The sequence below is a fragment of the Micropruina sp. genome, assembly GCF_047607385.1.
Classification (GTDB): domain Bacteria; phylum Actinomycetota; class Actinomycetes; order Propionibacteriales; family Propionibacteriaceae; genus Micropruina.
In genome coordinates this window covers 1-52,112 of the sequence record NZ_JASGDE010000104.1, presented here as the reverse complement: position 1 = coordinate 52,112, position 52,112 = coordinate 1, and the positions used below count along the sequence as shown (strand labels likewise).

Genomic DNA, 52,112 nt, shown 5'->3' with positions numbered 1-52,112 from the left:
GCACCCCGTGCACCGCGAGGGCCGGTCGGGCCGCGGACGCCCTGGACGCCGCGCGGCCCGCGTTCTCCGCGCTCCCCACGATGGCCACGCGGCCCTGTGGAGCCTCTGGCGCCGGCCGGTCCGGCCTGGCCCTTGGTTCCGGGCGTCCCAGGCTGTCCTGCGGGTCCTGGTGGCCCGGCAGGGCCGGTTGCGCCGGCGATGGTGGCGGCGATCTCGGCGCGGTAGCCGGACACGCCGACAAGGGTGACCGCGTTCGCGACGGTGGCGATCAGCACGAGGGCCAGCACGGCGGCGGTAAGGCGGTTGGTCATGACCAGCGCTCCCGGACGCCGGCCATGCGGCGCGACGCCAGCTGGTCGAGGTCGACGCGGAGATCGTCGGGCAGCGCTTCCCACGCGGAGGCTTCGCCGTCGCGGCAGTCCTTGAGCCAGCGGCGGAGTTCGCGGGCGAGCCGGATCGCTTCGATCATCGGGAAGCCCTGCGCCCGGTAGTAGGCGAGGGCCGCGACGAACGTGGCCGCCGACGTCGAGACGGTGGCGATCGCCGCGGCGACGACCTCGACCATGGCCGATCAGTTCTTCCGGATGGCGCGCACCATCCAGCCGTAGTGATCGCTCAGCGTGCCGGGGTCCAGCAGCGTGCTTTCGGTGGGACGGATCGAGCCGCGGAACCAGACGGCGTCCAGCTTGCCGGTCGCGCCGCCGCGCAGCGTGTCCACCGCCTCGGTGAGCCGACGGAACCCGAGCTGCTCCATCACCGAGTCGTGCAGCGCGGTGTTGAAGTCCCCGCCGACGATGGTCGGGACGGTGGGCCGGGCGACGGCCTTGAGTATCGCCCTCAGGTCGCCCAGCTTGCCCTCGACCTTCTCGGCGTCCGACCAGCCTGCCGGGTAGGAGGCGTTCGGCGGGACGTGCAGGCTCACCACGTCCAGCTCCAGGTCCGAACCCTTGAGGTCGGCCAGGGTGGCCCGCACAGCGCCGTGGTAGGTGGTGCGGACGTTCACCTGCGCCTGGCCGCGCTTGGCCCACAGCCGGGCGTCCCACCACAGCGAGACGTAGCCGGTCGCGATGCGCTCCCACGGGCGGAAGGGCGTGCTGCGGGCGAGTGCAGCGATCCGCTCGCCGGATGTCTCGCACAGCAGCATCAGGGACGGCTTCTGCTTTGCCAGCCACGCCGGCCAGGCGGGCGCGTCGTCCGGCACGCCGGCGGTGTTGGTGTTCCAGCGCTGCGCCAGCGTGTTGACCTGGACGAGGCGGAGCCCGCGCTCCGTGGGCGCCGGCTGCGGCTTGAGGATCGGCCAGGTCTTGGCGCCGATCACGCCGTCGACGGCGGACGCTGGGAACCCGGCGGCGCGCTGAGCGGCCTCGACCGCGGCCTCGGTCTTCGAGCCGAACACCCCATCGGCGGTGACGCCGAGCAGCCGCTGAGCGTCAGCGACGGCGAACTTGGCGGTGGAGCCGACCCGGAGCGCCCGGGCCTTGTCCCGAGCGCTGTCGTACTGCCAGTGCCACCGCTCGGACGGGACGGTGCGTCGCCACCCGTAGTCGTTGGCGCGGCAGTACTCGGCCCGGCCGATCTCGCGGGGGCTCTTACCTCCGTCAGTGCCCTGCGCGAGCCAGCTGTGCGCCCCGCTGGGCGCGTACTTCCCGCCGGTGGTGGTGTGGGCGTCCATCGCGACGCCCATGATGTGCGGAGCGGTCCTGGACGGCTTGGCGGCCACCGGTCCGCGGCCGGCCCGGTAGGCGTCATAGAGCGCCTGCTGCTGCGCCATGGTGCGGCTGTAGACGTCGATGCCGCCGGCGGGCATGCCGGCGGCCAGCATGCGACCGTAGGACGCGGCGGCGTCAGAGCGGAGCTTCCCACCAGGGACGGGGACGAGGGTCACAGCACCCTCCGCACGAAGAACGACGCCGGAGACTGGTCGCCACGGATGCTCGCCGCCGACGTGCAGTAGCAGCGTGGCCTGAGCGTTTGCCCGGCCGTCAGCTGGACCTCGGTGGCGACGCACATCTGGCTGTACCCGGACGCCGGGCCCTCGACGCGGGCCAGGAGCGCGCCGGCGTCGCCTTCGATGAAGATGAGGCGCCGGGTCGAGTCGGACCCGAACGAAACCGTCAGTCCCACCGTGTACAGGCCGGCCTGCCCGGCCGGCACGGTGAAGATGCCGGTGGACGCGTTCCACCCGCTGCCGACGTTGTACTGCTCGGTCCATCCGTTGATCGTCGAGTCGCCGGAGCTCATCGCCTTGTTCGTCGTGATGACGCCGCGGCATCGGGGCAGGTCGGACGGTTCCGGGTCGGGCGGGTCGACCGGGTTGAGCAGCGACTGGATGTCGTCGTCGAGGTCGTTGAGGTGCTCCCAGATGCGGGTGTGGCTGCTGGGTGAGAATCGGGTGCTCATCGTTGGTCTCTCCATTTCGCTGTGACTCGCAGGCCTGGACCGTCGAGTCGCATGTAGTTGCTGGTGCCGACGATCCCGATGCCGCCGGCGGCGCCGCTGTTGAAGTCGTCCAGCCACGACGTCGGCACGGTCCACGACTCGACAGACCCGGGCCCGCCGAGCAACGGCCCGGATGCGGTGTCCCGCACGGTCGGCCACCCGGACGGCTTCGACGTGCCGGCCAGCAGCGCCATGGTGGGCCGCTGCTGGCTGTACGAGCCGTAGGTGAGGCGTTCGCAGCGGACCTTCATGCTGGTGATCGACCCGGGCAGGCTCTTCAGCTTCTTGCCGTAGAACGCTGCACCGCGCGACATGCCCCAACTGGACGGGCCCTGGATCATGTGGCTGGTGTCGCCGCGCCACTTCCCGTCGCGCCATGTGCCCGACCAGGTCGGTGGGATGGTGTCGGTGCCGGTCACGATCTGCGCCGTCTCGGGCGAGTCTTCCTCGGGTGCGGGCGGCGCGATGATCGGCCCGGGCGCGGTGCCGAGCAGAGCGACCGCCCACAGCTGCCGGTCCTGCTCCAGCAGCAGCAGCCAGTCACCGGCGACCGCGACTGACCCGATCTGCCGATCCACCGACGCCCAGTCGAGATCCGTTTTCCCCTCGCGGCGGACCTGGATCAGCCCAGCGGCCGCGACACCTTGCGCCTGCCCCTTCGTGGCCCTCACAGCAGCGCCACATTCGTTGTCGTCGCTGTCCGGGTGAGCGCCAGGTTCGTGATCCGGGCCAGGCCGTCGACGCCGTAGCGGGCGGAGCGGACGTGCACCACGTCACCGACTTCGAGCCGCGGGTCGGGCAGTGACACCACCCCGAACCGGAGGGTTTGCTGCACGGCACGGCGGGTCATCCGCTCAGCGATCGCCCGCAGCTTCACCCGGTCGGACGGGTTCAGCGGGGACGCGAAGAATGCCGGGTTGTACCCGTAGGGGCCTCCCCACTTCATCGGCCCGTCCGGCATCGTCCACACCTCGGTGATCGGCTCGACGTCGCCGTCCGGGACGGTGGACACGACATACCCGTTGGGTGGGTCTTCGTCGGTGTCGCCGTCCGGGTCGAGTTCGACGAGGGTGCCGCCGGCACCGTCAACCAGCTGCGCAACCGCCGGCCCGGGCGCGGTGTCGTTCCACGGTGGCAGCACGACCGCGGTCGCGGAGTCATCGATGACCAGCCGCGCCGGCCGGGACTCGATGATCTCCCACACCGCGGCGAGCCGGTCCTCCTCCCACGTCGTGACCGGCTGCACCGCATCAGCTGGTGCGGCGTCGAAGTCGACAGGCAGGATGCCGCGCAGCAGATCTGCCAGGACAGCACGCCACGTCTGCCCGGTCTTGCTCTGCAGCGGCCTGGTGAACCGGGCCCGCTCGACGTCGCGGAGCAAACCGATCCCGGTGCAGCGGATCACGGCACCTTCCCGGACCGGCCGCGCCGCCCGATACCAGCCCCACGTCACCAGCTGGTCGCCGTACCCGACCCGCACCCGGAACCGTTGCCCCACAGCCGCCAGCGGATGATCGGGCGCGACGGGCCGCCACTGGTCGAGGGCCGGCACGGAGAACTCGACGGTGCCCGGCACCGTCACCCCGTAGGTGTCGGTCACCTTCCACGACCCGGCCACGACCGGGATGACGCCCAGCAGGTTCTCACCGAGCCAGCTGGTGATCTCGATCGTGAGGATCCCGCCGGCCCGGATCTGCGCATCGGTCCATTCGGTGTCGCGCATCAGATGCCCCCGGACAGGTCGGTGGCGGCGATCTCGCCGAGCGTGGCCCACATGGTGGCGATGTCGGCCAGGACACCAGGTGCGGCCTCGTGGAGATCTTCGAGGGTGTCGCCGGTCGCCTGATCGCCCGGGCGGGGCGGGCCAGGCAGGTAGATGCACTCCGACCACAGGTGCAGCCGAGCCACGTCGATCGGACGCTTCACCAGCCGTGCCGGGGTCAGGTCCCCGGTCGGCTGAATCCACCGGTCCGGATGGACGCCGCACGAGCAGCGCAGCAGCATCGGCTGCCCCGACAACGCGAGCGCCGCGACCGTCTCGGCCTGGTCGTCGGTGACGGTGAGCAGCTGCAGCTGCCCGTAGTAGCCGGTCGGGACGTCCCCGACCGCGACCGGCTGCTTGTCGCCTTCGATGGTGACGACCTGCATCCTGGACCGGACCGTGAGTTCGTCGTCGACGTCAACGACGCGCAGCATCGTCTCAACACCGGCCCACGGGTCCGACAGCACCGGCAGCGGCGACGTCAGGGTCAGCGGCGCGGTGGCTGCCTCGCTGCCGTCTGCGAGCACCACCACCCACGACTGGGGCCGGTTCAGGCGGCACTCGGCGTCAATGATCACCGTCGAGGTGGCCGGTATCCCGATCGCGCCGAGCACCGGCGCCCGGTCGCTGCCGTCCTGCCGGTACACGTCCATCGTTTCGCCCGGCTCGGCGTCCGCCACGGTGATCACGATCCGGGCCGTCATGTCGGTCGCCGTCACCGCGCTGATCGTCGCCGTCGTCACAATGTCACCCCCACGAGACGCCGCGGCCGCGGATCCGCGGCCCGCACCTCATTGATGAGCCGGGCCAGGTCGTCACGCGTGATCATCCGGGCCAGCAGCTGCCGCAGCAGGTCCACGATCTCGCCCGAGTCCGTCGCACCGCCGCCGTCGACCCCGCCATCGGCGAACGGGACGACACCGAGCCGCCGGCCCGTCTCCCACCAGATCGACCGCGACCGGGCACGCTTCGACGACGCCAACGGAATGTACGCCTCGCCGCCGGTTTCGTCCTCGGCCCACACCCGCCACGCACCGGCCGGCGCGATCTGCGCACGGTGCTGCTCCCGGCCAAACCCGCCGCTATTCATGAAAATCGCACCGTCTGCGACGGCTCGCATCACGAACTTGTTGCCCTTGATCGAGACCGTGCCGGCTGTCGAATTGATCGATGCCTGGATGCGGACCCGCTTGTCCTTCAACGCGGCGATCTGCTTCCGCAGACGCTCAACCTCTTTGGTGTCGCCCTTCGCTTTCGCCGTGACGACTTTCCCCTTGAGCGACTTGATCTGCTTGTCGAGCGCCTGGACTTGTTTCCGCGACTTCCCGGTGTCGACTTTCGGGTCTGGGATCGCCTTGATTCCGTCAGCGGCTTGCCGGGCGCTGGCCGCGATGCCGCGCAGCCCGGCAGCGGCAGTCTTCGCCCAGCCGAATCCGGGTACGTTGCCGAGCGCGTCGAGGAACCCGGCGACACCATCGATCACCCAGGCGAAGCCGCGCACGATCGCCTGGATCGCCGGCCGGAGCGCGTTGTTCCACAGCCACCGCCCAGCAGCACCCACCGCGGCGAACGCGGTGTCGCAGACGGCCCGGAACTCGTCGCTGGTGTTGTACGCGACGACCAGCGCAGCGACAAGGGCGGCGATCCCGGTGATGATCAGCCCGATCGGGTTCGCTCGCGCCACCACGTTGAACGCGGCCTGCACCACCGTCCACGCCTTCGTCGCTTTCGCCGCACCGGACACGTACTTGACGAATCCGCCGGCCGCGGCCGCCTTCTGCGCAACCGAGATTGCGGTGAAGCCGCCCGCGAGGGTGGTGAGCCCGGCACCCAGCCCGAGCAGCTGCCCCTTATTGTCCGACACCCATTTCGTGAACTCGCCCGCCTTCGCAACCCAGTCGGTGAATCCGTTGATGATGTCTATCAGGGTCGGCTTGATCGCGGTGATCGCATCCGACAGCTGCCCGGTGATCGTCGCTTCCAGGTTTCCGAGCGCACCCTCGAACGTCTTCGTCGATTTCGCTGCTTCCTTCGCGACCGGCTTGTTGCCCAGCTGCGTGATCGCCTTGTTGAACTCGGCGGCGGTGATTTTTCCCTTGGCCATGGCGTCGCGGAAGTTGCCGGTGTAGGCGCCGTTCTTCTTGAGCTGGGTCTGCAGGACACCGGAGGCGCCGGGGATCGCGTCGGCGAGCTGGTTCCAGTTCTCGGTGGTGAGCTTCCCGGCGCCGGCGGTCTGGGTGAGCATCATCGCGACCGACTTGAACGTGTCGGCGTTGCCGCCGGCGACGGCGTTGAGGTTGCCGGCCGCCTCGGTCAGCCCGGAGTAGTCCTTGATGCCGTTCGCCGCCAACTGCGCCGTGGTCGACTGGATGGTGGCCAGGTCGTACACGGTCGCGTCGGCGTACGCGCGGGCCCGTTTCGTGGCCTCGTCGATCGCTCCCGACTTGAGACCGGCGAACGACAGGGTCTGCTTGAACTTGTCGGTGGCGTCGGTCGCGACCGCGGCCTCACCGGCGAACGTGACGAGGCTGTCGACGGCCCGGGTCGCCATCGTTGAGGCGAAGTTCCCGATCGCCGACCCGATCGCCGACCACACCGCGGTCTGGCGCTTGCTGGCCTTCTCCGACACGCCGGTGACGGTGTCGGCTGACCGCTTGAGGGACGGGTCGACCACGCCTTTCCAGCGGGCGACGAGGGTCCGTTCGCCGGCCATCAGACGCCACCCGACCATTCGCGCTCGACAGCCCGCAAAGCGGTCTCCCAGCGCTTCATCATCCGTTCCTGGTCGCGGCGCAGGGTTGGGAAGAACCAGTAGCCGGAGGTACCGCGGTGGGGCCGGAACTGCTTCGTGGTGGGCCGGCCCTGGCCGCCGAACTCGGCACCGAAGAACAGCTGACCTGTGGTCGCCCCGCCGGACACACCCGACCGTCCGGCGCCGCCGGCAGCGACCGCCGGGACCCGGTCACGCCGGGCCCGGATCGACCCCACCACAGCCGCCGACTGCGGCGACGAACCGGCCGCGGCGGCACGGATCGACGCGGCCTCGTCGGTGGCGATCAGCATCGCCGACTGGCGTAGCTCGTTCTGCGCCGTCTTCGGTAGCCGGGAAGCGACGCGCAGCAACTCCCGCAGGCCTTCGACCTCGACACCGATCAGGACCGGCATGGCGCGTCACCTCCCTCGCTGCTGCTGCTTGCGTTGTTCGTTGATGAGTTCCATCGCTGTGCGGATCGCGGCCGGGTCTTCGGCTGCCCACACGCTGGGCGCGATCCCGGTCGCGACCGCCAGCGACACGATCAGCCGGCCTACAGAGCCGGCCGGGTAGGGCCCTCCTCGGCGTCTTCGGCGTCCTCGTCGGTGTCGATGTGGAAGTCGGCGACGGTGTCGGCCCAGTGCTCGAAGTTCGTGTCGGTGCAGCGCTGCTCACGCCGCAGCCCGCGCCACGCCGTCCACAGCATCGACGTCGCGCCGATGTTGTCCTGGAACTGGAGCTTGTGCAGCCGCTCCCACGCCATCGAGTCGCCGGGGATCGTCTGAATCTCCTCGGAGGTGCCGTCGAGGAACTCGACCCGGAACCGGTTCGCGAGCCCGGACGCCACCCACTTGTTCGCCATCAGGGGCCTGCCGGGGTCTTGACGGGCTGACCGGTGACGGGCAGCTGCACCGTCTCCTCGGAGAAGTTGCCGACCTCACCACCGACCGGGCCGGGCACCAGCTGCACCGTGCCGGACCACGAGTCGCCGCCGGCGATCGGCCGGAACGTGAACGGCAACTCCTCGCCGGAGTTCTCCAGCAGGAACTCGGCCAGCGGCTCGATCGTCGGCAGCGTCCCGTTGTCCTCACCGACCAGGTAGCCGATCTCCAACGTCCACTCGGGATCGTCGACGGCGGCGTACTGCCCGGTCGGGCACGCCGTCTTCGTGCGCTGCACGTTCGTTTCTGGGGTGAGCTTCACGCTCCGGACCTGGCACTTGAAGTTCGGCCCGGTGGCCGCATCCCCCAAGATCAGGTCGATGTCTCGCATCACGTAGGGACGGAATCCCATGGTTCGGCCTCCTTAGCCGTAGATCTCGATCGTGATTTCTTGGGCCGGGTATCCCAGGCCCGCAACGGTGAGCGTCCCGAAGTCCGCCCGTGGCATCGCGACCCGCGCCACACCAGCCGGCCAGTCGCCTTCGTCGATCCACGCGTTCAGCGCGGACACGACCATCGGCCAGGTGTCCTCCAGTAGCTGCTGGGTCGCCGTCTCGTCGATCCCGGACCGCTCCACCGCGACAGCGACACCGAGCGTCCACCGGTCCATGCACGGCCCGACCTCGAACTCGACGCCCGGCTGCCCGATGACCACAGCCGGGCTGTTGAACGTGCCGTCGACACCACGCGCGTAGACGGTGACGTCACCGGGGAGCGTGTCGGTGAACAGCTCGGCCAGGGCGTCCCGGACGGCTGCGATGTCGAGCGGGCCGCTCATCCGAACACCACCGGACGCCACGGAGCTTCGAGCCGCTCGATGTCGCGGTCGACCGACGAGACCCGCATCATGCCCAGGTCACCCATGCCGACCAGACCGTCCGGGCTGTTGGCGCGCGCCATGTAGCGGCCGGTGCGCAAGATGACGGCCTGCACCAGGTCGTCCGGGGCCGGGATCGGGTCGCCGTCGCTGTCGGCGTAGGGCCAGCGGCACCGCTTCCTGGTTGCGGCCTCCGCGGCCTTGTAGGCGGCGACGAACCGTGGCGCGGTGGCCGGCGTCTTGAGGACGTCGGCCACCGCGGCCGCGGTTGTCACGTTCGGCTGCGCCATCGCGGTTTAGGCGACGGTGACCTTGGTGAACGCGGTCGCGTCGAGGTTGCCCCACGCGGCGTAGCCGCCGTACGCGACCTGCACACCCAGGTACTTCGGCTCGATCGCCGACAACAGCCCGATGCGCTCCTCGTAGAACTCGAACAGCGTCCGCCGACCCACGATCAGGGTGCCGGTCGGCAGACCGGGCGCCATGATCCGCGGCACGTCCAGCAGCGAACCGGCGAACCCGGTCGGGGTCGCCGACCCGGACGGGATCTGGCTGTTGTTGGTGGCCCGGACGGCGTCGATGACGGCGCCCAGCTGGCCCCACATGTCGATCGATGCCCAGATGCAGTCCGGGAGCCGGCGGGCCCGGGCCCGCTTGGTGCCGTTCGCGGTCGCCGACTTCACCGCCGCCTCGTACAGCGCCTTGATCCACGCCTTCAGGTCGTCCTCGTCGGCGGTGGCCAGCGTCACCGACTGGGTGACGCCGGTGCCGAACGCGGCGGCGACGATGTCCTCGGTCTCCTCGCCGTACTCGAACTGCAGGTCCTCGATCAGCGCATTCCAGGCGCTGGGTGAGGTCCAGTCGATGTCCTGCCGGGACACGTTCAGCGCACCACCGAAGGTCCGCTTGTTGAACGGGATGCCCTCGACCTTGAACTCGCCCATGACGAGTTCGCCCTTCTCGTTCAGCTGCTCCTGCACGGAGGTCGACTGGGTGACGTGGGGACGTTCGAACGTCTTGCCCGGGATCGACGCCAGCTCCTTGATGCCGACGGACGCGATGAACGGGCGGGTGCCGTCCAGCTCGGTGAGGATCTGGCCGACGATCGGCTCGGGCAGCAGACCGGGCGTGTCGGCCGTGGTCTGGTGCGCACCGGGCGGCACGTCGTTGACCGCCCGGTTCAGGGCGGCCCCGACGCGCTGCGCGGCGTCCGGGTCGGGCTGCCGGTTCTGGTACGGGTCGCCGATCGCGCGGAGGTGGTCGACGACGAAGTGGCCGGCGGAGCGGTACTCCTGCCGGCGCGGCTGCACACCGAGCCGCTGACCGCCGCCGGCGGCTGCGCGGGCCTCGGTGTCGACGGTCGGCTGGATCGCGGCCGCGGACGAGGCGTGCGCGGCACGCACCATCTCGAACTCCTCCAGCGGCGTGATCTGCGCGTCGAGTTCGGTGATCCGCTGCCGTGCAGCTTCGAGGTTCGACCGCTCAGCGTCGACCAGGTCGCGGTTCTCCTCCGCGACCCGCGACAGCAGCTGGTCGATGAACGTGGTCTGGGCCTCACGCTGCTCCAGCAGACGGGCGAGGACGGGATTCATGACGATGGGCCACCTTTCGAGGCAATGAGGGTTGCCTCGCGTGGTGGCCCATCCCGGAATCCCAGCTGGTGGCCCGTGGTGCTACTCCGGGCTGGGTTCCTTCGTCTCCGGCGCGAGTTGTTTCGCGGCCATGGTAGCCCGCTTGCGCGCCGGCCGGCGCCGCTTCGGCTTCTCCTCGGCGCGCCGCTCGATGTCCGGGACGGCCGGCACCGGATCAGCGACCGTCGTCCGGTACCCGTCACCGAGCACCGCGAGCCGCTCCCGGAGGCTGCTCATCGCTGCCCCCGGGCGTCCACAGCAGCCCGCACGAAGCAGTCCTTGGCCTCTAGCAGCTTCCGCAGGCCAGCACTCAGTTCGGGGCTGTCAGGCAGCCGGTCAGCCATGTCGTGGGCGAGCAGCGCGAGCGGTTCGGAGACCTGCTGCAGGTCGTCGGGCAGATGATCGAACGCGAACCAGCGCAGCGTCGGGTCGGCGTCCCGGCCGCTCATCGCTTCACGCTTTCGAGGTAGTTCCGCCAGGCTTCGACGCCGGGCGCGGTGCGACCCTCACGGACCTTCTTGGCTTCCCGGGTGCGGACCAAGGACACCTGCGCACCGGCGAACGCCGGCGTCGGTGTCAGGGAGACCTCCAGCAGCCGGCCTTCGAGGCGGGTGACCTGGTCCATGTGCTCGGGGCCCAGGTCCGGGTCCCAGTCCTCCCAGTCGACGAACTCCCACTCGGAGCGGATCGGGACGAACCCGACGCTCATGCCGGTCAACATGCCCTTCTCGGCGAGATCAGCGGCCCGTTCCGCTTCGGTGCTGCCGTCGAGCCGCCATACTCCGTCGAGGCCGGCGCTGGTCTCGGTCCACTGCTCGGACACACCGACGGGCCAGGTCCGGTTGTCGTGCCACAGCAGCAGCGGCAGCCCTTTCGCGGCTTCGGCGATCGACCGCTCGAACACGCCGAGCGCCATCTGCTCGACGAACCAGCCGATGTTCGCCCACTCGCCGTACGGGACGGCGCGGCCTTCGAGCCACCGGCCGGACGCCGACACCTCGGCGTCGCGCAGTTGTAGCCCTACCTGGTTGGTGCGGACCTCTGGGGCCCTCAATGTGACGGTCACGCCGCTGCCTCCTTCTCGTCGTCGGGCACGTCGTCGTCGGTTGCTTCGGTGGTGGCCGGGGCGGCGCCGGCGAGGGCGGCAGGGACCGGTTTCGGCTTGAGTTCGTCCGGGACGTCGGCGCTGAATCCGAGCAGCACGCGGCCCTCGGACTGGGTGATGATCTTCGCCGTGATCGCCTTCGACACCCAGGCGACCGCGGTCGACATGTCGTCAGCGAGCACCTCGCGGCGGAAGAACGTGACCCGGCGTCCGCGCGGCAACCAGGCCTGCGACCATGCGCCCTCGAAGTCGGCCAGGATCGGGGATACCGTCTGCCGCAGCAGGTTGAGGTACATCGGGCCCGGCGACTTGTAGGTGTAGCTGCCGGCGCCGGCACCCACCCAGTAGCCGTCGATGTTCAGCATGTTCGCGGCGTCCTTGAGGCTGGCCTCGCGGGCCTGCACCATCTGCGCATCGTTGGGTGACCAGGACAGCGGCGTGACGACCGTCCCGGCCGGCAGGATCGCCGGACGCCGCACAGGCCCGGAGTACTTCTCCACCCACCGCTCAGCGGCCTTGTCGGCCTCGTCCTGGTCCAGGTCCGGGTTCGGCGCGATCACCGCCACGGACGGCACCGCCGCCTCCCGCAGGATGGTCCGCTGGTAGGTGTCCTGCTCGTTGATCAGCCGCAGCGGAAGCATGTACTGCTCCAGCACCCCGATCCCACGGACCGGGTTGAACGGGTCAGCGCCGCGCCGCACATGCACGACGTCGGCGGTGTTCAGATGCTGCCCGTTCACCCAGTAGTCGACCCGGCCGTCCGGCTGCTGGGTGACCAGCACCCACTGCGCCGGCACCCACACCACCGCTGCCGGCCACCCTTCGGCGTCCCGCGCCGTCACCAGGCACACGGCGTTGCCGTGCACCAGGTAGTCCTCGACCTGCAACCCGACGAACCAGGACCGGGGACGGTCCGGGTCGGGCGCGTCGAGCAGCCGCGGCCGCGGCAGGATCGTGTCGCCGCGCATGTCCTCCAGCGGCATCTGCGCCGACATGCCACCGATCAACGCCAGAGCCCGACCCACCGCCGGGATCGCCTTCAACCGGGCCGCGGTCATGCCGCCGTAGACGTCCCAGTTGGAGCCTGCGGACGGGAAAATCACATGGTTCCACGGCTGGCTCACACCCGGACCCGGGGCCACCTCCCACACGATCGTTTCCCCTCCCCTCTCAGAACACCCGGAACGGCCGCCGGGGTGCCGGCGGTGCGGGGACCTTGTCGACGCACCACAGCGCGACCGCTGCAGCGTTCAGCATGCTGATCGGCTCGGTGCCGGTGCGGACGAACACGTTCCCGGCACGCCACCGGGTGACGCCGGCGGCCAGCACCGCGGCTTCGATAGAACCGTCCGGGTCCTGCACCCGGACACCGACCTGCTCGGGCGGATGCTGCTGCTCGATCGACGACTTGAGCCGGCCGCACGCCGCGGCGAGATCAGCCGATCCGAGCCTGAGCAGGTCGATGCCCAGCTCGGTCAGGTACGGCTCGATCTCGTCGGCGACGTCACGCGCCGGCCCTGTCGCGACAACCGCGACCAGCCCGACCGGCGACGACTGCGCCAGCTCGACCAGCCGCGGACCCGACCAGCGCACGCCCGGACGCCGCTCGACGGCCTCGATCTGCGCGACACCGTCCCCCAGCCGGACACCAGCAGCGATGGACGCCTCCAGCCCGTCCGGGTCGAGCTCGACAACCAGCGCCACCCGCGCGTCGACCGGTATCTGCTCGGATGCGGCAGCGGCCTGCAGCTTCCCGATGTCGATCACGGCGTCGTGGCCGCCGGTGTGGTCGTCGTGGCCGCCGTAGTGCCGCAGGAACCGGGTCCGGCCCTTGCCGAGTTCCTGCGCCAGGAACGACATGCGCAGACCGCGACCGCCGCCGCGCGGGTGCATCGCCATCACCGCATCGAGCAGCTGGCGATCGCTGAGCTCGTCGACCGGCACCCCGGCGATCGTGTCCGGCAGCGCCCACTCGAACATCGCCAGACCGAGCCGGTTCCCTCGCACGACAGCTTCCCGGCCACGCACCCGTTCCCGCTTCAACGCCGACGACCGCAGCACACCGGCGGCGGACATCTTCACGCTCTGGCCGTCCGTCACCGACCAGGCCGGCCGGAACCCGTCCTCGAGTGCCGCCAGCTCGGCAGTCGTGAGCGTCCACAGCTCGTCGATGGTGACCAGCGCCGGCTCTTCGCCGTGCATCGCCTCGTCGTTCGGCGCGACCGGCAGATACACGCTCCCGGTCGCCGGCCACCGAAGCTCCTCGTGCGCAATCGACACCTTGCGCCGCACCAGCTGATCGAGCGCCGGCAGCAGCACATCGGTGGTGTCGCGCCAGCGCCGCACCGCGGCATCCCGCGACTGAGCCATCGCCCACGCCGTCGCCTTCACCGCACCGCCGCACACCCTGGCCACCATCGGCTGCACGACCACCGTCTTGCCCGACCGGCGCGGCATCAGCACCAGGCCGTCGTCGTAGGCCCAGCGACCCGGCTCCGGGTCACCGGCAGCCTCCGACTGGACCTCGCCGAGCACGTCGACCACGTACCGCTGGTGCGGCATCAGCGGCCTGCCGAGCGCCTCCGCAGCTGCGGAGACCACCGGCCCGAACGTGGGCCGCTCAGCCGTCCGCGACGTCGCGAACAACGGGGCCGGACCCCAGGACGCCCGCCAATCCACCGGCGTCCCCACCGACTCCCGAACCTCCGGAAGCACCATCGCCGACGTCACGCTGACCACCGTCCAGACGCTGCAGCAGCCGCTCCAACCGATCCACCGCGGCCAGGAACTCGCGCCCCTCGCCGGCCGCTGACGCCCGGTCGGCCATCGCCGCGACCCGCACCGCGACCTCCGCCAACACCGCCCGCGATCCGCCCGAATCCAGCGCTTCCCCGACCGCATTCCGCGTCGCCTTCGCGACCCGGCCACGACCCGACGAGAACCCGGCCAAACCGACCACCTCCCGATAGTTCAAGCTTCAACGGAGAGAGATTCCGGAGCGGGCTCGGGTCTCCGGAGGGGGCCGGTTCGGGGAAAAAACGGCCGGTTTTTGGCGTTGTCAGGCGGGCTTTGTTGCTGGTGGGGTGGGGGGTGGTGGGGGTGCCGGCGGGGGTTGTCCATCGGGTTGAGCGTGGCGCTGGCTGGGCGGCGAGGGCGTGGCGTAGCTGGCCGCCGGCGGACTCGTTGCAGCGGCCGTGCTCGGGCGCCAGGTCGTGGGCGTGGTGGCCGTGGGTGGCGACGGGCATCGTGTCGGGGTGGCCGAGCTGCCAGCGCTGGTCGGGGTGGATGGGTTGGCCGCATCGGCGGCATGTGACGGGTGTGCCGGCGGCGTGCTGGCTGGCGATGGCGTCAGCCCAGGCGGCGCGGAGTTTGCGCCATTGCCTGCCACCTCGTCGCATTTCGGGTTGTGCCTTTCGGGTCGGTGTGTCGGTTGACAGCGTACGGGATTGTCTTCACAGGTCGACGATTCCGCGCGGGTTGGTGAGCGTTATCCGGGTGACTTCGATTCCGCCGATGGCGACGAAGCGTTGGATTCGGTAGCTGTCGCCGGCCCAGAGTTCGCCGTCGATGTCGATCTCGACGCGGGTTCGGGGTGCGGGTTGGTAGCTGGCTGGGTGGCCGATGGGTCGGTGCGGCATGGCTGGTCCTGGTCGTCGGTGTGGTCGGGTCGGGCGGCTCGGATGCTGGCCCGGATGGTGGCCATGTGGCCGGCGACTCGGTCGCGGGACGCGGCGACGGAGCGGGCATGGTCGGCGCAGTCGGGGCAGTCGCGTGGCTGGTGCCGGTGGTACGGGCAACCCCTTGTCGGCTGCGGTTCGTAGGCGCCGCGCACCTTGCCGGTGAGGTGATCGAGGGCCTGCCAATGCTCGCCGTCGCGGCGGATCAGGTCGGGTGAGTGCTGGTCGGTGCGCATGATCGCGGCGTACAGCACGCCAGCGGCGAGTTCGTCGAGCGGCCGGCCGGCTTGGTCGCGGATGGCCGAGAGGATTCCTCGGGTGTCCCACTGGGGTCGAATGGCGTTGGCCAGCGCGGCGAGGGCTCGTTCAGCTTGGGTGCGGCTGGGTGCGGTCATCGGTAAATCTCCCGGCATGGCATTTCCACAATGCGCGCGCGTTGACTTCCGCAACGATGCCATGCCGTCGTAACCACAAGCTTTTCCTTGGGTCGGGTCGGGTCGGGACGGGACGGGGTACTGTGAATAACGCGTGACCCAAGAGTGACGTAGCGGCCCAGTTCTCGACGTGCGTAACGCGTTACTGAGTGCGTCATCTTTCCTCCCCGTTCGCGCGTGACATACGGCGTTCGCGGAACCGTTGCTGACGAATCCGCGCAGCCTCCCTCTCCCGCTCGACCTCCTCGGCGGTCGGGTTGTAGTCGAGGTAGTCGTGGAACCGCCAACCCGGCTCCGTCAGGTCCGCACCGTCCGGTAGGCAGTCACAGGCCAGGCCCGGCTCGTTGACGTGCCACAGGCCGGCCGACACCAGCCGAGCGGCGAGCGCCTTCCCCTTCGGCCAGCTGGTGACGTAGTGGACGGGAACGAACCCGTCGAGCTTGTAGCCGCTGCTGTACGGGCCAGCAACCGCCCACAAGCCCATCGCCTCCAGCTGCGCCTTACGCGCCTTCGGGTGGCTGTGTAGTTGGTCGTCCGACTTGAACCAGGCCATGACGGCTAGTCCTCCCTGTGGGTGGTTGAAGGTTGAGCGATGAGCGCCATCAGCTGTTCGCCAAGGTGTTGGGTGTAGGCCGGCGGGATCGCGAGGTTGATCTCGCGTCGGATCATCCAGTCGATGCCCATCAGCTTCCGGCGGACGTCGATGCGCGGGACGTATCCGCAGTTCCGGCCACGCTTCGGACCGTTGTTGTTGCCGCCGTACACGCCAGCCCACCGGACGCCGGCCGTGTGCTGGCAGCCGCCGGCGCCCATCAGGAACACGTTCGACTCGAAGTAACGATGCCGTCTGAGCGCCACGGTTTCGCCGTCGTGATCGATCGCGCGTAGGCCGAACTCAGTGCCGCACAACCTCAGCCCGTGCAGGAGTGGCGCACCCGGCACGTTCTCGATGACGTACGGAACGCCGACCTCGGCGATCATGGTGCGGGTCGCGTCGAGCATCCAACCGGTGCCATTACCGCCCGTCATGGCGGCCAGTGAGGTCCAGTCCAGGCACGGCGGCGAGGCGTGCACAGCGTCGAAGTGGCCCAGGCAAACTGAGGCCGGGCCCGGTGTGTGCCAGCAGCCCTCGAAGACGTCCCGACGCAGGCTCAGGACGTCAGCCTGGACGAACTGGAATGGATAGCGCGGCTGCGGCTCGATGTCGACACCCACGACTTCGAAACCGGCACGGTGGTAACCCATAGATGCACCACCCGCACCACAGAACAGATCCAGCATCCGCGGACGCCGCACGCTAGCCATCGCCGCCGCCCAGGAGCGTTAGCTGGTCGAGTCCTGCACGGTCGGAACGCACCATGCCGCCCGACGAGTACGGCGGGTCGGTGATCACGGCGTCCGCGTAGCCGTCCGGAAGCTCGGCCAGCAGCGCGAGAGCATCCCCGCGCTGCAGCTGCCGCCGTTCGTTCGTCATGGCATCCCTCAGATCAGTGCCGGTGTGCCGGTGGGTGCGTCGAGCACAGTGATCGCGACGATCGCTCCCGGCCGCGGTAGGCAGGCGTCGCACGGGTAGCACTTGCGTGCCGTCAACTCGACTACGCGGGCGTCGTCGGTGATGACGTGCGACGAGGTGAGCGCGTCGAGCAGCATCCGGGCGAGCTTGTCGACGTCCGGCTTCACGCTGGGCCACAGACGCCCTTTCGGCATCGTCTTGGGTGCAGGCAGCACGAACGTCACATCGACGCTCACAGGGCCTGTGATGGTGCCGCCGTGGGCCTTCTTGAGCGCGACCCCGGCGGTTTCGAGGACGGCGCGCCACGTCTTGCCCTTCCCTGTCGAGTCGTCCTCGACCAGCTGGTGCGCGACCGGCGCGCCGCACTTGGTGCAGGCACGCCGGCCGACGCAGTGCAGCGACCCCTTCGGCGCCGGCAGGCCGTAAACCTTCACGCCAGCCATCAGCTGCACCTCTTGATGGCGTGGAGCAGGAAGGACACGTTGCTCAGCTGGGCGTCGAAGGTATCCCCGTCGTGCACTCTGATGACCATCCAACCCGCGTCCCTCAGCGCGGTGTCTCGAAGCTTGTCCTCCGCGAGAGTTCGGGGCGTCCAGTGGAACGGGCCGTCGATTTCCAGGTCGATGCTCGTCTCTCCATAGGTGAACGCGAAGTCGAGCCTGTAGCCGAACACGGGGAGTTGCGACTCCCACTCATGGCCGGCCTGGTGGAGTCGCATCGAGGCGTAGTTCTCCAGGTTCGAGCCGATCCGCAGGCCGCGATCGCGGCAGTACGCCGCTGCGCGCTGGCTAGCGACCCGCCCGGCCATCAGCGGGTGCCCCATCGCATGTGCTGCCACAGCAGCGCGAACCGGACAGCGTGCCGCCACGACGCGCACGGCATGCCCGACGTCCGGCCGGTATCGACACGCCAGACCCCGGCCGCGTCCTTCACGACCCGCGGCCTCGGCAGCTCGGTGGCGGTGATGGTCACTCCATGACCTCGAAATCGTCCTCGGCGGACAGGGCCTCCATCGGCAACGGGGACATGCCGCGCCGATCCTCCGACACCCGCATGAACACGTCCCGGACGCTGCCCGGGCACGGTTCCAGGGTTCCGATCTGGGCGCCGATCCAGCCGACCGCCTCGATCTTGCGGACCCGGACGCGCGGGACGGAGTCACCGCCGGCCTTGTGGGTGACGTCAGCGACGTCCAGGACAGCGATCGCGACGATCGCACCGTCACCGTCGAGGGCGTCGACGAGCGCGGCCTGTAGACGGTCGAGACCGTTGATTTCGTCCTCGCCGGGCAGTTGCGCGGCGAGCTTCACGACAGCGGACATGGGTTCCTCTTTCTTGGGTCAGAACAGCGCGGGCGCGCCGTCATCGGTGGTGGTGTTCTTGGCCGTCTTGGCGGCCTGGTTGGTGCGGTCCTTGCGGGCCTTCTCGCACACCGAGAAGTGCGTCCGGAGCGGCATGAACCCGTCCTCGAGTGGACGGACCGCGGTGATCACGTAGCCATCGACGTAGCGGGTCGCGACCCGGCGAGCAGCGACCGTGCCGGCCGGGTCCGGGCCCGGGTTGCACGGCATCGCCCTACCCGTGTCGGCCATGCGGACGAACACGATCGGCGCTTCACAGCTACGGCACTTCGGCATCAGAGATCACCGGCCACGCCGTCGTCGTCCTCGACGACCTCGGCGTCGACCACGTCGTCGTAGTCGAGCAGCGTCGGCCACAGATCGCGCATGGCCTGCCTGCGGTCCCGCGTGCCGACGCCGAGCACGCAGTTGCGGTAGGCGTTGACCTCGGCGACGCACCGGGTGCACAGCGCGCCGCCCTCAGGGATCTGCGCGACCAGCACTTCCGGGCGGCGTTCACCGTGCATCGGCCACGACTCGCCGCAGAACGCGGCGGCGACGATGTCCTCCTCGGCGCCGGCGAACGGCAGCCGCGCCAGCGCGACGTGCCACAGCCGGCCGTGGAACAGCCGCACGAACTCCGGGAACACGCCCGGCGTCTCCCTAGCCATGGCTACCCGGTCTGCTGCTCGGCGTGGGCCCGCAGGACCGCGGTGATCGTCTGCCGAACGTTCTCGACGCGCAACGGGTCCTCTTGCAGCATGAGCGCCATCTGGTGGCCGTACTCGAACGCGTCCTGCGACGATGCGCCGAGCCGCAGCGACGGTTCGGTGATGACCAGGTTGAACGCTGTCCCAGCGCCGGCGCAGAACCCGGCGAGGTAGACGTCGATCATGACGCTCATCGCGTCGTTCCCGGACGCAACCAGCTGATGCCCGCTCACGACTCGGCCCCGTCGAGGGCGTCCTGCCCAGCACCCCACTCTTCGAGCGCTGCCCGGTCGGCGAACTGCTGCAGCGCCGCGATGACCTGGTCGGCTTCCGCGCGGGTCAACTCCTTGACGTCGCCCAGTTCGCGGCCGATCAGCTGCCCGAGCCAGAACACCTTCTCGGCCGGGTTGGCTTGGATGCCGAGCCGGGCGCACTCGGTGCGGATCGTGGCCGTCTGTGCCGCCTTCAACGGCAGCACCTTGACCGGCTCCACGACCGGCTCGACATCCACAGCGTCCGGGACGGCCGGGGCCGGTTCGACGTTGACGATGCGCGGTGACGGGGCCGCCGGCGCAGAATCCACCCCCAGATCTGGGGCGGCCCCGTCGCGCGTGACCGGGCCAGCTTCCCCACTGGTCACGGTCACGTCCTCGACGATCTCGGCGTCGAACACCGGGCCGTCGTCGTCATGGTCGTCTGGGCCGTCGATGATCTCGCCGGTCAGCGGGTCCACGTATCCGCCGTCGCCGGACGGTGCGACGTCCGGAATGTGCAGCGCGGTCGTGGTGGATTCGCGGGCCCGCTCATCGGCGACGGCCTGCGCGTCGCGCAGCTGCTGCCGGCGATACTCCGCCGACGTCGGCACCCACTTCGCCAGCTGCCGGGCCGCGGACTTGAGCCACATCGACGCCGGATGCTTCACCCATGGGGAGTGCTGCGACGTCGAGAACGGGTTCACCGCCTTGATCCGGGCGATGTCGGACCGGTTCAGCACGATCACCTTCGACGTCGCACCGTCCTTCATCACGGCGTAGGCGTACGCGAGCCGCAGATCGCCACGGTCCTCGGCGTCCCAGTCGATCTCGTGCACCGGACGCTCATCACGCCCAGGGACGTAGCTGAACCGGTCGTTGCTGTAGACGACCTCGACGATCACCGAAGCGACCGCACCGGCCCGGTACATCAGCTCGACGAGACCCTGGTAGCCGACGTTGCCGCGGATGACCGGCGGCATGCCCTTTTTCGGCGGCTGCGGCACCAGGTAGAACTGCTCCGTTCCCGGTTCCAGGCCGAGCCTGGACGCTTGCAGCATCGCGGCGAGGAACGCGCCAGGGTCGTTGTCGGCGGCGGCCCTGATCTTCGGGTCGCGCAGCGCGCCACGGGCCACGGAGAGCCACTGGGACGCGACCACATGGGTCGGCAGGCTGTTGGTGAAGCTGGCCTTGTAGCGCAGCAGCAGCGACTCGGCGGTGACCGGTTCGACTGCGGTGCCCGGATCGGTGGGCTGGTTCATCGGGTGTCCTCTCGGGTGGGGTTGGCGAGCGCTTCAAGCTCGGCCAGGAAGTCATCAGGGATCGGTGCCGGCTCGACGTCGGTCACGGGTGGCCGCGGCGTCCACGGCGGAGCGGTCACGGTGACATCGCCGGCCGGGTAGCCGGGCCACTCGCCGGATGCCCGGCAGTCACGCCACAGCGCGATCGCGAACGCGTTCCACGCCCGGCCCAGGTCGACCGTGTCGTCATCGAGCCGCACCACGGACACCAGATAGGGCGGGCGCTTCTCCTGCACGACGAACCGGAACCCGTCCCGGACGTCGCAGCCGAGCGCCTCAGCCATGTCGAGATACCAGGCGGCCTGCATGTGGTAGCCGTACTCGACCGCACGCCGCACGAACACGGCCGGGTCGGCGGACACCGCCGTCTTGTAGTCGACGACCCGACCGGGCGCCAACCAGTCGAACCGGGCACGCAGCCACACACCCGGATCGATCTCACGGAACGCGGAGATCTCCGCCTGCCCGTCACCGGACAGCAACTCAACAGCACGCGGGTGCTGCCTCAGCTGGTCACGCATCGCGCGCACCATGGCGGCATCCGGTGCGAGCAGCGGGATACGGCCGGCGGCGCGCTGCTCATCGGCGACAGCCCGGACCTTCGGCGACCGCCAGTTGTCAGCGGCAAGCTCAACGATCTGCTGCCCGACACCGAGCACCAGCTGGTGCGCAGCATGGCCGTGGTCGAACTCGCGTCGCGGCGCGGCCGGGTGCGTCAGGTCGTAGTGGTAGCGGGCCGGCACCTCAGCGAGCACCTTCGCACCCGACACCGACAGCGACCCAGCCGGGACAGGATCGGCATGGTAGACGTCGTCAGCAATGCCGGCGTACAGGCCGGGCTCGGTGATCTGCAGCCCACCGCCGGTCAGCTGGCCCGTCATGGCGCCACCCGCAGCATGACCCACGCGACCGCGAGACCGACGGCAGCGAGCACCGACAGGCCCGCGACCACGATCAGCACACCGAGCGCCGTCCGGCCCGTCCGATGGCCGGCTTGCGCACGGGCCGCGGCCGGCTGCTGCAGCAACCACTCGCACGCGGTGGCCAGGTCGAGCAGCGCCGCCTCCTCCGACAGGCCCCGCGCCCGGCACCACCGCCACTGCCGCACCGCCCGCTCGATGTCATCCACGACACGGTCGACCGGGCCGCCCGTCGACCGGACGGACCGGGCGCTCACCGGCGACGCTCCTCGTGAGCCGTCAACCCACCGTGCCGGACGTCCCGCAGCACCAGCAGCGGGCCGGCGACGACGACCAGGACCAGCAGCACCTGCAGCAGCGCGGTCACAGGACCGCCTCCCAGCCGAGCCAGAGCAGCCACAGCACGCCGAGCACGACGCCCCACACGATCGCTCCCACAACACCAGCGACCACGACGAAGAACGTCCAGAACCGGATTGAGGCACGCCACTGGACCGCCTGCCACTGCTGACGCTCCGAGTGCTCCCGCACCTCCGGCGACACCCCGGTCACCGCGCCGCTCCCGCCGGATCGATCATCCGGTCGAGGACGTCGAGCGCGACGGTCCGCTGCGACGCGGCCAGGTCACGGATCGCAACCAGCCTCGGCGCCGTGCCCTGCTCGATGGCCCGCTCGAAGATCGGCCGGGCCGCGTTGTAGGCGGCGGTGTAGGCCGGACCCCACGGATCGCCGCCGTCTGCGGCTGCGGCTGCGACTGCGGCTGCGTCTGCGACTGCGGCTGCGACTGCGGCTGCGTCTGCGGCTGCGGCTGCGACTGCGGCTGCGTCTGCGGCTGCGGCTGCGACTGCGGCTGCGACTGCGGCTGCGTCTGCGACTGCGGCTGCGACTGCGACTGCGACTGCGTCTGCGACTGCGGCTGCGACTGCGGCTGCGTCTGCGACTGCGGGGCGGGTGGCCAGCTTCTCCCGGACCGCGGCCCGGATCGGCTCCAGCGCCTCGTCCCGCCTGCGCCACGCCGCGGACCGGATGCTGCTCAGCCGGATGGACAGGTTCGCCGGCGTGCTGGTCGCGAGCAGCTCGGCCTCAGTGTCCATGCCCGCCAGCCGCATCCACGCCGGCAGGAGGTCCGTGACGAGCGCCTGCCGGGCGATCTCGCGCCGGGCGTCGTCCTGGCCGTCGCAGGCCGTGCCGACCATGCGCGGCAAGTACGGGACGAGGGCCTGGCGCTGCTCGTCGGACCAGCGGTCGTTGAGAGCGATGACGTAGCGGCGCAGCACCGGCGACGCGCACGCCGGGGCGTCCGTATGGCCCTCACCGGCGAGGTAGCTCACCCACTCCATCGCACAAGCCCCGTCTTCCCTCGACGAGTGCTTGCCGCGATCAAGGCGACCTTCTGTCAGAAGCTCCGAGACTCGCGCTTGGATGACCTGGCTCACCGGACTCCACCCTTCGTGTGGCGCGGCAAAACACCGCTGACGATGCGGGCGACATGCCCGCGAGAGACGCCAAAGGCATCGGCGATGGTCTGCTGCGTGGCCCGCTCCGCTCGCATGCTCCGCATCTGCTGCTCGACCTCGGGCGTGATGACGTAGGCGTGGTGCTCGCCTCCGGAACGACCAGCCCATCCGCGTGTGCGACCCTTCTGCTGGCGGTCACGGTTGTTGTCGAGCGCGTCACCTAGGAACAGGTGATCGGGTCGCACGCAGGGCGGGTTGTCGCATCGGTGAAGGACCCACTGGTCTGGCAAGTCGCCACCGTGGCTCAAGGCCCAGGCAACGCGGTGGGCGCCAACGCGGCGGTGGCCAATGCGCCCGTAGCCGTTCTCGTCGCGGCGTCCGGTCCAGAGCCAGCAGTCGCCGCTCCGGTCGACCTGATCCCAGAACGACTCCGGCCGGATCGAGCCGCCGATCAGGTCGGCCAGGACAGCGTCATCCATCACCGCCGTCACGACTGCACCTCCGCCTCGGTGGTGAACTCATCGACGCGGTCGGCGCGGAACAGGTGGGCGCCAGTCGATCCGGGAAGCTTCATGTCCGACTGGATGATCCCTTCGTCGAGCCACCGCTGTAGGGTGCGTCGGCTCTTGCCGATCGCGGTCGCGAACTCGGCTACCGTCAGCAGCCGATCAGGTGCAGTTTGTGCCATGGCGCAAGATTGGCACGAAGATGAGCCATGGCGCAAGCTTGTGTGAGTGATGGGCCATGGCGTAAGCTTGCGTCATGACCACGGAAGCTAGTCACGGCCGGACGTACGAGTTCGGCATGCCAGACCGCCTGCGTGTCTCTCGTGAGCGAGCAGGTTTCACCGTCCGCCAGTTCGAGCAGGTGACGGGAATCAGCCGGGGCAGCATCGGCAACTACGAGGCCGGCCGCACGACCCCGCGTCGGCCGCAACTCGCGCAATGGGCGCTCGCCACCGGGTTCGACTTCGAGTGGTTGGCGAGTGGGTGGGCCCACTGGGAATCGAACCCAGAACCCGCGGATTAAAAGTCCGCTGCTCTGCCAATTGAGCTATAGGCCCGCGCGTCAGCGCGTGCTCACTCTACCGGTCGCGACGGGTGCGGCCAGCCGCGCAGCACGCCGAACGCAGCACAGCCGACGGAGCTCCCGGACGCGCCGGGCACACTGGGGCCATGGACTGGTGGGGTATCGGGCTGATCCTGGTGGCCGGGATCGCGGTGGTGGTCTACGGCGCCTTCGACGATCGCCGCAAGACCCGCGAGCGGGACGCCGCGATGGCCGCGCCGCCGAAGCGGGACATCCCGCGGTTCGAGCCGACCAGCGAGCCGCCGCAGTACCTCAGCGAACTCCAGGCGCGCACCCGTCCGACGACCCTGCCGCGTTCGGACCTCACCGAGCAGCAGCGCTCCGACCTCCGCACGGCCCTGGGCGCGGCCCCGAGCGTCGCCGTCGGCGTCCCCGACGACCGATTCATCACCGACGCCGCCGGCGGCTGGGCGGTCGCCGCCGATCCGGTCGTCGCGGTCTGCGCCGAGCCGGCGGACACCGTCCGCGCGCTGCTGCCGCTGCTGGAGAAGGCGAAGCGGGCCGGCCATCCGCTGGTGGTAGCCGCTCCGCGGTTCACCGACGAGGTGACCGACACCCTGGCCGCGAACACCGTCCGGGGCACCGAGCAGTGCATTCCCCTCACGGTGACCGCCGATCAGGCCGCCGCGATCACCGAGCACACCCTCGCCACGCCACTGTCCCGATCCGATCTGCAGGCCGGCTGGGTTCCGGACGACGCCCTCGGCACCGTCGAGGTGTGGGTGGCCGATCGCAGCCGGTCGTGGCTGGTGCAGCGGACCGAGAGCTGAGCGGCTCGGAACCCGGTCCCAGCAGGCCGGCCCGAGCGACGCCGAGGGCCGTACGACCCGTAAATCTCAACCAATACTCAAGGTGCTTTCAGGGTCTTGCCGCAGCGCCGAAAGCTCGGCCAGCCACCCCCGCCGGGGACCTCAGGCGTAGCCGAGTTCATCCAGCTGGTCGTCGTCGATGCCGAAGTAGTGAGCAACCTCGTGCCACACCGTGATCCGGACTTCCTCGACCACTTCGTCCTCGTCCGCGCAGATCTCCAAGATGGCGTCACGGAAGATGACGATCCGGTCGGGCAGCACGCCTGAATACCAAGAACCACGCTCCGACAAGGGGATTCCGTCGTAGTAGCCGAGCAGGTCGGCGTCCGGCTCGGGAGCTCGGGACTCGATCACCACGACGCAGTTCTGTACCAGTGCGGCCAGCCGTTCGGGGATCAGGTCGAGGGCGGCGTCCACCAATTCCTCGAACCGCCGCTCACTCATCGACACCGGCATGGGCCCACTGTAGGACGAGCCGGCCGGCGGCGAATCTGTCCGATGTAGTTTCCGGACGCCGCTCGGCGCGTCGCCTTGCACGAGTGCGGCGAAGCACCGCGGAGGCTGCCGACACCGCCCGCTGGTGGCTAGAGTCCTACGCGTTCTGAGACAGCAGTGACAGGTGTGACGAAGCACCACCCCCCCGACTTCCGCCGTCCGGATTCGACCATCGGCGCGCCAGGGAGGGGACGTCATGGGCAGTCGGGTGAACGCTGCGACGCGAGCGGTCATCGTCACGGCCACCGGTATCGCACTCAGCTTCGGCCTGGGCGGACTCGCGCTCTCCGGGGTTGCGGACGCGGCCACGCCGTACCTGGCCACCAACGCGGTCAACGTGCGCTCCGGGCCCGGCACCAGCTATCCGGTGCTCGGCGTCCTCTCCGTCGGGGATGCCGTCAGCGGGACCGCCGCCGGCAACGGCTGGGTGAAGGTCAGCTATCGGGGAGCCACCGGCTACGTCTACGGCGACTACCTGAAGAAGTCGACGTCGGCGACTCCCCCGACCAGCGGCGGCACGGCAGCCACGAAGGTGACCACCGTCAACGTCAACCTGCGCACCGCTCCGAGCCTGGACAGCACCGTGGTGCGCGTCCTCGCCAAGGGGACGGCGGTGACCACCACCGGGCGAACCTCCGGTGACTTCAGCGAGGTCACCGTGGACGGCGTCGACCGCTGGCTCTACACCGCCTACCTGGCGTCGACGGGCAGCAGCTCGAAGCCGGCGCCGACGATCAAGTACAAGGCCCGCACCACCGCCCTGCTGGCCATGCGGAAGAAGCCGGCGATCGACGCGCCCTCGGCCGGCGACCTCAAGGCCGGCACCGAGGTGTCCCTGACCGGCACCTACTCCGGCAGCTACAGCCAGATCGTCTGGAAGAAGGCCGAGGTCTGGATCCTCTCCGGCTACCTGGCCAGCATCGGCGAGGGCCCGTCGGCTCCCCCGCTGCCGACCGCGGCCGGCAAGCGCTACGTCACCGCGGGCGAACTCAACATCAGGGCCACGTCCGCCGCCGACAGCAAGGTCGTCGACACGGTGAGCAAGGGGACGGTGCTGCTGATCACCGGCGTCACCGCGGGCGATCGCAGCCAGGTCATCTTCGACGGCGCGCTGCGTTGGGCGTCCACCGGCTACTTGTCGAAGACCAAGCCGAGCGCCGAGGCACCCGCACCGGAGGAGGGCAGCCTGGGCAGCGCCAGCCTGGATCGCACCAACCCCTACGCCAAGGCGATCGTCCGGCTGATCCGCAAGGAGTTCCCGGCGATCAAGACCATCTACGGCTGGCGGATGTCCAGCGCCTACTCCTCCGACCACCCCAGCGGCCGGGCACTGGACATCATGATTCCGAAGTACTCCACCGCGTCCGGGAAGGCTCTCGGGGACAAGATCGCCCGCTACCTGCAGCAGAATCACAAGAAGCTGCACGTGCACTATCTGATCTGGCGGCAGCGCAACTGGAATGTGGAGCGCAACCTCGACTTCACCAAGGGCTGGCGCACGATGGCCGACCGCGGTGGAGCGACCGCCAACCACTACGACCACGTGCACGTCTCGGTGTACGACTAACAGCGGGCGCCAGTGCTATCAGACCATGGGCAAGTGTCTGGCGATATTCAACTCGCACCTGGCGCTCATCACCGGGAACTCGATCGAAGTGATCGAGTGCCCAGCCCTAGCAGGCATCGATTTCGAATGCTTCGAGCACTTGCCTCCGCCGGTTGAGCAGGAAGTCCCTGACACCGCTGGTTGATCTTGAACCCCTTGTCAGCACCCGTTGCCTCGACCACCTGAACTCGCTTCGACCGTCACGGACGGCGATCAACCTTCCGCTGCGACCTCAGCCCGCGCTCGACCCAACAACGACTCGACCGTCCGCGCCTTTAGCTCTGAATAACGAATGAGGCTGACAGCGGCCTCTTCTGCCGCGTGCCGCTTCACGCGCGCATATTCCGCCGCTTCGAGTGGATGTCGCCTGAGGTAGTCGCGGAGCGCGAGATTGTCGCACCAAAGCCGCCCGCCATGGGCCACGACATGGACGTTGAAGGACTGCGAAGGTGAGCGATGGCGAAAGTAGAGCCGACCAGGAACTCCGGCCTCGCCCAGAGGTTCATAGCCGAGATCGGACAATGCGGCTGTGGTCACTCGATCGGGGACGTGTGACGTGAGGCCGACAAGGATGTCTATAACGGGCTTCGCATCCAAGCCAGGCACCGCGGTGCTACCGATATGCTCAACCTTCGCGTTGGCAAATGCGCCGACGATCCGTTGTCGTTCGACCGCGAACCGGTCCGGCCAGGCCGGGTCGTACTCACCGACCGTCACCGGCTCATCGACATTGATCCGCATCGCAACATCGTAGCTTCCGTCACCTATGCGGCACCTCGACTGCGACCCACGTGACAACCACAACACCGGCCATCGTCGCCCGACCTCAGGGATGACCGACCGCCTCGCCAGGGTCGGCGCCCGCTCCGCTTCCACGTTGAACCGATGCTCGGCAAAGCAGGGCGCTCGTGGCGGCTAGCGCAGGTGCCTTTCGAAGAAGACGGCCGCATCCTCCCCGGCGAACTGCGGGACGCCGGTGTGCCCACCCATATTGGCGTGGAGGGTCTTCTCGGTTGAGCCGAAGGCGTCGAACAAGTCCAGGGCCAGCTGCCGGTCGTTGTCCACGTCGTCCCACTGCAACAGAACGTGCAGCGGAATCGTGACCTCCCGGGCCTGCTCGATGATGGCCCGGGGCACGAAACTGCCGGCGAACAGTCCGGCGGCCGCGATACGCGGCTCCATCGCAGCCAGCCGCACCCCGATGGCGATGATTCCGCCCGAATAGCCGACCGGGCCGCCGATCGCGGGCAGCTCCAGCAGAGCGTCCAGCAGCGCTTGCCATTCCGGGACGGCTCGGTCGACCAGCGGAAGCACCAGTCGGTCGATCACCTCGTCGGTCGGCCGCTCCCCGGCCGCCACTGCCCGGCGCAGCTCGGCGCGGGCCTGTTCGAGATCGGGCAACGCGGGTCGGTCGCCGCCGCCGGGGAGTTCGATCGTGGCCGCCGCGAAACCGCTGGCCACCGAACGCCGGGCCCGGGCGAGCAGCCGCGGATACATCCTGCGCAGCCCGCCGGGATGTCCGAGCAGGACCAACGGAACCGGTTCGGACGCCGACGCGGGCGTCCACAGAATCCCCGGAACATCGCCGGAGAGAAATTCGCGTTCAATGACGCCGTCATCGTGGCGTTCAGAGGTGAAATGCATGATCGTGCCTTTCGGGAATGCTCGAAAACGGCGCTCCCGGACGATCTATCGCCCGACCGTGACCCCAGAGAGGAGCACCCATGTCGTTACGTTCACGGATACCACCCCCTTCTGCTTCTCGCACGGACCCTCGAAGGCTAGCAGCGGCCCGCTCCCCAGGCCAGGCGAATGTGGCTGACTGCTATCCGGCCAGGTCGGCGGGGTTGGTGTTCGCGCCGCACAGCACGACGCAGATCTTCTCGCCGTCCCGGGGCCGGTAGCCGGTGGGTCCGAGCACCCCGGCCAGGGCGGTGCCGGCGGCATGTTCGACGGCGAGACGGTAGTCGTCCCAGAGCAGCTGGCGGGCGCGCACGATCGCGGCGTCGGAGACCAGCACCGAGGACGCCTGGTGATGCTGGGCCGCGGCCAGTGCCATCTCGGAGACCCTGCGGGCGCCGAGCGAATCCGCCGCGACCGAGTCGAGCGGGACGTCGACCGGCCGGCCGGCCGCCAGCGCGGCGTTGAGTGCCCGGCAGTTCTCCGGTTCCACCGCCACCGTCCGGACGCCGACCTGCCGGGCTGCAGCGGCCACCCCGGCGAACAGTCCGCCGCCACCGACGGCGACCACCACGGTGTCGAGGTCGGGGATCCGTGCGTGCAGCTCGATCATCAACGTGCCGGCGCCCGCGGCGATGTGCGGGTGGTCGTAGGCGTGGGACGTCAGCGCGCCCGTGGCGGCGGCGAACTCGCTGCAGGCCGCCAAGGCCTCGGCGTACTCCGTCCCGACCAGCCGGACGTCCGCGCCGTAGCCGCGCAGCCGCCGCACCTTGACCTGCGGCGCGTTGGCGGGAAGGAAGACGGTGGCGGGCACGCCTTGCTCCTTCGCCGCCCAGGCGCAGGCCAGCCCGGCATTGCCACCCGAGGCGATGGTCACCCCGACCTCGGGCAGGGTTCCGGCCTCGCGATGCGCCAGCAGGAAGTTCTGCGCGCCCCTGGCCTTGAAGGTGCCGGTGTGCTGCAGGAACTCCAGCGCGAAGAACAACTCGGCGCAGCCTCCGTCGGCGGCGATGTCGTCCGCCCGAACGACGCCGACCTCGCGGACTCGTCCCGCGATCCTGGCTACGGCAGCCTGGACGTCGGCATAGCTCAACTCACCCACCCAGCCATCCTCGTTCCTGCCTGGCCCGGCGCGCCAATCGAGGACGGGGCCGGATCACGGTGACGCGGTGTCCGCCTTCGGGCCGTGCTCGTTGCATACGCGGTAGCGGGTGCGGACGAGGCCGGCGTCCGTCACCCGGCAGTCGATGAGCTCCAGCCGGATCGGCGTTCCCGACTCGTCCAGCGGCTCCCCGTCCATGATCGACGGGGTCCCCACGCCCCCGACCAGTCCGGGCAGCGTCACCACGTCGATCTCGTCGACCAGCCCGGCCTTCAGCAGGCCGGCGTTGAACGTGCCGCCGGAATCGGCGACCACGGTGGACGCCCCCAGCGCGGTGCCGATCGTGGCCAGTGCCGCTTCCAGGTCGACCCGGTCGGCCCCGGCGCTGAGATGGCCGATGCCGCGATCGCGAAGCAGCTGCAGGTAGCCGGTGGGAGTGGCGGAGCAGACCAGGACGACCAGGGCGGTGGTGTCGTCGCCGGCGAACGACCAGTCCACCCGGCCACGGCTGTCGGCCACCACGAACCAGTGCGGGGCGCGACGGGGCAGGAAGTCCTGGCGCAGCTCCGATTCCGGCATCGTCGGCGTCGGCAGCACGACGGGCGGGTCCTCGTCGCCGATGAAACTGCCGCTGCCCTCCAGGGTCACCGTCGCTGCGTACTCGTCCCGTCGCGCACCGAGTTCGGCGTCGGTGCCGTCCGGCTTCATCACCGCCCACCGGCGGGCGGCGTCCGGCTGCATGAGTCGGGAACTCCGACCGAGCGCCACGCGGCCGTCGACGGACGCGGTGGTGGTGATCACGACCTTGGGCAGCGGACGCCCCACGTCGCCCCGGCTCACGACTCCCCCAGCTCAGCCACTGTCAACTCCTCGGTCGATTCGATCGCGGACGTTCGGCCTCGGCCGCTCCGCCGGGCGGTGATCACACCCAGCCGCCGCGAGACGGGCATGTCGCGCGTCTGGGCGTCCGTCACCTGGAAGCCGGCCTGCTCGATGCGCAAACACAATTGGTCCACGGGCCAGAACCAGCCAGTTGTCACGGCGTGGTCGAAAGGGACCAACTCGGGCCCCTCGAAGAAGCCGAGGGCGAGTCCGCCTCCCGGCCTGACGCAGCGGGCGAACTCGGCCAGGGGTGCGTCGATCTCCTCCGGGTCGGTGTGGATCAGCGAGAACCAGGAGAGGACGCCGCCCAGAACCGCGTCCTCGACCCCGAGGCGGTCCGCACGACCGACCCGGTAGCTCACACCCGGATGCAGCGTGCGCGCAGTGTCGATGAACTCGGGGACGAGATCGACTCCTTCGATATTGACGCCGTGTTCCGCCAGGAAGTGCGTCCATTGCCCCGGACCACAGCCGACGTCGATGATGCGGCCATCGATCCCCAGCGCCCAGCCGAGCAGGTGCTCACGGTCGTGCTCGGCGGCGGCCTCGATGCTGCCGAACAGCTCGGTGTACTCCGCCGCCCGAGCAGCGTAGGCGTCGCGGACCCGGTCAACAGACATGCCGCGATGGTAGGGGCCGCCGCAGGAACCGAAGCTCTGGGTACGCCCGCAGCACCTCGGACTGGACGGCTGTCGCGACCTGATCGGCCGCGACACCGCGGCCGGCTCACCGTCACAAGTCGATCGCGTGCGACCGATCGATCAGGTCGGCCATCGCCCGGTGGAACTCGTCGCGGCGCTCCAGGCTCCACCCCTCGGTGAGCCGGTCGAAGACCTGCTCCTGCCAAGCGTGCGCCTGCTCCAACATCGTGTGACCTGCGTCGGTCAGCGAGACCTCGCGACGGCGTCCGTCCGTCGACGATGCCGCGACACCGAGGCAGCCGGCCCGTGCCGCGTTCCCGATCAGCCGGGACGCCCCGCTCTGGTCGATGCCGATCTCGGCGGCGACGGCATTGACGGTCGCCGGCTCTCCGCGGGCCGCCACGGCGTGCACCGCTTCGACGGCCAGCACCAGCCTGCCCTGCTCGGCGGACGCGGCATCGCCGTCCGCCGCCCGGCGCGACCAGTGCCGCACGAAGCTGAACAGCAGCTGCCCGGTCACGCTCATCGTCATTCGGTGGCCGCCAGCTCGCGGCAGATGTACGCGAGTTCCAGCGCCGGCCGCAGGTCGGGCAGCCGAAGCGCCGCCGTCACCGTGCCGCCGGAGACCCGGAACACCGTTGCCACCCGAGTGACCACCGGGCTCTCCGGCCAGCTGGCGTCCTGCTCCACCACCATCAGCCGATCGCTGACCGGATGCCACGACCGCGGCACCAGCCGGATTCCCGAGCGCTGCACCCACTGCGCGAACTCACTCGGAGTGATCGGCCCAGCACCCTTGGGACCGAGCACCACGATCGGGTCGCCCACCGCACGCTCCGACCGGGTCAGATCACCGGCGTTGACGGCGGCATGCCACTCGTTGATCGCCGCTTCAAGGTTTGACTCCACGAGGACACTCTATGCGATTTGCATATATTAGGGGTGCGGCAGGCCGCGGATTCATCGTGGAGAGGCGCCCCGACCGCGTCCGAGCGTCGCCCCACCCGATCCGGCACGGCGGACTGTTCGCTGCGCCCTCGTTCCGGGCATCCGACCGAGGCCCCGCGTCCGCGAGCCTGCAGACCCCACCGCAGCCCACGTTTGGGCGCAGCATCCCCGGCCCGGTATGGTTCTTCGGTCAGGTCCCCATCGTCTAGCGGCCTAGGACACCGCCCTTTCAAGGCGGCAGCGCGGGTTCGAATCCCGTTGGGGATGCCAACTGCTCCATAGCGGTTCCACGCCAGCCTCTTGAACTCGTTGCCCAGGCCTGCCCCTCAGCCTGGGCCGTCCCGGCGTCCGACGGTGCGGCCGATTTCGACGGCACGGCTAGGGACTGTTATAGTTTCGAAGCCGGTCGGGAACGACCGGTGAGGCCTGTAAGGGCCCCGTGGCGCAGTTGGTTAGCGCGCCGCCCTGTCACGGCGGAGGTCGCGGGTTCGAGTCCCGTCGGGGTCGCTTGAGCGAGTTGCTCGCTCAGGGGCCAGGTAGCTCAGCTGGTAGCAGCGTTCGCCTGAAAAGTGAAAGGTCACCGGTTCGATCCCGGTCCTGGCCACACTCGACGCCCCGGGGAAACCCGGGGCGTTTCCCATCTCCCGGACCGTCCACACCACCGTCCCTTGCCGTCCGCGCCGTCCCGGTGAGGACGTTGCCCTGCTTCGGCGTCCTTTCCACGGTTTGAACCAGGTAAACGACGCGGAACCAGGGCAATGTCGGACGCCCCGGCGTCGCTGGCGTACTCGGCCCAACCCACCGCCCCGAGCCGCCGATGAGAGCTCTCTCACCGACGACTCACCTCACCGCTCAGGACGTCTTGCCACAATGGGGCATGGCCTCTGCGACGCGATCGATGCCGGATCGGCATCGCCGCGGACGGCTCCCCCGGATCCTCGGACGGTTCCCACGACCCACCGGACGGCTCCCCCGCCTCCTCGGACGGTTCCCCCGCCTCCTCGGACGGTTCCCCCGCCTCCTCGGACGGTTCCCGCGACTCACCGGACGGTTTCCGCGGCTGGTGACCGTGCGGGCCCGGGTGATCGCCGCCGTCCTGGCCCTCACCGCGCTGGCGCTGGCCATCGCCGGACTGACCGCCTACACGCTGGAACGGACCATGGCCGAGCGCCGGGTCGAGGGCTATCTGGAGCGGGCGGTCGACGAGTTCCGGGTGCTGGCCTGCGGGCACAGCGCCGATTGCGCGCCGGGCGTCGACCCGACCACCGGGCGTCCGTTCACCGGCCCGGACGACCTGATCCGGGTCGCCATGCAGCGGCAGGTGCTGGCCAGCAACGAGAGCGAGCTGGGCATCGTCGGCGGGAAGGTGGTGTGGACCGCACCCGAAGGCGTCCGCTTCCGGCCCGAGCAGGACGCCGCGTTCGTCGACACGGTGCTGCCGCTGAGCGAACTCGACCATGTCACCCGCGGCCGGCTGGCCACCCCGATGGCCGACTACTTCTACGCCGTCACCCCGGTCCGCTTCCCCGGTCAGACCGGGGCGCTGGTGCAGACCTTCGACATGCGCGCCGAGGAGGATCTGCTGAAGGCCACCTACGGCAGCTACGCGCTGGTCGCGCTCGGTTCGCTGGGCATGGTCGGGTTCCTGATCTGGCTGCTGGTCGGACGCCTGCTGCAGCCGATCCGGCTGCTCCGCACCACCGCCGAGGACATCACCGAACACGACCTCAGCCGGCGCATTCCGGTGCACGGCAGCGACGACCTGTCCGCGCTGACCCGCACCGTCAACGCCATGCTCGACCGGCTCAACGCCGCCATCGGCAGCCAGCGCCAGCTGCTCGACGACGTCGGCCACGAGCTGCGGACGCCGGTGACCATCGTCCGCGGCCACCTGGAACTGATGGACGCCGACGACGCGGACGACGTCCGCACCACCCGGGCGCTGGCGGTAGACGAATTGGACCGGATGGGCCGCCTGGTCGACGACCTGCTCACCCTGGCCAAGGCCGAACGCAGCGACTTCATCCAGCCCCAGCCCACCGACATCGGACGCCTCACCGACGAGACCCTGGAGAAGGCCCGCGGCCTGGCCCCGCGGCGCTGGCTGCTGGACGAACTGGCCGACGTCGAGGTCGCCCTCGACCCGCAGCGGGTCACCCAGGCCTGGCTGCAGCTGGCGTCCAATGCGGTGAAGTACTCCCCCGGCGAGGCCCCGATCGCGCTGGGCAGCGCGGTGCGCGGCAGCGAGCTGTGGCTGTGGGTGCGCGATCAAGGTGTCGGCATCTCGCCCGAGGAGCGGGACCTGGTGCTGGCCCGGTTCGGACGCGGCGCCGACGCCCCGCTGCGCGCCGACGGCGCCGGTCTGGGCCTGGCCATCGTCGACAAGATCGTCACCGGTCACGCCGGCCGGGTCGACATCGAATCGGTCGTCGGCCGAGGCAGCACCATCGCCCTGGTCCTCCCCCTGCAACCCACCACCCCAGCCCTGGAGGCAATCCCGTGAGCCAGATCCTGATCATCGAGGACGAACCGCGGATCGCCGCCTTCGTCGCCAAGGGGCTGAAGTCGGCCGGCTACAGCACCCACATCGAAAGCAGCGGCATCATCGGCGCCCAACTGGCCGTCTCCGGCGACTTCGACCTGGTCGTCCTCGACGTCGGGCTGCCCGACATCGACGGCTTCGAGGTGCTGGACCGGCTGCGCGGCCAAGGCGTCGCGGTGCCGGTGATCATGCTGACCGCGCGGTCGTCGGTGACCGACACGGTGGCCGGGCTGGAAGGCGGCGCGGACGACTACATGGCCAAGCCGTTCAGCTTCGAGGAGCTGCTGGCCCGGGTCCGGCTGCGGCTGCGCACCGACAGCGGCGCGGCGGCGTCCGCCACCACGCTCACCCATCGCGACCTGAGCCTCGACCTGCGCACCCGGCGGGCCACCGTCGCCGGCCGCGAGGTGGACCTGTCGGCCCGCGAGTTCACCCTGGCCGAGGCGTTCCTGACCAATCCGGGCCAGGTGCTGAGCCGGGAGCAGCTGCTGTCCAGCGCCTGGGGCTACGACTTCGACCCCGGCTCCAACGTGGTGGACGTCTACGTCCGCTATCTGCGGCGCAAGCTCGGTGCGGAGCGGTTCGAGACGGTGCGCGGGATGGGCTACCGGCTGGTCTAGGACTCCAGCGATCTTGCGGGTCGAGCCCGTCCAGACCGCGGACGCCATGGCGCCGGCAAGGGGTTTCGAGGCCGCGGCCAGCGGGGTCCGGATCGATCTGGTGCCGCGGCACTACGGTGTCGTGGCCGACGGCGCCGTCCGAGGCGATGCCGGGGTGTTCGGGGATGCCGGGCTGTTCGGGGAGTCGTTGACCGACTTCGGCTTCGCGGCCGGCACCTTCGCGCTGGCATCGCCCTGATCGACCCGTTTGCTGGCCCGGTCGGCGGAGCTGTCGCCGGCAGCCCCGGTGACGCCGGCGCCTTTGGTCCGGGTGTCCTTGGCCGACGGCGGCCGGGCCGGGCCCGCGTCCGCCGGAGCGTTCAGCACCACGGCGGGTCCGGCGTCCTCACTGCTCGGCGCGGCACTGGTGGCGCAGCCGCCCGCGCCCAGCATCGCCAGGCCCAGCGCTCCACTCACCAGCCACCGTCCGGCTCGGGTCGAGGTCTCCATGCCGTCCAGTGCAGCAGGGCGGGATGAAGCCGGCGAGAGTCCCCGATGAGAGATCTCTCATCAAGCGGTGGCGCGGCGTTCGTTCAGCCGAGCGCCTGGCGAGCCCGGACCAGCCAGGCCCGGGCCAGGTCGAGCCGGGCCAACGCGGTCGGGACGTCGGCCCCGGACACCAGGCTCAGGATGACGGCCGCGGTGCGGGCCCGCAGCGACGCCGGATGCAGCCGGCGCTCGAAGTCCGCCCGCCAGGACTCGACCACCTCGGCGACCCGCGGATAGTGCTCCGGCGACAGGTTGGGCAGCACCGCGACGTGCCCGAGCAGGCAGGCCAGGTCGTCGTCACGGCGTCCGGGACCGACCGAATCGACGTCGATCACCGAGGTAGCCCGGCCGTTCATGGTGAAGATGTTGGCCTCGTAGTAGTCGCCGTGGGTCGGCACCACCGGCCCGGACGGCGCCAGCGCGAGCAGCCGGGTGATCTCGCGGGCCAGGGCATGGATCTCGCCGGCCTGGTCGGGCAGCACCGCGGCGGCACCGGCGGCATGGAAGTCGATCCGGTCACTCCACGACTCCCGCCGGGGAAGCCGGACGGCGGCGGCCGGCAGGGCGTCCAGCAGCGCCACCAGGGACGCCGCCGACGGCAGATGCCCCGGATCCTCCGGCCAGGCGACCAGCGCGTGGGCCAGCGAGATGCCGTCCGCGGCCGCGCTGACCACCACCCCGGGTTCGGGTTCGGCGAGCACCGGCGGCGTGATGCCGACCCCGTGCAGCAGCCGCTGCCGCCGGGCCAGCCCGGCCGCCCGGTCGGGTCGCAACACCTTGACGAACGCGGACCGCTCGCCGCGAGCGGCCAGCACGGCCCGGCGCAGCGGCCGGTAGGCCAGCATCTCCAGCTCCACCGGGCAGCCCACCCAGGAACCCACCGTGTCGGCGTCGCAGGCCGACGGCAGGCCGGGCAGCCGCGGGTCCGCCGGATGTCGCCAGGCCCGCACCACCAGATCGTTGTGCACCAGGGTGGCCACCCCGTCGGTGACCGGGACGGTGGTCAGCCCCAGCCATTCCTCGGTGGGTTGCTGCGGTGAGGGCAGGTCGTACCAGACCTGGTAGATCGCGCTGACGTCGGCGCCGGGCCGGTGATGCACGTTGTCCAGTTCGAATCGGAAGCCCGGCAAGGTGACGCCCGGGTCGCCGGTGAGCGCCAACTGCAGCACCGTCCCAGCCTCCGGCGAGGTCATCAGGGCGAACGCCCGATCGATCGTCACAGGGTTTCCTCCTCGAACAGCCCCAAGCATGCCGGATCGGCGCAACCAGGAGGCGGCTGACGATGCTGTTCCGAGCGAGGACGTGATCGGCGGCGTCCGCGGTTCTCGGGAAGCGCGGATCGGCGATTCCCGACAGGCGGAGCGCCGCGGCCGTCGGTGTCCTCCCGGCACTCGGGCGCGGCGCTCCGCGGCTCTCGATCAGTCGTTGCTGCGGGCCGAAGGCGCGCTCCTCGGCGAGTTCGGGGTGTTCGGCGTCCGCGGCGAGACCGGGGACTTCGCCGACACGGGGGACTGGGGCGAGACCGGCGACTTCGCGGACACCGGGGTGCGCGAGGACGCCGGAGTGTTGGCGGTGACCGCCGTGCGCGGAGACGCCGGGGTGTTGGCGGTGGTGCTGGATGGTGCCGAATTCGGCTGGGGTGCCGCCGCCTTGGCGCCGGCGTGGGTGCCTCGGGTGCCGAGGTCGGCCCGGTTGGCTGCCTTGGCGCCGGTGTTGGCCTGCTCGCCGGTGACCGCGGCCGCCGCGACTCCCCGGCCCGCCGACAACCCGGACGGCTTCTGGTCGGCAAACGCGGCCGCCGCACCGGACACCACACTCAGGCCGAGCGCACCGGTGGCCACCCAGGCGGCGGTGGTCTTCTGGATCTTCATCATCGTCGTGTCCTCTCCTCGACTGCTTGTCCAGTACTCAACCAAGCGGTTGTGAGGAGTCCCGGAGAGCAGCATGAGATGTCTCTCACTCGTCCGGTCGACCATGATCTGACAAGGAGATAGTCCTCCGAACTAGGCTGCAGACATGACTCCGGACGTTGCCGCCGACGGCTACACCAAGCACCGGCCGGACGCCCCGGAGGGCTTCTTCGCCGCCGAGGCCGCCGGTCTGCGCTGGCTGGCCGTGCCCGACGGGGTGCCGGTGGCGGGCGTCCGTTCGGTGACCCGGACGTCACTGACCATCGACCGGGTGCCGCCCGGCTCCCCCAGCGTCGCCTCCGCGGAGGAGTTCGGACGCCGGCTGGCCGCCACCCACGACGCCGGCGCGTCCTTCTTCGGGGCCGGGCCGGACGGCGGACCGGGCCTGGGCTGGATCGGCGACGCCCCGCTGCCGCTGCGCAGCGCACCGCCGGCGTCCTGGGGTGCCTGGTACGCCGAGGACCGGCTGCTGTTCCACGCCCGGCGGGCCCACCTGGGCGACCCGGCGCTGAGCCGGGTGATCGAGCGGCTGGCCGCCGGCGACTTCGACGACGCCGCGTCCGCGGCACGGATTCACGGCGATCTGTGGAGCGGCAATGTGCTCTGGTCCCCGACCGGGGCGGTGCTGATCGACCCGGCCGCGCACGGCGGCCACCGGGTCACCGATCTGGCCATGCTGGCGCTGTTCGGCACCCCGCAGCTGGCCCGGATCCACGCCGCGTACCAGGAGGCGTCCGACTCGCTGCCGGACGGCTGGCGCGACCTGATCGGGCTGCACCAGCTGCATCCGCTGCTGGTGCACGCGGACCTGTTCGGCGGTGGCTACGCGGCCCAAGCCGTCGCGGTGGCCCGCCGGTACCGGTAGCCCACCCACGCGCTCGCCTAACTATCTAGCGCTCGCTGAGTTCAGCGAGCGGGAAATAGTTAGGCGAGCGCAAGAAGGGCCGGGACGGATCCCGGGGCCTGAAAGGTGAGCGAATCCCTCAGCCGAAGCGGCGGGATTCGCCGTCTTCGGAGTCGGCGTAGCGGGTCGCCAGCTCTGCGTAGGGATCGTCTTCGTCGTCGTCCGCCTCGTCGGCGTCGGCTACCGGCTCGTCGTAGCTGCTACCACGCAGCTCACGTTCGAGTGACGCGAAGTCGGTGTCGAACGAACGGTACTTGAGATCGCGAGCAACTCGTGTTTGCTTCGCTTTGGCACGGCCGCGCCCCATATGGGTCAGCCCCCTCGCAGGTCACAGCGGCGATGCCGCATCATTGGTCAGAAATGTGTCGTGAGCACAGGGTACCCAATCACCCCCACCCAGCAAAGCGGACTTCACTGAGCGGGATGGTTCCCCAGCAGGGTCACCGAGGCCCCCGCGCCGGGGTCGGCCAGGGCCTCCCCGAGCACCCAGGACGGCACTCCGCGGGCGTCCAGCAGCGTGCGTGCGGCGTCCACCGAGGTGGCCGGCAACAGCACCGCCATGCCGACCCCCATGTTGAGCGTGGCCTCGATATCGGGCTGCGAAATGCCGCCGACCTGCTGCACGGTGCGGAACACCGGCGGCGGCGTCCAACTGCCGCGATCGAGCCGGGCGGCGATGCCGTCCGGCAACACCCGGACCAGATTGTTGGCCAAGCCGCCACCGGTGATGTGGCTGATCGCGTGCACCTCGACGGCGTCGATCAGAGCCAGGACGTCACGCGCGTACACCCGGGTCGGGGTGAGCAGTTCCTCGCCCAGGGTGCGGCCGAAGTCGTCCACCTGACGTTCCAGCGCCCAGCCTGCGTCGGTGAGCAGCACCTTGCGGACCAGCGAGAAGCCGTTGGAGTGCAGCCCGGACGAGGCCAGGCCGAGCACCACGTCGCCGGGACGGACCCGGTCCGGGCCCAGGATCTTGTCGCGTTCGACGACGCCGGTGGTGGCGCCGGCGATGTCGTACTCGTCGGGGCCCAGCAGCCCCGGGTGTTCGGCGGTCTCGCCGCCCAGCAGCGCGGCACCGGCGGCCGTGCAGGCCTGCGCGATGCCCTGGACGATGGCCGCGATCCGCTCGGGAACCACCTTGCCGCAGGCGATGTAGTCGGTGACGAAGAGCGGTTCGGCGCCGGTGACGACCAGGTCGTCGACCAGCATGCCGATCAGGTCCCAGCCGATGGTGTGGTGGATGTCCAGGGCCTGCGCGATGGCGACCTTGGTGCCGACCCCGTCGGTGGAGGTGGCCAGCACCGGGTGGTCGTAGCGGGCCAGCGCGGAGGCGTCGAAGAAGCCGGCGAAGCCGCCCAGGCCGCCCAAGACCTCGGGACGCCGGGTGGCCGCCACATGGGCCTTCATCAGCTCCACGGCGCGGTCGCCGGCCTCGATGTCGACACCGGCGGCGGCATAGGCCGACACGGCTCCGTCCACTCCACTCACGCGTTACTCCCCCGCTCCGCTGGAATCTGTTCCAGGCGCATCTTCTCGGCCCGCCCGGCAGGCACCTCGACCGGGTACTCGCCGTCGAAACAGGCCCGGCACAACGTCTTCTTGGCCAGCCCGGTGGAGGCCACCAGGCCCTCCAGGCTGATGTAGCCCAGCGAATCGGCACCGATCGAGCGGCAGATCTCCTCGGTGCTCAGCCCGGGCGCGATCAGTTCGGCGCGGGTGGCGAAGTCGATGCCGTAGAAGCACGGCCACTGCACCGGCGGGGACGAGATCCGCACGTGCACCTCGGCCGCGCCGGCCTCGCGCAGCATCTTCACCAGGGCCCGCTGGGTGTTGCCGCGGACGATGGAGTCGTCCACCACCACCAGGCGCTTGCCCTCGATGACGTCCCGGATCGGGTTCAGCTTGAGCCGGATGCCGAGCTGCCGGATGGTCTGCGACGGCTGGATGAAGGTGCGGCCCACGTAGGCGTTGCGGGTCAGGCCGAGGCCGTAGGGGATGCCGGAGGCGTCCGCGTACCCGATCGCGGCGGGGATGCCGGATTCCGGCGTCGGGATCACCAGGTCGGCGTCGGCCGGCGCCTCCAGGGCGAGGGTGCGTCCGATCTCGACCCGCACCGAATGCACCCGGCGGTTGCTGATCAGGGTGTCCGGACGGGCCAGGTAGACGTACTCGAACAGGCAGCCCTTGGGGTCGGCCTGGGCGAACCGGGTGGAGCGCAGCCCGCCCTCGTCGATGGTGATCAGCTCGCCGGGTTCGATCTCGCGGATGAAAGTGGCGCCGACGATGTCCAGGCCGGCGGTCTCGCTGGACACCACCCAGCCGTTGGCCAGTCGTCCCAGCACCAGCGGACGGATGCCCTGCGGGTCGCGGGCGGCGTACATCGCGTGCTCGTCCATGAACACGAAGCAGAACGCGCCGCGCAGCCGGGGCAGCACCTCCAGCGCCGCGCCGTGGACGCCGAGATGGGCGTAGGTGGCCATGATCGCGGTGACCAGGGCGGTGTCGCTGGTGGAGTCCATCCGGTCCTTGTGCGGCACCTCCTGGTTGGCGTCGCGCTCCTTGAGCCAGGCCTCCAGCTCGTCGGTGTTGGTCAGGTTGCCGTTGTGCGCCAGCGCGAGGCCGCCGGAATCGGTGGCCCGGAAGGTCGGCTGGGCGTTGCTCCAGACGCTGGCGCCGGTGGTCGAATAGCGGCACTGGCCGATCGCCAAGTGCCCGTGCAGCGAGTTCAGGGTGGGTTCGTCGAACACCTGGGACACCAGCCCCATGTCCTTGAAGACCATCATCCGCTCGCCGTTGCTGACCGAGACGCCGGCCGACTCCTGGCCGCGATGCTGCAGCGCGAACAGCCCGAAGTAGGTGAGTTTGGCGACCTCTTCGCCCGGGGCCCAGACACCGAACACGCCGCAGGCGTCCTGGGGTCCCTTGTCCTGCGGGTCTAGATCGTGGGTGAGGCGACCATCCGGACGAAGCACGGCGCTCACTCTACCCTGACCGCCGTCGCCACCGATTCCGGGCTCGCCTAACTATTTGGGGCTCGCTGAATTCAGCGAGCCCCAAATAGTTAGGCGAGCGGTGGATGGGGTGGCAGCGGGTCAGCCCCTCGACCATGCCCCGTGCAGGCGGGCGTAGACGCCGTGCTGTGCCCGCAGTTGAGCATGCGGCCCGCGCTGGACGATCCGGCCGCCGTCGAAGACGATCACCTCGTCGGCCGACTCCGCCAGCGACAGCCGATGGGTGATCGTCACCGAGGTCCGACCCGCCATCAGCCGCTCCAGCGCGGTGGCCACCCGCCGGGTCAGGGCGGGGTCGATCGACGAGGTGGCCTCGTCCAGGATGAGCAGGTCCGGATCCCGGAGCCGGGCGCGCAGCAGGGCCACCAGCTGGCGCTCGCCGGCGCTGAGCGCCGATCCGCGATAGCCGACGTCGGTGTCGAGGCCGGCGGGCAGCGACTCCAGCCAGTCCTCCAGGGCGAGGTCGGCGAACCCGCGGCGCAGCTCGTCGTCGTCGGCGTCGAGCCTGCCGTAGCGCAGGTTCTCCCGGAGCGTCCCGTGGAACAGGAAGCCCTCCTGCGGCACGAAGGTGACCCGGGCCCGCAGCTGGGCGGCGTCGATCTCCCGCAGGTCCACCCCGTCGAGGCGCACCGTGCCCCGGCTCGGCGTGAGCAGCCCGGCCAGCAGCAGGGCGAAGGTGGACTTGCCCGACCCGGTCTCGCCGACCACCGCGATCCGGGAGCCGGCGAGGAAGGTCGCCGTCACGTCGGTGAGCGCGCCGGGACGTCCCGGATAGTCGAGTCCGACGCCGACGGTCTCGATGGTCGGCGGCCCGGGCGGCAGCTCGCGGCGGCGTTCCGGGACGGCGGGGTGGTCGGCCGGGGTGTCGAGGATGCCGATCACCCGCCGCCAGCCCGCCAGGGCACCCTGCATGTCGGTCAGGATCCGGCTGCCGGACTGCACCGGCTCGATGAACAGCTGGGCGAGGAAGGCGAAGGCCACCACCTCACCCGGCGTGACCCGCTGCTGCGCGACCAGCCAGGCGCCGACCGACATCACCCCGGCGAGCGCGAAACCGGACGCGACACCGCCGATCGCGGAGGCGCTCGCCGAGATCGACTGGGAGTGGATGGTGGCCCGCCGGAAGTCGCCGACGGCGTCCCGGATGCGTCGGACCACCCGGCTCTCGGCACCGTAGCTGCGCACCGTGCCGACCGCGACCACAGACTCGGCGACCGCGGACATCATCTCGCCGATGTGGCGGCGGGAGTCCGCGTAGACCCGGGCCAGCCGGCGTTGAATGGCGGGCAGAGCGGCGAACAGCGGCACGAAGCACAGCCAGACCACGCCGGTGAGCTCGGGGCTGTAGCTCAGCATCACGATGGTGGCGACGGCCAGCTGCGCCACGCTCATCGCGCCCTGGACACCGCCGTAGACCAGGAAGCGGCTGATCTGGTCCACGTCCCCGGTGAGCCGCGACACCAGCGATCCGTGCGCCTCGGTGCGCTGGACCAGCAGCGGCAGCGCGTGCACCCGCCGGAAGCCGGCCAGGCGCAGCTCGGCGAGGCCGTGCTCGGCGCGTCCGAACAGCCGGGAGGTCATCAGCCAGGACGCGGTCCCGGTGGCGAGCACCACGAGCAACGCCAGCCCGACCATGCCGGCGATCGCGCTGAGGGAGAGTCCGCCCGGCGCCGAAAGCGCCGTGTCGAGGGCTCGCTGGACGACGATCGGCACGATGATCTGCCCGCCGGAGGCGATCAGCGCGAGCAGGATGGTCAGCGGCAGCCCCTGCACCAGCACCGGGCTGGTCGCGATGCCGCGCCGCAGCACCTCCGCCACCGAGGCGTCCTCGGCGCTGCCGATGCCTTCCGCGGTCCGCCCGCTCATCGTGAGGACGCCTTCTCGCGGGGCGTTTCTCCGCGTCCGTGGAGCAGGGCGGTGTACGCGGTGGAGCTCTGCAACAGGTCGGTGTGCCGGCCGCTGTCGACGATCCGTCCGTCACTGAGCAGCAGCACTTCGTCGACCGCTGCCAGCGCGGCCGCCCGGTTCGCGATCAGCAGCACCGTGGTACGACCCGCGGACGCCTCGGCGATGCCGTCCAGCACCCGCCACTCGACCTCGGGGTCCAACGCGCTGGTGGCGTCGTCCAGGATGAGCAGGCGCGGCCGCCGGACCAGGGCGCGGGCCAGCGTGATCCGCTGCCGCTGGCCGCCGGAGAGCCGCGTGCCCCGTTCGCCCAGCGGGGCGTCCAGTCCGCCGGGCAGGCCGCGGACGAAGTCCTCCGCATCGGCCAGCCGCAGCGCCCACCAGAGGTCGTCCTCCGGCAGGTCCCGATCGAGCAGCAGGTTGCCGCGCACGGTGTCGTCGAAGACGAAGTCGGTCTGTGCCACCAGGCAGACGGTGCGGGCCAGCGCGTCCGGGGAGAGGCCGCGGATGTCGCGTCCGTCGATCCGGATGCTGCCCTGGTCGGGATCCAGCAGGCGGTCGATCAGCAGGGCCAGGGTGCTCTTCCCGGACGCCGTCGCACCGGTCAGCGCGACGATCGCACCGGGCGGCAGGTCCAGGTCCACCCCGTCCAGCACCGGCTGTCCGCCGTAGCCGAAGCGCAGGCCGCGGACGCTGACCGCGGCGCCGCGACCGCCGCCGGGCAGCGACTCCGTCCCGTACTCCACGACGGCCTGCTCGTTGAGCACGTCCTGGATCCGGTTCCAGCCGGCGACCGAGGCGGGCATGCCGCCGAAGAGGTAGCCGAGGGCGCGCAGCGGCGCGGCGACGACCATCATCAGATAGGCCACCGTGACGATGTCGCCGATCGTTCCGGCGCCGTTCTGCGCCCGCCAGGCACCGACCAGGATCACCGCGAGGATCCCGATCGACGGCAGCGCCGCCAGGATCGGGTCGAACGCGGCCCGGATCCGTCCGGCTCGGACGGCCAGGTCACGGACCTCGTGGGCGGCTCGGCCGAAGCGCTCGGCCTCCTGTTCGGCACGTCCGAGCGTCTTGACCACCAGCGCCCCCTCCAGGGACTCGTGGGTGGTCTCGCTCAGCGCCGCGCGGGCCTCTTGAAGCCGGCGCTGCAGCGGGGCGGAAAGGGAATGGTGCAGCACCGTGGCCAGGGCGACCCCAGGGATCACGAACAGCCCCACCAGCGCCAGGTAGGGGTCGGCGATGAACATCTGGACGGTGGCGACCACCACCATGCTGACGATCCCGACGGCCATCGGAAGCTCCGCCAGCGGCGACCAGGCCGCCTCGACATCGGCGCTGGCGATCGACAGCAGCCGGCCCGCGGAGCGGCGCCGGTGCCATCCGAGCGGCAGCCGCAGGTACTGCTCGGCGAGCCGCATCCGGTAGCTCGCCTGCAGCCGCGCCTGCATGATCTTGGCCCCGACCCATCGGGTGACGACGCCCGCCGCGCGCAGCAGCGCGATCCCCGCGAAGACCACGACCACCACCACGACCAGGCCGGGATCGCTCAGCTGCCGGCTCTCGGCGGCGGGCACCAGCACGGCCTGGGTGGCCCACCCCATCGCCCAGGCGTCCGCGGCGGTCAGCGCACCGAAGCCGATGCTGCCCAGCATGGCCCAGAAGAAGACCCGCGGCTGTTCGCGGACGGCGACGCCGAGCACCCGGATGCCCTGGCCGATGCTCGCCGCCGTGGTCGGGTCACCGGACCTGCGTTGCGCCATCGTTCGAGCCTAAGCGACCGAGGGAATCTCGGACGCCCCGGCCGCAGCCATGGAATCCGACGCGCCCGGGCCCGCACCCCGCGCTCGCCCAGGGGAGTGCTGGTCGATGCTGTTCCGAGCGAGGACGTGCCCGGACGTGAGCGCTCAGCGCTCGCCTAACTATTTGGGGCTCGTCGAATTCGGCGAGCCCCAAATAGTTAGGCGAGCGCGAGGTTGGGTGGGCGGGTGCCGGCGCGCGGACGGTGGCGGGAGGCTGCTACTTCACGACCTTGATCGAGAACGGGTAGCGGTAGGGCCGGCCCTGGTTCTCCGCGACCGCGCCCATGATCGAGAAGACCAGGCTGGCCAGCCCGACCAACGGCCACATGATCGCGCCGATCACCACACCGGTCAGGATGTAGCTGATGATGAAGCCGATCGCGACCGTGATCTGGAAGTTCAGCGCCTCCACCGCGGCGGCCCGGACCCGCGGGCTCTGACCGCCCTTGGTCATCATCACGATCAGCGGGCCGACCCAGCCGAGGATGCCGACCGAGACCAGCGCCGCCACCGGGCCGGACCAATGCGCCGCGGTCGCCCAGGTCTTCTCCTGGCCGGGGGTGAGGCCGCTGTAGGGCTGCATCCCGAAGCCGGGCTGCTGCTGACCGTAGCCGGGCTGTCCGTACGGGTTCTGCCCGTAGGGGGCCTGCTGGCCGTACGGGCTCTGCTGACCATAGGGGCTCTGGCTCTGCGGATCGGCGTAGGGCGGCTGGGTCTGGCCATAGCCGGACGGCTGCTGGCCGTAGGCCGACTGCGGTTCCCCGTAGCTGCCCGGTTGGCCGTACTGCGAGGCGGACGGCGCCGACGGCACGCTGCCGGTCTGCCCGTAGCCCTGCTGCGGCGGTTGGCCGTAGGGCCCGGACGGGGCAGCCGGCTGACCGTAGCCGGGCTGACCGTAGGAGCCGGACGGGGCCGACGGCGCACTGCCCGGCTGTCCGTAGGACGACTGCCCGTAGCCGGGCTGGCCGTAGCCGCCGTAGGAACCGGTGGATCCGGCGCTGCCGGGCTGGCCGTAGGGGGCGGACGGTGCGGACGGCGCACTGCCCGGCTGGCCGTAGGACGACTGGCCGTCTCCGGGCTGCCCGTAGCCACCCTGTTGGCCGTAGCCGGGGTAGCCGCCCGGGGTGGCCGGCTGCCCGTACCCGGAGGTCGGCTGGGCCGGCTGCCCGTACGAGCCGGCCGGTCCGTAGCCGGGCGTCGGGGAGGGCTGACCGTAGCCACCCGGCTGACCGTAGGCACTGGGCTGGCCATAGCCGCCGGCCTGGGCGGTCGGGCTCTGCTCGAACGGACCACCCAGCCCGGGCGGGGTGGCACCCAGGTCGAATGCGCCGGGGGCCGCGGTCGGCAGGTCGCCCGGAAGGTCGAGCGGGGAGCCGGTCGGCGCGGCCGGGGGCGGCGTCCGGTCGCTGGCCGCCGCATCGAAGTCGGTGGCCACCGGTGTCGGAGGCTCGTCCTGGCCCAGGTCGAAGTCGGGCTGGACGCCGTACTGAGGCTCCGGCTGCGCGGTGGCGTGCTCGGTCTCTTCGACCTGCGCCGGCGATTCCGGCATGCCCTCGGCGGTCGCCTCGTCCTCTTCGACCTGGTCGTAGGGATCGTCCTCGACGACCGGCGCCACGTCCTCAGCGACCGGGGTTTCCTGCTCAGCGAATGGCGGCACATCCTCGACCACCGGGGACACCTGCTCAGCGAAGGGCGGCGCCTGCTCGGCGAAGGGAGACTCCACCTCGGCGACCGGCTCGGCCACCACGTCCGAACCCTCCTCGACCTGGGCCGGTTCCTGGTCGGCCGGGACGGCGGCGTCCTCGACCAACTCGGCCTCCACGACCTCGGTAGCCGGCGGCGCCGCGAACGGCGACGGATCGGAGGCGAACGGCTGGTCGAACGCGCCCGGCGCCGGCTGCTCCAGCGTGACCGGATCGGGCTGCAGGGACGACCAGGGTTGCGGCTGCTCGTTCTGCGGAGTCTCGGCGGCACCGGTCGACTCGCTCTCGACGGGACGCTCCCACGGATTCTGGGTCATGGTGGCTGCTCACTGTTCTGACGGGAGGCACGGCGCGCGTGCCCGGACCGATCCATTCTTGCGCACGGTCCCCGAAGCCGACAGCGGGGTGAACCCGGAAACCACCCCTGCGGTCGGACCCGTGCCGGACGGTGCAGGGGCGGCACCGGGTCAGCCGGCGGGCTCGACCCGGACCTCGGCGGCCCGGCCGCGGTAGACGTAGATCATCAGCTCGCCCGGAGCGCCGGTGACCAGTCGTGGACGCGGCCCGTCCGCCACCCGCGCCTCCCGGCCGTCCGGGTGCCGCAGCACCAGTCCGTCGCCGCGGCGGCACAGGATTCGCGCCGCCGCCTGCACCCGTTGCCAGAGCACGGCGTCCACGGCGGCGTCGGGTTCGGCGGGCGGCAGCTCGTTGGCCCGGCGGACGTCCTCGGTGTGCACGAACCACTCCCCCAGATGGTGCGGCCAGCCCAGCCACGGGTCGATCCCGAACAGCGGAACCAGCGGCGAGCGCCGGCGCAGCCGCCGCACCAGGCCTGGATAGCCGAGCCGCTGCTGCAACCGGCGGGCCCGTCGCTCGGTCACCGGCGCCAGCGCGGCCAGCCCGATGCCCGGCCAGCTCAGCGGATCACGGCACAGCGCATCCAGATGTGCGGCCAGGTCGAACGCCGTCCAGCCCTGGCACAGGGTGGGCGCGTCGGGCGACACGGCGTCCAGCACCGCACAACAGCGTTCGCGCTGGCGCTCCAGCAGCTCCCGGCCGAACCGATACCTGGACGAAGCCATGACCCGATCCTGCCTCGGAGCGGGTCGGTGCGCTGCCGAATCGCTGGGCTCGGCCGGCGGAGCGATCGGCCGGCGGAGCAGCCGGCAGCGGTCCCGACCATCCCAGCGGACGTCGTCAGTGCGCCATGGCCTCGCGCAGCGGCGCCGTCCAGCGGGAACGGATCTCGTCCAGCGGCAGGGCGAACTGACCCACCACCTCGAACTCGGACAGTTCGGTCACCTCGCCGAGCCGCTGCAGCACGATGCCGTGCTCGGCGCACAGCTCGTCGAACTCGTCCGCCGCGGAGCCGGACAGCGAGACCAGCACGCGTCCGGGGGTCTCGGCGAACAGCTGGACGGTCGGGTCGCCGTCCGGCAGGGTGATCGCGACGCCGAGCCCGCGGCGCAGACAGGACTCGACCAGCGCCTGGGAGAGCCCGCCGTCGGCCAGGTCGTGCGCCGAGGTGAGCAGGTGCCGCTTGGCGGACGCCGCCAGCACCCTGGCCAACCGCTGCTCCTGGTCGAAATTCGGCAGCGGCGGCATCCCGCCCAGGTGACCGTCGTGGATCACGTCCGCCCAGGTGCTGCCGGAGAGGTCCTCACCGGTCTCGCCGAGCAGGAACACCGCGTCCCCGGCGTGGGCGAAGCCGACGCCGATCCGGTCGGCGACGTCGTCGATCACGCCCAGCACGCCGACCACCGGGGTCGGGATGATGTTGGTCTGGTCGGTCTGGTTGTAGAACGACACGTTGCCGCCGGTGACCGGGGTGCCGAGTGCCGTGCAGCCGTCCACCAGACCGATCACCGCCTCGGAGAACTGCCACATCACCGCCGGGTCCTCCGGCGAGCCGAAGTTCAGGCAGTCGGTGATGGCGACCGGTTCGGCACCCGTGACGGCGACGTTGCGATAGGCCTCGCACAAGGCGAGTTGCGCACCCAGGTACGGGTTCAGGTAGGCGAAGCGGCCGTTGCAGTCGGTGGCCAGGGCGATGCCCAGGCCGGTCTCCTCGTCGATCCGCAGCACGCCGCCGTCCTCGGGTTGCGCCAGCACCGTGTTGCCGCGCACGTAACGGTCGTACTGATCGGTCACCCAGGACTTGTCGCACAGGTTCGGCGAGCCGGCCAGCCGCAGCACCGTGTCGGCCAACTCCTCGCCGGATCGGGCCCGCGGCAGCGCGTTGGCGGTGTCGGCGTTGAGCGCGTCGATCCATTCCGGACGGGCGTAGGGCCGCTCGTAAACCGGGCCCTCGTGGGCGACGGTGGCCGGGTCGACGTCCACCACCACCTCGCCGTCCCACTCGATGATCAGCCGGTCGCCGTCGGTGACCTCTCCGACCACGGTCGCCAGCACGTCCCACTTGGCGCAGATCTCCAGGAAGCGGTCCACGTTGTGCGGCTCGACGACCGCCATCATCCGCTCCTGCGATTCGCTCATCAGGATCTCTTCCGGAGCCAGCGTGTGGTCGCGCAGCGGCACCGTGTTGAGGTTGACGTGCATGCCGCCGTCGCCGGCGCTGGCCAGCTCGGAGGTGGCGCAGGACAGGCCGGCCGCGCCCAGGTCCTGGATGCCGGAGATCAGGTTCTCGGCGAACAGCTCCAGGGTGCATTCGATCAGCAGCTTCTCCATGAACGGGTCGCCGACCTGGACGCTGGGCCGCTTCGCCGGGCCGTCCGCGTCGAAGGTCTCGGACGCCAGGATGGACGCCCCGCCGATGCCGTCGCCGCCGGTCGCGGCCCCGTACAGGATCACCTTGTTGCCGGTGCCGCGGGCGAACGCCAGGTGCAGGTCGTCGTGCTTGAGCACCCCCACGCACAGCGCGTTGACCAGCGGATTGCCGTAGTAGGTGGGGTCGAAGACCAGCTCGCCGCCGATGTTGGGCAGGCCCAGGCAGTTGCCGTAGCCGCCGACGCCGGCCACGATCCCGGGCAGCACCCGCGCGGTGTCGGGGGCGGTCAGCGGACCGAAGCGCAGCGGGTCCATCACGCCGATCGGCCGGGCGCCCATGGCCAGGATGTCGCGGACGATGCCGCCCACCCCGGTCGCCGCGCCCTGGTAGGGCTCCACGTAGGACGGGTGGTTATGCGACTCGATCTTGAAAGTGACCGCCCAGTCGCCACCGATGTCGACCACCCCGGCCTGCTCGCCGATGCCGGCCAGCAGCTTGCCGCGCGGCGTCTCCCGGCCCAGCGCGCCGAACTTCTTCAGGTGCACCTTGGAGGACTTGTACGAGCAGTGCTCCGACCACATCACCGAGTACATGGCCAGCTCGCACGACGTCGGCCGGCGGCCGAGGATCTCGCGGATCTCCAGGTACTCGTTCTCCCGCAGGCCCAGGGCTGCCCAGGGCTGCTCGAGATCGGGGGTTTCGGCGGCATGCGTAACGGTGTCGACCACGCCCACAAGCTACCGCCTCGACGCCGGCGCCCGCCGCGTGTCCCGAGCCCAGGTTTGGGCGCGTTTCCGGCGTGGCGCGACCACGACCGGCCTAAAATTCGACACAGAGGAGATTCCCGTGAGTAGGGCGGTGAGTTCCATGTCCGACTCGACAGCCGGCGCGCTGGCCATCGACTGTGGCCAGACCGGCATCGCGTGGAGCATTCAGGGAGCCGGAGCGGGCTTCGTCGGAGGCTCGGCCGCCGGGATCGACGTCGGTCGTCCGGTCGAGCCACAGCTGGCCGAACGAGTCCGCGCCATCCTGGACGAGACCGGGCTGCGTCCCGGATCGCTGAGTTGCGGAGCCGCCGCCCTGCACCGCCCGGACGCCGCCGTCCTGCTCGCCGAACTGGCCGGCACGCCGATCGGCCGGGTCGCCCTGGCCCACGACTCGGTGACCGGCTACCTCGGAGCGCTGGGCGACGTCCCCGGGGTGATGGTGTCGTGCGGCACCGGCGTGATCACCCTCGCGGTCGGCCACAACGACGTCGCCCGGGTGGACGGCTGGGGCTGGATCATGGGCGATGCCGGTTCGGCGTACTGGATCGGCCGCAACGCGCTCGAGGCGGCCATGCGCGGCTACGACGGACGCCGGCAGTCGACGCTGCTGACCGAGTTGATCGCCACGGACTTCGACGACCTGGAGTTGGCCCACCTGGAGTTGCAGGCCGACCCGAACCGGGTGGCCCGGGTGGCCTCCTACGTCGCCACCGTGGACCGGGCCGCGGCCACCGACCCGGTGGCCAGGAACATTCTGGACAAGGCGGCCGCGCATCTCACCGAGGCCGTGGTGACCGCCGCGCACCGGGTGGGGCTGGGACGCCACGAGCCGCCCACGGTCTGCGCCCTCGGTCCGACCTTCGAATCGCCCCGGGTGCGGGAGAAGTTCGTCGCCTACCTGACGATGAGCTGGCCGTCGTTCTCGCTGCGCAAACCCGCCGGGGACGCCCTGGCCGGCGCCGAGCGGCTGGCGGAGTTGCGCGAGGGCCCGCTGAGCCGGCTGGTCTCCCGGGCCGTCCGGGACTGACCGGCCTTACCCCTCACCACGCGAAACGGGGAGGCCGGTTACGGCGCGAAGCGGGAAGGCCGGTGGCCGCGCGAAGCGGGAAGGCCGGTTGCCGCGCGAAGCGGCCTGCATCATGGTGCGGCCCCGGTGCTCCGTCCGGTAGCAGCATTCGCCGCTCACCACGAAGGAGCCTCCCATGACGAACCCGGGATTCATCGCCAATCAGGCCGCCCAACAGGCTGCCGCACAAGCCCAGCAGGCCGCGGCACGGGCCGCGCAGCAGGCGTCCATCCAGGCCAGCCAACAGGCTGCCGAGTTCGCGCGCAGTTCGGCCCAGCGGGCCGGCCGGAGCGCCAGCGAGGCGGCGGCGCGGGCCGCGCTGCG

64 protein-coding genes, 4 tRNA genes and 1 pseudogene are annotated in these 52,112 nt (G+C 70.6%); 12 read left to right on the top strand and 57 right to left on the bottom strand.

All coding sequences use genetic code 11. The features are described 5' to 3' along the window. The 19 genes and pseudogenes from QM582_RS09680 to QM582_RS09590 all read right to left on the bottom strand — a co-directional run. Positions 1-311, bottom strand: a pseudogene (locus QM582_RS09680) (hypothetical protein); the annotation flags it as partial. After that, on the bottom strand, positions 308-565 hold the full coding sequence (locus tag QM582_RS09675; protein ID WP_415083906.1) for a hypothetical protein: 258 nt from the start codon (positions 563-565) through the stop codon (positions 308-310). The pseudogene QM582_RS09680 and the gene QM582_RS09675, both read right to left, overlap by 4 nt. 6 nt (positions 566-571) lie before the next feature. Beyond that, entirely contained in the window at positions 572-1,885 is a 1,314-nt protein-coding gene (locus tag QM582_RS09670; protein WP_415083904.1) for a peptidoglycan-binding protein, read from the bottom strand. Beyond that, positions 1,882-2,400 (bottom strand): hypothetical protein, encoded by a 519-nt coding sequence (locus QM582_RS09665; protein ID WP_415083902.1) that lies wholly within the window; start codon positions 2,398-2,400, stop codon positions 1,882-1,884. Before QM582_RS09665 ends, QM582_RS09670 begins: the two co-directional genes overlap by 4 nt. After that, positions 2,397-3,110, bottom strand: coding sequence for a hypothetical protein (locus tag QM582_RS09660; RefSeq protein WP_415083900.1), 714 nt, complete (start codon positions 3,108-3,110; stop codon positions 2,397-2,399). The genes QM582_RS09665 and QM582_RS09660 overlap by 4 nt, the downstream gene beginning before the upstream one ends. Continuing rightward, entirely contained in the window at positions 3,107-4,162 is a 1,056-nt protein-coding gene (locus QM582_RS09655; protein ID WP_415083898.1) for a hypothetical protein, read from the bottom strand. Before QM582_RS09655 ends, QM582_RS09660 begins: the two co-directional genes overlap by 4 nt. Continuing rightward, the gene (locus QM582_RS09650; RefSeq protein WP_415083896.1) at positions 4,162-4,920 is read right to left on the bottom strand and encodes a hypothetical protein; all 759 of its coding nucleotides are present in this window, start codon (positions 4,918-4,920) and stop codon (positions 4,162-4,164) included. The genes QM582_RS09655 and QM582_RS09650 overlap by 1 nt, the downstream gene beginning before the upstream one ends. Before the next feature lie 20 nt (positions 4,921-4,940). Beyond that, entirely contained in the window at positions 4,941-6,752 is a 1,812-nt protein-coding gene (locus QM582_RS09645) for a tape measure protein (protein ID WP_415083894.1), read from the bottom strand. A 161-nt stretch (positions 6,753-6,913) separates the two neighbouring features. Beyond that, positions 6,914-7,366 carry a hypothetical protein gene (locus QM582_RS09640; protein WP_415083892.1) on the bottom strand — a complete coding sequence of 151 codons (453 nt, stop codon included), beginning with the start codon at positions 7,364-7,366 and terminating at the stop codon, positions 6,914-6,916. A gap of 140 nt (positions 7,367-7,506) precedes the next feature. Next, positions 7,507-7,815 carry a hypothetical protein gene (locus tag QM582_RS09635; protein ID WP_415083890.1) on the bottom strand — a complete coding sequence of 103 codons (309 nt, stop codon included), beginning with the start codon at positions 7,813-7,815 and terminating at the stop codon, positions 7,507-7,509. Beyond that, positions 7,815-8,246, bottom strand: coding sequence for a hypothetical protein (locus QM582_RS09630; RefSeq protein WP_415083888.1), 432 nt, complete (start codon positions 8,244-8,246; stop codon positions 7,815-7,817). Before QM582_RS09630 ends, QM582_RS09635 begins: the two co-directional genes overlap by 1 nt. Positions 8,247-8,258: 12 nt before the next feature. Further along, positions 8,259-8,672, bottom strand: a complete 414-nt coding sequence (locus tag QM582_RS09625) for a hypothetical protein (protein ID WP_415083886.1) — start codon at positions 8,670-8,672, stop codon at positions 8,259-8,261. Next, entirely contained in the window at positions 8,669-9,001 is a 333-nt protein-coding gene (locus QM582_RS09620; protein ID WP_415083884.1) for a hypothetical protein, read from the bottom strand. The genes QM582_RS09625 and QM582_RS09620 overlap by 4 nt, the downstream gene beginning before the upstream one ends. Positions 9,002-9,007: 6 nt before the next feature. Then, a complete protein-coding gene (locus tag QM582_RS09615) occupies positions 9,008-10,303 on the bottom strand; it encodes a hypothetical protein (RefSeq protein WP_415083882.1) in 1,296 nt (431 codons plus the stop codon). An 81-nt stretch (positions 10,304-10,384) separates the two neighbouring features. Continuing rightward, entirely contained in the window at positions 10,385-10,579 is a 195-nt protein-coding gene (locus QM582_RS09610; RefSeq protein ID WP_415083881.1) for a hypothetical protein, read from the bottom strand. Then, positions 10,576-10,791, bottom strand: coding sequence for a hypothetical protein (locus QM582_RS09605; RefSeq protein ID WP_415083880.1), 216 nt, complete (start codon positions 10,789-10,791; stop codon positions 10,576-10,578). Before QM582_RS09605 ends, QM582_RS09610 begins: the two co-directional genes overlap by 4 nt. Then, positions 10,788-11,408, bottom strand: a complete 621-nt coding sequence (locus QM582_RS09600; RefSeq protein WP_415083879.1) for an HK97 family phage prohead protease — start codon at positions 11,406-11,408, stop codon at positions 10,788-10,790. The genes QM582_RS09605 and QM582_RS09600 overlap by 4 nt, the downstream gene beginning before the upstream one ends. After that, positions 11,405-12,571 carry a phage portal protein gene (locus tag QM582_RS09595; protein WP_415083877.1) on the bottom strand — a complete coding sequence of 389 codons (1,167 nt, stop codon included), beginning with the start codon at positions 12,569-12,571 and terminating at the stop codon, positions 11,405-11,407. Before QM582_RS09595 ends, QM582_RS09600 begins: the two co-directional genes overlap by 4 nt. Before the next feature lie 46 nt (positions 12,572-12,617). Then, complete coding sequence (locus tag QM582_RS09590) at positions 12,618-14,048, bottom strand: hypothetical protein (RefSeq protein WP_415083876.1); 1,431 nt, start codon at positions 14,046-14,048, stop codon at positions 12,618-12,620. A 10-nt stretch (positions 14,049-14,058) separates the two neighbouring features. Here QM582_RS09590 and QM582_RS09585 point away from each other — a divergent pair, with 10 nt between their 5' ends. Beyond that, positions 14,059-14,259 (top strand): hypothetical protein, encoded by a 201-nt coding sequence (locus QM582_RS09585; protein ID WP_415083874.1) that lies wholly within the window; start codon positions 14,059-14,061, stop codon positions 14,257-14,259. A gap of 675 nt (positions 14,260-14,934) precedes the next feature. On the opposite strand, the gene QM582_RS09580 is transcribed toward QM582_RS09585, so the two are convergent. The 18 genes from QM582_RS09580 to QM582_RS09495 all read right to left on the bottom strand — a co-directional run bounded on the left by QM582_RS09580 (position 14,935) and on the right by QM582_RS09495 (position 23,738). Further along, positions 14,935-15,519: a hypothetical protein gene (locus QM582_RS09580; RefSeq protein WP_415083873.1), complete on the bottom strand. Its 585-nt coding sequence runs from the start codon at positions 15,517-15,519 to the stop codon at positions 14,935-14,937. A 193-nt stretch (positions 15,520-15,712) separates the two neighbouring features. Then, on the bottom strand, positions 15,713-16,111 hold the full coding sequence (locus QM582_RS09575; RefSeq protein ID WP_415083871.1) for a hypothetical protein: 399 nt from the start codon (positions 16,109-16,111) through the stop codon (positions 15,713-15,715). 5 nt (positions 16,112-16,116) lie between these two features. Continuing rightward, positions 16,117-16,839, bottom strand: coding sequence for a hypothetical protein (locus QM582_RS09570; protein ID WP_415083869.1), 723 nt, complete (start codon positions 16,837-16,839; stop codon positions 16,117-16,119). 16 nt (positions 16,840-16,855) lie between these two features. Further along, complete coding sequence (locus QM582_RS09565; protein WP_415083868.1) at positions 16,856-17,032, bottom strand: hypothetical protein; 177 nt, start codon at positions 17,030-17,032, stop codon at positions 16,856-16,858. A gap of 8 nt (positions 17,033-17,040) precedes the next feature. Then, positions 17,041-17,514 carry a RusA family crossover junction endodeoxyribonuclease gene (locus QM582_RS09560; protein ID WP_415083866.1) on the bottom strand — a complete coding sequence of 158 codons (474 nt, stop codon included), beginning with the start codon at positions 17,512-17,514 and terminating at the stop codon, positions 17,041-17,043. Further along, positions 17,514-17,894 (bottom strand): DUF559 domain-containing protein, encoded by a 381-nt coding sequence (locus QM582_RS09555; protein ID WP_415083864.1) that lies wholly within the window; start codon positions 17,892-17,894, stop codon positions 17,514-17,516. The genes QM582_RS09560 and QM582_RS09555 overlap by 1 nt, the downstream gene beginning before the upstream one ends. Then, positions 17,879-18,043 carry a hypothetical protein gene (locus tag QM582_RS09550; protein ID WP_415083863.1) on the bottom strand — a complete coding sequence of 55 codons (165 nt, stop codon included), beginning with the start codon at positions 18,041-18,043 and terminating at the stop codon, positions 17,879-17,881. Before QM582_RS09550 ends, QM582_RS09555 begins: the two co-directional genes overlap by 16 nt. After that, a complete protein-coding gene (locus QM582_RS09545; RefSeq protein ID WP_415083861.1) occupies positions 18,040-18,393 on the bottom strand; it encodes a hypothetical protein in 354 nt (117 codons plus the stop codon). The genes QM582_RS09550 and QM582_RS09545 overlap by 4 nt, the downstream gene beginning before the upstream one ends. 18 nt (positions 18,394-18,411) lie before the next feature. Then, the gene (locus QM582_RS09540; protein ID WP_415083859.1) at positions 18,412-18,642 is read right to left on the bottom strand and encodes a hypothetical protein; all 231 of its coding nucleotides are present in this window, start codon (positions 18,640-18,642) and stop codon (positions 18,412-18,414) included. A 65-nt stretch (positions 18,643-18,707) separates the two neighbouring features. Beyond that, positions 18,708-19,082: a hypothetical protein gene (locus QM582_RS09535; RefSeq protein ID WP_415083858.1), complete on the bottom strand. Its 375-nt coding sequence runs from the start codon at positions 19,080-19,082 to the stop codon at positions 18,708-18,710. A 2-nt stretch (positions 19,083-19,084) separates the two neighbouring features. After that, positions 19,085-19,306: a hypothetical protein gene (locus tag QM582_RS09530; RefSeq protein ID WP_415083856.1), complete on the bottom strand. Its 222-nt coding sequence runs from the start codon at positions 19,304-19,306 to the stop codon at positions 19,085-19,087. A 44-nt stretch (positions 19,307-19,350) separates the two neighbouring features. Beyond that, positions 19,351-20,634, bottom strand: coding sequence for a recombinase RecT (locus tag QM582_RS09525; RefSeq protein WP_415083854.1), 1,284 nt, complete (start codon positions 20,632-20,634; stop codon positions 19,351-19,353). Then, on the bottom strand, positions 20,631-21,554 hold the full coding sequence (locus tag QM582_RS09520; protein WP_415083852.1) for a PD-(D/E)XK nuclease-like domain-containing protein: 924 nt from the start codon (positions 21,552-21,554) through the stop codon (positions 20,631-20,633). Before QM582_RS09520 ends, QM582_RS09525 begins: the two co-directional genes overlap by 4 nt. Then, positions 21,551-21,850, bottom strand: coding sequence for a hypothetical protein (locus QM582_RS09515; RefSeq protein WP_415083850.1), 300 nt, complete (start codon positions 21,848-21,850; stop codon positions 21,551-21,553). The genes QM582_RS09520 and QM582_RS09515 overlap by 4 nt, the downstream gene beginning before the upstream one ends. A gap of 106 nt (positions 21,851-21,956) precedes the next feature. Beyond that, positions 21,957-22,145 (bottom strand): hypothetical protein, encoded by a 189-nt coding sequence (locus QM582_RS09510; protein WP_415083847.1) that lies wholly within the window; start codon positions 22,143-22,145, stop codon positions 21,957-21,959. Continuing rightward, entirely contained in the window at positions 22,142-23,029 is an 888-nt protein-coding gene (locus QM582_RS09505; RefSeq protein ID WP_415083845.1) for a hypothetical protein, read from the bottom strand. The genes QM582_RS09510 and QM582_RS09505 overlap by 4 nt, the downstream gene beginning before the upstream one ends. Further along, positions 23,026-23,541 carry an HNH endonuclease signature motif containing protein gene (locus QM582_RS09500; protein WP_415083843.1) on the bottom strand — a complete coding sequence of 172 codons (516 nt, stop codon included), beginning with the start codon at positions 23,539-23,541 and terminating at the stop codon, positions 23,026-23,028. The genes QM582_RS09505 and QM582_RS09500 overlap by 4 nt, the downstream gene beginning before the upstream one ends. Beyond that, the gene (locus tag QM582_RS09495; RefSeq protein ID WP_415083841.1) at positions 23,538-23,738 is read right to left on the bottom strand and encodes a hypothetical protein; all 201 of its coding nucleotides are present in this window, start codon (positions 23,736-23,738) and stop codon (positions 23,538-23,540) included. The genes QM582_RS09500 and QM582_RS09495 overlap by 4 nt, the downstream gene beginning before the upstream one ends. A 74-nt stretch (positions 23,739-23,812) precedes the next feature. On the opposite strand from QM582_RS09495, the gene QM582_RS09490 reads away from it, so the two are divergent. After that, entirely contained in the window at positions 23,813-24,079 is a 267-nt protein-coding gene (locus QM582_RS09490) for a helix-turn-helix domain-containing protein (RefSeq protein WP_415083910.1), read from the top strand. On the opposite strand, the gene QM582_RS09485 is transcribed toward QM582_RS09490, so the two are convergent. Beyond that, a tRNA-Lys gene (locus QM582_RS09485) sits at positions 24,041-24,113 on the bottom strand. The two genes, QM582_RS09490 and QM582_RS09485, sit on opposite strands and share 39 nt — an antisense overlap. Before the next feature lie 112 nt (positions 24,114-24,225). Here QM582_RS09485 and QM582_RS09480 point away from each other — a divergent pair. Continuing rightward, entirely contained in the window at positions 24,226-24,909 is a 684-nt protein-coding gene (locus QM582_RS09480) for a hypothetical protein (RefSeq protein WP_415083839.1), read from the top strand. Positions 24,910-25,050: 141 nt separating this feature from the next. On the opposite strand, the gene QM582_RS09475 is transcribed toward QM582_RS09480, so the two are convergent. Continuing rightward, positions 25,051-25,404 carry a metallopeptidase family protein gene (locus QM582_RS09475; protein ID WP_415083837.1) on the bottom strand — a complete coding sequence of 118 codons (354 nt, stop codon included), beginning with the start codon at positions 25,402-25,404 and terminating at the stop codon, positions 25,051-25,053. Between the two features lie 235 nt (positions 25,405-25,639). Between QM582_RS09475 and QM582_RS09470 the strand changes: the two genes are divergently transcribed. Beyond that, on the top strand, positions 25,640-27,010 hold the full coding sequence (locus QM582_RS09470) for an SH3 domain-containing protein (RefSeq protein WP_415083835.1): 1,371 nt from the start codon (positions 25,640-25,642) through the stop codon (positions 27,008-27,010). A gap of 252 nt (positions 27,011-27,262) precedes the next feature. Here QM582_RS09470 and QM582_RS09465 read toward each other — a convergent pair whose 3' ends face one another. The 7 genes from QM582_RS09465 to QM582_RS09435 all read right to left on the bottom strand — a co-directional run bounded on the left by QM582_RS09465 (position 27,263) and on the right by QM582_RS09435 (position 32,263). Beyond that, positions 27,263-27,790, bottom strand: a complete 528-nt coding sequence (locus tag QM582_RS09465; protein ID WP_415083834.1) for a GrpB family protein — start codon at positions 27,788-27,790, stop codon at positions 27,263-27,265. Positions 27,791-27,964: 174 nt separating this feature from the next. Further along, positions 27,965-28,693, bottom strand: coding sequence for an alpha/beta hydrolase (locus QM582_RS09460; protein ID WP_415083832.1), 729 nt, complete (start codon positions 28,691-28,693; stop codon positions 27,965-27,967). A gap of 181 nt (positions 28,694-28,874) precedes the next feature. Further along, positions 28,875-29,831 (bottom strand): threonine/serine dehydratase, encoded by a 957-nt coding sequence (locus QM582_RS09455; protein ID WP_415083830.1) that lies wholly within the window; start codon positions 29,829-29,831, stop codon positions 28,875-28,877. 54 nt (positions 29,832-29,885) lie between these two features. Then, positions 29,886-30,671 carry a dihydrofolate reductase family protein gene (locus tag QM582_RS09450; RefSeq protein ID WP_415083828.1) on the bottom strand — a complete coding sequence of 262 codons (786 nt, stop codon included), beginning with the start codon at positions 30,669-30,671 and terminating at the stop codon, positions 29,886-29,888. Then, positions 30,668-31,333, bottom strand: a complete 666-nt coding sequence (locus QM582_RS09445; RefSeq protein WP_415083826.1) for a class I SAM-dependent methyltransferase — start codon at positions 31,331-31,333, stop codon at positions 30,668-30,670. The genes QM582_RS09450 and QM582_RS09445 overlap by 4 nt, the downstream gene beginning before the upstream one ends. Positions 31,334-31,445: 112 nt before the next feature. Then, positions 31,446-31,880: a MarR family winged helix-turn-helix transcriptional regulator gene (locus QM582_RS09440; RefSeq protein WP_415083824.1), complete on the bottom strand. Its 435-nt coding sequence runs from the start codon at positions 31,878-31,880 to the stop codon at positions 31,446-31,448. A gap of 2 nt (positions 31,881-31,882) precedes the next feature. After that, positions 31,883-32,263 (bottom strand): hypothetical protein, encoded by a 381-nt coding sequence (locus tag QM582_RS09435; RefSeq protein ID WP_415083822.1) that lies wholly within the window; start codon positions 32,261-32,263, stop codon positions 31,883-31,885. 233 nt (positions 32,264-32,496) lie between these two features. Between QM582_RS09435 and QM582_RS09430 the strand changes: the two genes are divergently transcribed. The 5 genes from QM582_RS09430 to QM582_RS09410 all read left to right on the top strand — a co-directional run bounded on the left by QM582_RS09430 (position 32,497) and on the right by QM582_RS09410 (position 35,464). After that, a tRNA-Glu gene (locus QM582_RS09430) sits at positions 32,497-32,572 on the top strand. 163 nt (positions 32,573-32,735) lie between these two features. Then, a tRNA-Asp gene (locus tag QM582_RS09425) sits at positions 32,736-32,809 on the top strand. A gap of 23 nt (positions 32,810-32,832) precedes the next feature. Further along, positions 32,833-32,906, top strand: a tRNA-Phe gene (locus QM582_RS09420). Between the two features lie 459 nt (positions 32,907-33,365). After that, entirely contained in the window at positions 33,366-34,805 is a 1,440-nt protein-coding gene (locus QM582_RS09415; protein ID WP_415083820.1) for a sensor histidine kinase, read from the top strand. After that, a complete protein-coding gene (locus QM582_RS09410; RefSeq protein ID WP_415083818.1) occupies positions 34,802-35,464 on the top strand; it encodes a response regulator transcription factor in 663 nt (220 codons plus the stop codon). Before QM582_RS09415 ends, QM582_RS09410 begins: the two co-directional genes overlap by 4 nt. Positions 35,465-35,575: 111 nt before the next feature. Here QM582_RS09410 and QM582_RS09405 read toward each other — a convergent pair whose 3' ends face one another. The 3 genes from QM582_RS09405 to QM582_RS09395 form a co-directional block, all read right to left on the bottom strand. After that, positions 35,576-35,953 (bottom strand): hypothetical protein, encoded by a 378-nt coding sequence (locus tag QM582_RS09405; RefSeq protein ID WP_415083816.1) that lies wholly within the window; start codon positions 35,951-35,953, stop codon positions 35,576-35,578. An 83-nt stretch (positions 35,954-36,036) separates the two neighbouring features. Further along, positions 36,037-37,212: a hypothetical protein gene (locus tag QM582_RS09400; RefSeq protein ID WP_415083815.1), complete on the bottom strand. Its 1,176-nt coding sequence runs from the start codon at positions 37,210-37,212 to the stop codon at positions 36,037-36,039. A 198-nt stretch (positions 37,213-37,410) separates the two neighbouring features. Continuing rightward, positions 37,411-37,866 carry a hypothetical protein gene (locus QM582_RS09395; RefSeq protein WP_415083813.1) on the bottom strand — a complete coding sequence of 152 codons (456 nt, stop codon included), beginning with the start codon at positions 37,864-37,866 and terminating at the stop codon, positions 37,411-37,413. A gap of 142 nt (positions 37,867-38,008) precedes the next feature. Here QM582_RS09395 and QM582_RS09390 point away from each other — a divergent pair, with 142 nt between their 5' ends. Beyond that, the gene (locus tag QM582_RS09390; protein WP_415083811.1) at positions 38,009-38,767 is read left to right on the top strand and encodes a fructosamine kinase family protein; all 759 of its coding nucleotides are present in this window, start codon (positions 38,009-38,011) and stop codon (positions 38,765-38,767) included. 118 nt (positions 38,768-38,885) lie between these two features. Here the strand turns inward: QM582_RS09390 and QM582_RS09385 are convergent, their stop codons facing one another. The 8 genes from QM582_RS09385 to purL all read right to left on the bottom strand — a co-directional run bounded on the left by QM582_RS09385 (position 38,886) and on the right by purL (position 50,683). After that, positions 38,886-39,113, bottom strand: coding sequence for a DUF3073 domain-containing protein (locus tag QM582_RS09385; RefSeq protein ID WP_415083810.1), 228 nt, complete (start codon positions 39,111-39,113; stop codon positions 38,886-38,888). Between the two features lie 104 nt (positions 39,114-39,217). Then, entirely contained in the window at positions 39,218-40,285 is a 1,068-nt protein-coding gene (purM, locus tag QM582_RS09380; protein ID WP_415083908.1) for a phosphoribosylformylglycinamidine cyclo-ligase, read from the bottom strand. A gap of 5 nt (positions 40,286-40,290) precedes the next feature. Beyond that, positions 40,291-41,778 (bottom strand): amidophosphoribosyltransferase, encoded by a 1,488-nt coding sequence (gene purF / locus QM582_RS09375; RefSeq protein ID WP_415083808.1) that lies wholly within the window; start codon positions 41,776-41,778, stop codon positions 40,291-40,293. 120 nt (positions 41,779-41,898) lie between these two features. Continuing rightward, complete coding sequence (locus QM582_RS09370) at positions 41,899-43,683, bottom strand: ABC transporter ATP-binding protein (protein WP_415083806.1); 1,785 nt, start codon at positions 43,681-43,683, stop codon at positions 41,899-41,901. Continuing rightward, positions 43,680-45,485, bottom strand: coding sequence for an ABC transporter ATP-binding protein (locus QM582_RS09365; RefSeq protein WP_415083803.1), 1,806 nt, complete (start codon positions 45,483-45,485; stop codon positions 43,680-43,682). The genes QM582_RS09370 and QM582_RS09365 overlap by 4 nt, the downstream gene beginning before the upstream one ends. 256 nt (positions 45,486-45,741) lie before the next feature. Beyond that, complete coding sequence (locus tag QM582_RS09360; RefSeq protein WP_415083802.1) at positions 45,742-47,544, bottom strand: DUF4870 domain-containing protein; 1,803 nt, start codon at positions 47,542-47,544, stop codon at positions 45,742-45,744. Between the two features lie 150 nt (positions 47,545-47,694). After that, positions 47,695-48,309 (bottom strand): maleylpyruvate isomerase family mycothiol-dependent enzyme, encoded by a 615-nt coding sequence (locus QM582_RS09355; protein ID WP_415083800.1) that lies wholly within the window; start codon positions 48,307-48,309, stop codon positions 47,695-47,697. A gap of 115 nt (positions 48,310-48,424) precedes the next feature. Continuing rightward, on the bottom strand, positions 48,425-50,683 hold the full coding sequence (gene purL / locus QM582_RS09350; protein ID WP_415083798.1) for a phosphoribosylformylglycinamidine synthase subunit PurL: 2,259 nt from the start codon (positions 50,681-50,683) through the stop codon (positions 48,425-48,427). Between the two features lie 139 nt (positions 50,684-50,822). Here purL and QM582_RS09345 point away from each other — a divergent pair, with 139 nt between their 5' ends. Both QM582_RS09345 and QM582_RS09340 read left to right on the top strand, forming a co-directional pair. Beyond that, positions 50,823-51,749, top strand: a complete 927-nt coding sequence (locus QM582_RS09345; RefSeq protein ID WP_415083797.1) for an N-acetylglucosamine kinase — start codon at positions 50,823-50,825, stop codon at positions 51,747-51,749. Between the two features lie 175 nt (positions 51,750-51,924). Continuing rightward, positions 51,925-52,112 (top strand): hypothetical protein (locus QM582_RS09340; RefSeq protein WP_415083795.1); only part of this gene is annotated, 188 nt, incomplete at its 3' end.

Coding starts and splice junctions, on each gene's coding strand:
- QM582_RS09675 (WP_415083906.1), bottom strand. CDS start 565: ATGGTCGAGGTCGTCGCCGCGGCGATCGCCACCGTCTCGACGTCGGCG.
- QM582_RS09665 (WP_415083902.1), bottom strand. CDS start 2,400: ATGAGCACCCGATTCTCACCCAGCAGCCACACCCGCATCTGGGAGCAC.
- QM582_RS09655 (WP_415083898.1), bottom strand. CDS start 4,162: ATGCGCGACACCGAATGGACCGATGCGCAGATCCGGGCCGGCGGGATC.
- QM582_RS09645 (WP_415083894.1), bottom strand. CDS start 6,752: ATGGCGACCCGGGCCGTCGACAGCCTCGTCACGTTCGCCGGTGAGGCC.
- QM582_RS09640 (WP_415083892.1), bottom strand. CDS start 7,366: ATGCCGGTCCTGATCGGTGTCGAGGTCGAAGGCCTGCGGGAGTTGCTG.
- QM582_RS09635 (WP_415083890.1), bottom strand. CDS start 7,815: ATGGCGAACAAGTGGGTGGCGTCCGGGCTCGCGAACCGGTTCCGGGTC.
- QM582_RS09630 (WP_415083888.1), bottom strand. CDS start 8,246: ATGGGATTCCGTCCCTACGTGATGCGAGACATCGACCTGATCTTGGGG.
- QM582_RS09625 (WP_415083886.1), bottom strand. CDS start 8,672: ATGAGCGGCCCGCTCGACATCGCAGCCGTCCGGGACGCCCTGGCCGAG.
- QM582_RS09620 (WP_415083884.1), bottom strand. CDS start 9,001: ATGGCGCAGCCGAACGTGACAACCGCGGCCGCGGTGGCCGACGTCCTC.
- QM582_RS09615 (WP_415083882.1), bottom strand. CDS start 10,303: ATGAATCCCGTCCTCGCCCGTCTGCTGGAGCAGCGTGAGGCCCAGACC.
- QM582_RS09610 (WP_415083881.1), bottom strand. CDS start 10,579: ATGAGCAGCCTCCGGGAGCGGCTCGCGGTGCTCGGTGACGGGTACCGG.
- QM582_RS09605 (WP_415083880.1), bottom strand. CDS start 10,791: ATGAGCGGCCGGGACGCCGACCCGACGCTGCGCTGGTTCGCGTTCGAT.
- QM582_RS09580 (WP_415083873.1), bottom strand. CDS start 15,519: ATGACCGCACCCAGCCGCACCCAAGCTGAACGAGCCCTCGCCGCGCTG.
- QM582_RS09575 (WP_415083871.1), bottom strand. CDS start 16,111: ATGGCCTGGTTCAAGTCGGACGACCAACTACACAGCCACCCGAAGGCG.
- QM582_RS09570 (WP_415083869.1), bottom strand. CDS start 16,839: ATGCTGGATCTGTTCTGTGGTGCGGGTGGTGCATCTATGGGTTACCAC.
- QM582_RS09565 (WP_415083868.1), bottom strand. CDS start 17,032: ATGACGAACGAACGGCGGCAGCTGCAGCGCGGGGATGCTCTCGCGCTG.
- QM582_RS09560 (WP_415083866.1), bottom strand. CDS start 17,514: ATGGCTGGCGTGAAGGTTTACGGCCTGCCGGCGCCGAAGGGGTCGCTG.
- QM582_RS09555 (WP_415083864.1), bottom strand. CDS start 17,894: ATGGGGCACCCGCTGATGGCCGGGCGGGTCGCTAGCCAGCGCGCAGCG.
- QM582_RS09545 (WP_415083861.1), bottom strand. CDS start 18,393: ATGTCCGCTGTCGTGAAGCTCGCCGCGCAACTGCCCGGCGAGGACGAA.
- QM582_RS09540 (WP_415083859.1), bottom strand. CDS start 18,642: ATGCCGTGCAACCCGGGCCCGGACCCGGCCGGCACGGTCGCTGCTCGC.
- QM582_RS09535 (WP_415083858.1), bottom strand. CDS start 19,082: ATGGCTAGGGAGACGCCGGGCGTGTTCCCGGAGTTCGTGCGGCTGTTC.
- QM582_RS09530 (WP_415083856.1), bottom strand. CDS start 19,306: ATGATCGACGTCTACCTCGCCGGGTTCTGCGCCGGCGCTGGGACAGCG.
- QM582_RS09525 (WP_415083854.1), bottom strand. CDS start 20,634: ATGAACCAGCCCACCGATCCGGGCACCGCAGTCGAACCGGTCACCGCC.
- QM582_RS09520 (WP_415083852.1), bottom strand. CDS start 21,554: ATGACGGGCCAGCTGACCGGCGGTGGGCTGCAGATCACCGAGCCCGGC.
- QM582_RS09495 (WP_415083841.1), bottom strand. CDS start 23,738: ATGGCACAAACTGCACCTGATCGGCTGCTGACGGTAGCCGAGTTCGCG.
- QM582_RS09490 (WP_415083910.1), top strand. CDS start 23,813: ATGACCACGGAAGCTAGTCACGGCCGGACGTACGAGTTCGGCATGCCA.
- QM582_RS09480 (WP_415083839.1), top strand. CDS start 24,226: ATGGACTGGTGGGGTATCGGGCTGATCCTGGTGGCCGGGATCGCGGTG.
- QM582_RS09475 (WP_415083837.1), bottom strand. CDS start 25,404: ATGCCGGTGTCGATGAGTGAGCGGCGGTTCGAGGAATTGGTGGACGCC.
- QM582_RS09470 (WP_415083835.1), top strand. CDS start 25,640: ATGGGCAGTCGGGTGAACGCTGCGACGCGAGCGGTCATCGTCACGGCC.
- QM582_RS09465 (WP_415083834.1), bottom strand. CDS start 27,790: ATGCGGATCAATGTCGATGAGCCGGTGACGGTCGGTGAGTACGACCCG.
- QM582_RS09460 (WP_415083832.1), bottom strand. CDS start 28,693: ATGCATTTCACCTCTGAACGCCACGATGACGGCGTCATTGAACGCGAA.
- QM582_RS09445 (WP_415083826.1), bottom strand. CDS start 31,333: ATGTCTGTTGACCGGGTCCGCGACGCCTACGCTGCTCGGGCGGCGGAG.
- QM582_RS09440 (WP_415083824.1), bottom strand. CDS start 31,880: ATGAGCGTGACCGGGCAGCTGCTGTTCAGCTTCGTGCGGCACTGGTCG.
- QM582_RS09405 (WP_415083816.1), bottom strand. CDS start 35,953: ATGGAGACCTCGACCCGAGCCGGACGGTGGCTGGTGAGTGGAGCGCTG.
- QM582_RS09395 (WP_415083813.1), bottom strand. CDS start 37,866: ATGATGAAGATCCAGAAGACCACCGCCGCCTGGGTGGCCACCGGTGCG.
- QM582_RS09390 (WP_415083811.1), top strand. CDS start 38,009: ATGACTCCGGACGTTGCCGCCGACGGCTACACCAAGCACCGGCCGGAC.
- QM582_RS09385 (WP_415083810.1), bottom strand. CDS start 39,113: ATGGGGCGCGGCCGTGCCAAAGCGAAGCAAACACGAGTTGCTCGCGAT.
- QM582_RS09370 (WP_415083806.1), bottom strand. CDS start 43,683: ATGAGCGGGCGGACCGCGGAAGGCATCGGCAGCGCCGAGGACGCCTCG.
- QM582_RS09365 (WP_415083803.1), bottom strand. CDS start 45,485: ATGGCGCAACGCAGGTCCGGTGACCCGACCACGGCGGCGAGCATCGGC.
- QM582_RS09360 (WP_415083802.1), bottom strand. CDS start 47,544: ATGACCCAGAATCCGTGGGAGCGTCCCGTCGAGAGCGAGTCGACCGGT.
- QM582_RS09355 (WP_415083800.1), bottom strand. CDS start 48,309: ATGGCTTCGTCCAGGTATCGGTTCGGCCGGGAGCTGCTGGAGCGCCAG.
- QM582_RS09345 (WP_415083797.1), top strand. CDS start 50,823: ATGTCCGACTCGACAGCCGGCGCGCTGGCCATCGACTGTGGCCAGACC.